Consider the following 57671-nt stretch of genomic DNA (forward strand, 5'->3'; position numbering starts at 1 on the left):
ACTGCGCGTCGTGGTTGCCTCCGGTGTCGAGGCGGAGTCCGAACTGCCGTTTGCCGGCCTGCACCAGCTACTCCTGCCGCTTCTCCCCTACGGCGCCCAGTTGCCCGGCGCATCGCGTGCGGTCCTGGAACAGGTCACGGGGCTGCGCGCGGGGGCGGCTCCGGGCGTGGCGGAGGTCGCCGGCGCGATGCTCTCGCTCATCGCCGCGGCAGCGGACGATCGGCAACTGTTCTTCGCGGTCGACGATGCGCACTGGTTCGACAGCGAAAGTGCCCGGGTCTGCACGTTCGTGATGCGCCGGGCCGGTGCGGTCGGTGGTCGGGGCGTCATAACCGTGCGGGCGGACGTACCGTCAGTGTTCGACGACGCCGGGCTCGAGGAGATCGAGGTCGGATCGCTGGGCGAAGAGGACGCGGCAGCGCTGTTGGAGCGCACCGGCGGCCATCTGGACCCGGCCGCCCGTGAGCGCGTGCTGCACGGGGCCGAGGGCAACCCGCTGGCGTTGATCGAGCTGCCGAAGACGGCCGGGCGTGTGCCTGCGGCCCCCGCAGGGCAGGCATCGCCTCTGCCCCTAACGCGCCGCTTGGAGAGCCTGTACGGGAACCGGATCTCCGAACTGACGCCGTCCGCGCAGGAGTCCCTCCTGCTGGCCGCCCTCGACGGCCTGTCCTCCGTGGCCGGGCCCCGTCGACCCGCACTGGAACGGCGGCTGGGCGATGTCGACGAGGCGATCGGCCGCGGACTCCTAGTGGTCGACCCGGTCAGCAGTCAGCTCGGCTTCCGGCACCCGCTCGTTCGTTCCGCGGTCGTCCAGCTCGCCACGCCCAACCGCCGAAGGGCCGCCCACGCCGAACTGGCCGCGCTCTATCCGGACGACCAGGAGCGGCGGGCCCGCCACCTCGCCGAGGCGACGGTGGACCCTGATGAGAAGGTCGCCGCGCTGCTGGAGCAAGCTGCCGAGGCAGCGACCAGGCGAGGAGCCTCCTCCGTCGCGGTGAGCTGGCTGGAGCGGGCCGCGCAGCTCAGTGAGAGACCGGATCAGCGCTCCCGGCGATTGGCGGAGGCGGCCTTCGTCGCCGGGCAGTCGGCCCAGCTCGAACGGGCGCAACAGCTGTCGGAAAGCGCGGGCACGGCGGATACCGACGTGATCATCGCTGAGTGCTACGCGGCCCTGTACCAGGACGGGGAAGTGCGCACCACGCATCGTAAGGTCGTCGCCGCCCTGGAACGACTGGACTCTCTCCGGGACAAACCAACAGCGGAGCGATTGATCAACCTCCTCCTGGTGATCTCCCTCTTCGCGGCCGACAGCGCCACCTGGACGATCACCGAGTCCTGTGTGGACCGTTTCTGCGACCCGGCCGATCCGACGGGTTCGGCCAGTCTCCTTTACCGGGACACGTGGGGTGACGTGGTCCGTCGGGGCGTGGGCGGCCTGGAGCGCCTGCGCCGACAGTTCGTCCGCGCCTCGTCGGACCGGCCTTGGGAAGCGATGCGGCTGCTGGTCGGTGCCTACTATCTCGACGCACTCGACGAATTCCGTTCCCTTCTGACGCGCCTGGTTGCCAGGGAAGGAGAGGCGGGAGCCGCCGGAAACGCCATGACCCTGCTCCAGCTCGTGATGCTGGACCACATGGGCGCAGGCCGCTGGGCGGACGCCGAGCAGACAGGCCGCCGCGGTCTGGAGATGACCGCCCGGCACGGCTACGCGCTCTTCGCCCATCAGTTCCGCGCCTTTCTCGCCATGGTCGCCGCCTGCCGCGGCGACAGCGATACGGCCGACGGTCACCGCAGGGCGGTGGAGGCCTGGGCCCGGCCACGCGGAATCGGCTACCTGACCCAATACGCGGATGCCCTCGGCATGATGGCGGCACTGGCTCGCTCCGACTATGCGATCGCCTACCGCTTCGCGACCAACATCACGGCACCCGGCGAGTTCGCAGCCCACAGCCAGCAGGCACCGCGCACGCTGCTGGATTTCGTCGAAGCGGCCGTACGCAGCGGACACCTCGATGAGGGCCGCCGCCACGCACAGGCGGCCCTCGCCGCCGGGCTGCCCGCTCTCTCCCCGCGCCTGGCGCTCGTCAGCGCGGCGGCACAGGCCATGGCCGCGCAAGAAGACGCACCCAGCCTGTACGAGCACGCCCTCGCACTGCCGGGTGCCGCCCTGTTCCCGTTCGAGACTGCCCGCATCCGCCTCGCCTACGGTGAGCGGCTGCGCCGTGATCACGAGACAAGGGCGGCGCGCGAACAACTCGAGGAGGCCCTGCGCGTTCTCACCGACCTCGGCGCGCTCCCCTGGGCCGAGCGGGCCCAAGCGGAGCTCGCCGCCGCCGGTGCCGCCTTCGGCGCGCGGGGCGAGGGATGGCAGTCGCTGACCGTGCAGGAGCGGCAGATCGCCCAGCTCGCGGCGACCGGCCTGACGAACAAGGAGATCGGAGCAAAGCTGTTCCTGTCACCCCGCACGGTCAGCTCCCACCTGTACCGCATCTTCCCCAAACTGGGTATCACCAGCCGCGCCGCGCTTCGCGACGCTCTCGACGCCGACACGCGCGCCGCTCCGCCCGACGGGGCGTGACCTCGTCCGACACCGTCCTGCGTCCAGACCCGCGCACCGCAGGCGGTACCGACCCGTTGAAGCGGCGGTACCGTGAGGCGTGGGAACGCCTACCCCTGGGCCCTCAGTCATGTCCTAACCCGACCGTTTGTGTCATCTGACTGAGCCGACCGTGATGACGCTGACGCCACCTTGGAGAGCACCACAGGAGATCGCATCAGGCGGTCCTCCGCCGCAAGGAGGCTCTCATGACGGACCGGCGCACCCCCGTCGTCCTGATCCACGGGCTGTGGCTGCACTCCTCCTCCTGGCGCCCCTGGGTGGAGCTGCTGCAAGCCGAGGGATTCGCCCCCCTCGCCCCTGGCTGGCCCGGCGAACCGGACAGCGTGTCCGACGCACGGTCGCACCCGCAGGCCATGGCCGGACCAGGCATCCACGACGTCACCGAGCACTACGCGTCCCTCATCAAGGCGCTGCCCGCCGAGCCCGTGCTGATCGGGCACTCCTTCGGCGGTCTGATCGCCCAGAAGCTCCTCGGCCTCGGCCTCGGGCGGGCCGCCGTGGCCATCGACCCGGCGCCGATCAAGGGGGTCAAGCCACTGCCGTTCACGCAACTGCGCTCGGCCTTCCCGGTTCTCCGTAACCCGGCCAACCGGTCACGTGCGGTTTCCCTCACGGCGGCGCAGTTCCGCTACGCGTTCGGCAACGCGATCCCGCAGCAGGAATCCGACGCCCTGTTCAAGGAATACGCCGTCCCCGCCCCTGGGCGGCCCCTGTTTGAAGCGGCGTTCGCCAACTTCTCCCGCAGGTCACCGGCCGCAGCCGTCACCGGCAACGCCCGTCGCGGGCCCTTGCTGCTGATGTCCGGCCAGCGCGATCACACCGTGCCGGACGTCGTCACCCGCGCCGCCTACAAGCTCTACGGCGACTCGCCGGCGGCGACCGACCTCAAGCAGTTCCCGGACCGCGGCCACTCCCTGGTCGTCGACCGGGGCTGGCGGGCCGTCGCCGACGGCGCGCTCGGCTGGCTGGCTCGCCAGGGTATCACCGGCCAGTCCGCCACGACCGGCCTCTGACCGCCGGCACCACCCCTTGTGTCCACCGCCCCACGCACGTCGAACGAACAAGGAAGACTTGTCATGGATCTGCACCTGAAGGACAAGACCGTCGTCGTCACCGGTGCAAGCCGCGGCATCGGACTGGCCGTCACCCGAGCCTTCGTCGAGGAAGGCGCCCGCGTCGTGGCCGGCGCCCGTACCGCCAGTCCCGAACTCGTCGAACTGGCGGCCTCCGGAACCGTGATCCCGGTGACCGCCGACCTGGCAACGGCGGTCGGCGTGGATACCCTCATCGAGACGGCCGTGGAACGGTTCGGCGGCATCGACGTCCTGGTCAACAACGTCGGCCAGGCTCAGCCGCGTCTCGGCGGTTTCGCCTCCGTCACCGACGAACAGTGGCTCGAGACCCTGACCGTCAACCTGCTGAGTGCGGTGCGGGCTTCACGTGCGGCTCTTCCCGCGCTGCTCGCCTCACGAGGTTCGATCGTCACGATCAGCTCGGTCAACGCCTTCCTGCCCGACCCCGGCATCATCGACTACACGGCCTCCAAGGCAGCCCTGACCAACTTCTCCAAGGCTCTGTCCAAGGAGGTGTCCCCGCAGGGTGTACGCGTCAACTCCATCGCGCCCGGCCCGGTGAGCACTGACCTGTGGATCGGTCCCGGCGGCATGGCCGACACCCTCGCGACCGCCATGGGCATCGAACCGCAGGAAGCCGTGGACCAGGCCATCAACAGCCTGGGCGGCTTCGCCACGGGTCGCTTCACCCGTCCCGACGAGGTCGCCGACCTCGTCCTGATGCTCGCCAGCGACCGCACCGCCAACATCACCGGCGCCGACTTCACCATCGACGGCGGCCTCATCAAGACACTCTGATCAACCATCACACCGCCTGGGCCCGCTCACCTCGTCCGGTGAGCGGGCCCAGGCGTGTCTTCGACGCACTGTTCGACGAAGTCCATGGACAGCGAAGCGTTCGTCCAGCCCTCGTCCGGGTCGGCCACCAGTTGACCCCGGGGAGTTTGGTCTGGCAAGGGCCTGCCTTGGACCCGACCGGCCTTGGTCCATTGGCTCGCGAACCGGCCGTCTGCCAACTGCACTTGCTTATCGCTCGCGCACGGGCCCGGTGCGGTACTCGATCGTCCTGACCACGGCTTACGCCCGACATGTCCCCTCGCAGCGTGGAGACGATCTATGCAGCCAGTCCCTCGGCGAAGTGGCCGGGTCTGTAAAGCGAGCGGTGTAACTGGGTTTGGTGTGGCTAGCCTCGATCGTTCATGAGTCCTCGTCGGTTCGCGACCCTGTTGGCGAATCCGGCTGCGGGATCTTGCGTCGGCCCCCAAGACTTGTGTCTTGGGGGCCGATGTCGTGCTGGGGGTTTGCGATGTCGATGCGGCCGAAGGGGCCTGCCAAGATTCCGGTGGAAACAGTGCGGGTGGCACGAGCGGCGTTCCCGCGCGGAAGTCTCGCGATCAGGCTCCGGGACGAGCTGGGGGTGCTGTTCGTCGACGAGCAGTTCATGGATCTGTTTCCGGCTCGGGGGAAGCCTGCCTGGTCACCGGGGCGGCTGGCCCTTGCGCTGGTGTTGCAGTTCGTCGAGGGCCTCACCGACCGCCAGGCCGCGGAGGCGGTTCGGGCCAGGATCGACTTCAAGTACGCCCTCGGCCTTCGGCTTGGCGATCCCGGTTTCGACTTCACGGTGCTGACGGAGTTCCGGGACCGTCTGCTTGAAGCTGACGGCGGGCGTCGGGTGCTGGACGGCATCCTGGTCGTGGCCCGCGACAAGGGGTTGCTCAAGACTGCGAGCCGGGCTCGCACCGACTCCACGCATGTGCTGGCGGCCGTGCGGAATCTGAGCGCCCTGGAGATGGTGGCCGAGACACTGCGCGCGGCGCTGAACACGCTGGCCCGGGAGGCACCGGACTGGCTGAGGGAGATCGCTGAGCCGGACTGGTTCGACCATTACGCCACCCGGGCCGAGAACTTCCGTTTCCCCAAGTCGGAAGCGCAGAGGGACGAGGTCCGGTTACGGATCGGCCGGGACGGAACGAGGCTGCTGAGGGCTCTCTGGTCGCCCACCGCTCCCGATGAACTGCGGGCGCTGAAGAGCGTCGAAGTCCTGCGGCGGGTCTGGGTGCAGCAGTTCCACCTGGTCGAGGGGGAGGTGGCCTGCCGGTCCCCAAAAAACCGGCCCCCGGGTGCGACGCGCCTGGGCAGCCCCTATGATCCCGAGTCGCGCGGCAGTATCAAGCGGGACACCGTCTGGCACGGATACAAGGTCCATCTCACCGAGACCTGCGAGGCAGATGCTCCGAACCTGATCACGAACGTGACAACCACCGTCTCCACCACCCAGGACCAGGTGATGATCCGCGGTATCCACGCCGAACTGGCCGCACGGGACTGCCTGCCCGCCGAGCACTGGGTGGATGCGGGGTATCCCACCGCGTCCCAGGTCGTGGCCGCCCGTCTCGATCACGGGGTCGAGCTGCTGGGACCGATGGTGGCCAGCACCGACGCCCGGGCCGGCGGCCCCTTCGGCCAGGACGCGTTCACAATCGACTGGGACCAGCAACAGGTGACCTGCCCGAATGGTGCCACCAGCGCTCAATGGCACCAGCGAAAGTCGCAGCAGGGCCTGCCGGTGATCCGGGTCCGTTTCGCCCGCGTGGACTGCCAACTCTGCCCCGACCTGCGCAAATGCGTCAGATCCCCGAAGGGCGAATACCGGGATATGAATCTTCGCCTACGGGACGAGCACGAGGTGGTCCGCAAAGTCCGTACAGAGCAGCAGACCGATGCCTGGAAGGACCGCTACAAGATCCGAGCCGGGGTCGAAGGCACCATTTCCCAGGGCGTCGGGCGCTGCGGCCTGCGCAGATCCCGCTATCGCGGGCTCGCGAAGACCGGTCTCCAGCACCAGCTCACCGGTGCCGCGATGAATCTCGCCCGCATCGACGCCCACCTCACCCACACGCCCAGGGCAGCTACCCGAACCAGTCACTTCGCAGCACTTCGCTCCGCCGATCGTTTGATCGGCGGAGCGAAGTAGAAGGGCTCATCCAACGGGATTCGCCAACAGGGTCGTTCGCTGACGGGGACTCTGTGCTTGCGAGGTGCGGAATTTCATGGGCTGGGGCAGGTTGGCGGCCCGGCTGTCGCGTCGGGTGGGCGCCGGGGTTCCACGGCTCCGGGATGTTGCTGTGGCTCGTCGGGACGGTCGGAGTCGCTGGTCAGCCGGGGTTCGGCAGGGCTGCGAGTCGCTGGATCGCGCGGGTGATCACATCCGTCCAGGACCATCGGGCGGTGAAGCGGAGCCAGCGGCAGCGGCCGGTGGTGACCAGCTGGGCGGCGGCAGAGAACAGGCGCAGGCGAAGCCGTTTGGGCTCCCAGCGGCGGGTTTCCGCAGTCAGGGCGAGCATCGGCATCCAGGCAAGGAGGTCGAGTGCGATCTGGACGATCTCCAGCCAGATCCGGTTCTGGGCGGTGTCGTGCAGGGGCAGGTTGCGCAGGCCGGTGTCGCGGGCGTTTCGGATACGGTCCTCGCAGCGGGCCCGGCGGCGGTGACGTAGTTCCAGGTCGGCGAGCTGGCCGCCTTGGGTGTTGGTCGCGAAACAGGTGAGCCGTAGTCCGTCGAGGTCGGTGAATCGCAACTGGGCGCCGGGGTGCGGTCGTTCTTTGCGGACGATCAGCCGCATGCCCTTGGGCCACGTGCTCAGGTCGGGGATGTCGGTGATCTCCGCGACCCAGGCGCCGGGCCGCTCGGTGCCGTCGGCGTCGTAGGCCGGCGTCCATGCCTTCTTCGGAATCTTCAGGACGGCCTGGTGGATGGCGTCGGTAATGGTCATTCCGACGGAATACGACAGCCACCGGCCCCGGCGGGAGAGCCAGTCGAGGAAGGCATGGGTCCCGCCGGCGGAGTCGGTGCGGATCAGCGTCTTCCGGCCCCGCCGCAGGTGCTTGGGGAGTTGGGCCAGGGCGAGTTGGGCTGTTTCGATGTGGTCGCTCGCGGTGTTGGAGCCAGCGTTGCCGGGCCGCAGCAGCGCGGCGACCGGCTCTCCGGAACCGGCCTGGCCGTGGTCAACAAACGCGACGAGCGGATGATGACCGAAGGTCTTCTTCCAGGTCGCGGTGGCATCCTGCTTCTCGGAGTGCGCAAGGACAAGCACGCCGTCGATGTCCACGATCACGTGACCGTCGGCGGCCGGACTTCTCACCCCGGCCAGTTCCCAGACCCGCGAGCGTACTTCGGCCCGCGCCGACCGGATCGCGGTGAGCGCCTTCGGCCCGGCTGCGGCGAGGGCGTCGATGAGCCGGGAGACCGTGGGATCGGATGCCACCGGGCCGAACACGTCGGGCTCGGCCCGCAACATGGCGACATCGGCGAGGCAGTCACCGCCCAGAGCCGTCGCGAGCGCGACATCCAGCAGGATTTTGCCCGGGTTGTGCACTGCCCGCGGCTTGCGCCACGGCGCCATTGCCGTCGATATCGCGCTGTCCAGGCCGCACTTGCGGACCGTCTCGACCAGCAGCACCGCCCCGGCCTGCGAGACCGTCCCGCTGCCACCGCCCTCGACGCGGACACGCGGGTACAACCCGATACGCTTGCTCACCTGGAGAGTGCTTCTTTCCGTGCAGCCAACAGGACCCTAGACAAGTCCCATCGTTGCAGGTCAGCGATCCAGCGCACCTTTGGTGCGCGCCGGGGGCGTGGTAAATCCTGTGGCGCGCGCCGGGGTGCTTCCGTCTGCCTCTGACGTGGGCTGATACCGCTGCGGGATGCTGGTGGGGTTCGTTCCGGCCGAAACCGATTGCTCTGTGATGCCGGTGAGCTCGCAGGTCAGCGTGGTGCTGGGGGCCGTCCACGGGAACCGTGGAGTGTTGCTGCGAGCACGTGCGTCAGAATTCCTGATTCACCCTGGCCCTCCCGGAACGGCGTACTGCTCGGCCGTCCGTCTGGGAGGGAGCGGGGCCATGGACGTGCTGCACGAACGCTGCGCGGGTCTGGACATCAGCAAGAAGGACGCCAAGGCGTGCGTCCGCACCCCGAACACCAAACGGCGGGGGTCATTCACCACCGAGACCACGACCTGGGGAGCGACGACGAACGCGGTGCTCGCCCTGCGCGATCACCTGCTCGCCGCCGAGGTCACCCTGGTCGTGATCGAGGCGACCTCCGACTACTGGAAGCCGTTCTACTACGTGCTGACCGGGGACTTGAACGTGATCCTGGTCAACGCCCGCCAGGTCAAGAACCTGCCCGGCCGCAAGACCGACGTCTCCGACGCGGCCTGGCTGGCCCAGCTCGGCGCCCACGGCCTGGTCCGCCCCTCGTTCGTCCCGCCGCAGCCGGTGCGCGAGCTTCGGGATCTGACCCGCGCCCGCACCCAGATGACCCGCGAACGCGGCCAGATCGTCCAGCGGCTGGAGAAGCTGCTGGAGGACACCGGGATCAAACTGGCCGCAGTCGCCTCCGACATCATGGGCGTCTCCGGCCGGGCCATGCTGGAGGCCCTCATCCGCGGCGAACGCGACCCGCAGACCCTCGCGGAGCTGGCCAAGCGCAAGCTCCGCAACAAGATCCCCGAACTCACCGAGGCCCTGACCGGCCGGTTCCGCGCCCACCACGCCTTCCTGACCAGGCTGCACCTGGACCACTACGACCAGCTCACCACCGCCATCGGGCAGCTGGATGAGCGGATCGAGGAGGCGATGGCCCCCTTTCGTCCCGCGCTCGACCTGCTCGACACCATCCCCGGGATCAACCGGGCCGTCGCCGAGGTGATCATCGCGGAGACCGGCGGCGACATGAGCCGTTTCACCTCCGGCAGGCACCTCGCCTCCTGGGCCGGGGTCTGCCCGGGCCACCACGAGTCCGCCGGCCGGACCAAGAGCACCAAGGTCCGGCCGGGCAATCCCTATCTCAAAGGCGCCCTCGGGCTCGCGGCGCTCGGCGCGGTGAGGACCAAGGACAGCTACCTGCCGGCCCGTTACAAGCGGCTCACCGCCCGCCGCGGCCCGATGCGGGCCCTGGTCGCCGTCGAGCACTCGATCATCACCGCGATCTGGCACATGCTCACCGACGACAAGCCTTACCACGAGCTCGGCGGCGCCTACTTCGCCCAGCGGGACCCCGAACGCGCCACCCGCCGCGCGATCAACGCGCTCAACCAACTCGGCTACACCGTCACCCTCAACCCGCTGGAACGCGCGGCCTGAGTGACCCGAGCCAGACACCCGACGACCACCCTGGCCACCGGGCACCCAGACCTGCCCACACTCACCCTGAACTGCTGCTATTTACGCGTCAGGAGCACTCTCCGCTTATTTGATCAACCATCGGACAACCCACCTCGTGAAAGCGCGAGGCTAGAAGGTGCGGACCTGGAGGGCTCGCACCTGAACGGAGCGAACCTGAACGGAGCGGACCTGAAGGGCGCGAAGCTGTACGACGTGAACTTGGGCACGGCAAGCCTGGATAGGGCTAACTTGCACGGTGCAACCCTGGAGGCCGCAAACCTGGAGGGCACATCCCTGGAAGGGCGAACCTGACAGGCACGATCCTGATGGGTGCAACCCTGGACGATGCGAACTTGCACCGCGCAGACCTGCGTGGCGCGGACCTGAGGGCCGCGTCCCTGATCCGTGCGGACCTGAAGGGCGCAAGGCGGGACTGACAGGCGCAGGCTGCGAGGGGGGTGCCGACGCGCGCCGCAGGATCAGCACACCGTCGACGGCGGCCCCCGAATACAGCCACGGACTGCGCAACCTCGCCACAAGCAACGGTGCGCACAGCATGCTCGACCGTTCAGACTGGCGCCGCGGCCACGGCCTCGGCCGCGGTTGCCGGTAAGTGCTTGCGTCCGCGATCAGCGGATTACGGGTTCTGGCTGACGTGTTGCAGGGTGGCGAGAACGGCATGGCAGTTCGCCACCGCGTTGTAGACGCGGCATCGGCAATCGTGCCCGCTCCAGGGCTGGCCCGTCACAGTGGGAGCGTTATGCCGAATTCCTGCATGGCGCTGGAGGGCGGGCCGCCTTCGGAGCGTTCGGTCTTGTAGCCCTTGACCCGAGGTTCGAGGGTGCGGGGGTCGACGGCCTCGGCAGGAGCGCTCTTGGCGTACAGGCCCACGGGCTGGCTGTCGCGGTCGTGAGGCAGGAGCCAGAAGACGCGGCGGCGGAACGTACCGGAGGCACGGGAGGGTTTGGCAGTGGGACCCAGGAGGGCGTAACCGACCATGCGGCCGTCACGGTGGTAGGCCGGCCTTCCCTTGCGGGTGGGGAGCCGGTCCAGGCTCTGGCGGACGTAGTCGAGGTGGTCGGTGTCCTCCAGCCACACGATGTCGGCTTCGTGGCTGATCTCGTCCTCGGTAATCAGGGAGCTCATGGGCGGTCCCTCTCCTCGTCGGTGAGCAGTCCGATGCCGGGGTAGTGCTTGCGCTGGTTGGACAGGATCATCTCCTTGGGCGAGGCCAGGCCCACGAGTTCCCGGGTGCGGGCGGCGAACGCGCGCGAGGACATGGCCGGCGCCCCTTCATTCTGGCACCAGGCCCGGTAGGCGGCGTAGAGCGCCGTCTGCTCCGCGCGCAGCTCGGCGTCGAGGCGGCAACACTCGTCGTAGAAGCGGCCGGTGTGGTCCTCGGTCTCCGCGTACGCGCTCGTGGCGATCCGGACGCGTTCAGGGCCGGTCAGGTCGCGGTCGCCGGCCAGGTAGCGGCGGGCGCCGTCGACGAGCCAGGTGAGGATGCCGGGGCCTTCCTCGGTGACGAGGAGGTCCGCGAGGTTGTCGATCTTGCGGTGGTCGGGGACGACCCGCTCGAACGGGATCAGTCGCATGCGGCGCCAGAACGCGAAGCCGCCGGTGCCGACTTCGGGGCGGTGGTTGCCCAGCAGCCACAGTTTGTGGGTGGGGTTAAAGCCGAAGAAGTCTTGCCGCATGCGGCGGGCTTTGATGCGGTCGCCGCCGGTCAGCAGCTTGACGCGGCCCTCGTCGAACTTGTCCCCCGGTTTGACCTCGGAACAGACGATGACGCGCCGGCCGTGCAGTTCGGCCAGGTCCGTGGGGTGGCCCTCGTAGGGGCGGGCCATCAGGAAGCCGGGCGGGGCCGCGTCCGCGTAGTCGCCCAGGAGTTTCATCAGGACGTCCAGGAGGACGGATTTGCCGTTCTTTCCGGAGCCGAAGAGGAAGGGCAGGACCTGGCCGCCGACGTCGCCGGTGACGGAGTAGCCCAGCAGGAGCTGCAGGTAGGCGATCATCTGCCGGTCTTCGGCGTCGGCGCCGAAGGTGTCGGTCAAAAACCGTTCCCAGCGCGGGATGGGCATGTTCTGCGGGCCGACGGCTGTGGAGCGGGAGTGGAAGTCTTTGTTGGGGTCGGGGACTTTGACCAGGCCGGTGCGCAGGTCGACGATCCCGTCGGGGGTGCACAGGGCGTACGGGTCAGCGTCCAGGAGGGCGGCGTTGAGAACCATGCCGGGGGCGGACTTGGCCTGGGCGAGCATCGCGTTCATGCCTGTGGTGGACAGCGCGCGGCGGCGATGCGACTGCAGGGCCTGGGCCGTGAACACGCTACGGGGGTCGTGGACGGCGATGGCCTCGGCGAGGTCACCGGCTGCCCAGAGCACGGTGTCGTCCTCGTCGATCTGCCAGCGGGTGGTGTCCCACCGGTACCAGCCCATCCCGGGCACGTGCCGGTAGTCGTTGGCATACAGCTTGACGAACAGCTTGGCGTTGCCGCGGTCGGTGAGGGTGTCGGGCAGGAGCCCGGCAGCGGTCGCTTCTCCGGCGGCCGCGCGGGAAGCATCGGCCTGGGCCGGCAGAGCAACGGTGGTGGCTGGTGCGGGGCGTGCCTGGTTGCGGATCTGAGCGGCGACGGCTTCGGGGTCGAACTCAAAGAGGGCCTCCGTCTCGTTGCCGTGTGACGTCATCGGGGGCCCCTTCCCATATAGAGGGGGTGTTGGCGGCCTGCGGTCATGCCGCTGCGGATGATCTGGGCGGCGCGGCGCTCCTGGCCCGGGCGGGCGGCGGCCGCGGCCTGGGTGAGGGCGAGCTCGGCTTCTTCCTCGGTAAGGCGGCCTGCGGCGACGAGGCCGCCGAGAGTGTAGGCGGCACGGTTGAGGGTGTCGGAGAACCCTGCGCCTTCGGTGACGTGGCCGCAGGCCTCGATGGGGGCGAGGACGGAGGCAAGCATGCGCTGGATGCGGTCGCGGCCGCCGCCCGCGGCGAGCACAGCCTGCTGGGCTCGGGGCGGGACCGGCCGGGGGGCGGGGATGCTCGGGGCAGGCTGGTGACCAGTGCGCTCGAGTTCCTGGGCAAGCCAGGCGGGCAGGGCGGCCGGCTCGCGGACGCTGTCGACCGGGACGTAGGTGCCGTCACGGGTGGTGGTGCCGGGAGCGATGATGTAGCCGCCGTGCGCGCGGACGTCGACCTGCCAGGCCAGTGCGGTGCCCTGGCTGGAGCCTGCGGAGCAGCGCCAGCGCCGGTTGTCCGCTGCCCGGTACCAGACGTGCAGGCCGCCTGAGGGGGTACGGACGCGCAGCGTGGTGTCGTCTTCCGCGGGGCTGCGCTGGCCGCGCAGAGCGGCCAGGACGGCGAGGGTGTGGAAGCCGTTGGCCAGGCCGGTGAGATCGATGTCGTCGCCGATTGGGATACCGGGCAGGATCCGGTCCCGGGTGGGCGGCTGGGTGGGGTGGGCGTCGATGTCGATGACGACCAGGCCGGCCGGTCCGCAGGCGATGCCGACGCCGAACTCCGGGTGGGCGCCCCACCACTGGGTGATATGGCGCTGGTCGAGGGTGGCGGCGTGGAACCCGTGGCACCAGCGGCCTGCGGGCAGGCACGGGCACTCGGCGGGCGGGTGCGGAGTCGTGCGGCACTGGGTGCAGTTGGCGGCCGGGGTCTTGCGCCCGGCGGCCAGGGGGTGCACGGGCCAGCCGCGTCGCGCGCACCAGCTGGCGGTGGCCTGAGAGGCAGCGACTGAAGACTCGGGGGCGGGCTGCCGTGAGTCGCTGCCAGAAAAGCGCAGGTCAGCCTGCATGCGCACCCCCTATCAGCGACCGAAGCGACTCAACGACGGACACAGCCTAGCGAACGTGGCCCGTGAGGACGTGGAGCACGTGCGAAGGAACCCCGAGGCCGTGTCGATGATGCGACCGGCAGGCACCCGCAGCGACCCAGCACAGAAGTAGAGCGACCGAGAGGCGTTCAGTCGCTGCCGCTCCAGCTTACAGAAAACTGCAGATCAGAGACTACGCAAGACTGAGAACAGCGACTGAAGCGACTGAAGCTCCCTATATGTAACGCACACGCGCACACAGGAACGTCTTCATATACCCCGACCTTGAGTCGCTTCGGTCGCTGTGAACTCTTGATCACCGCTTTGACCTGCACATTCGTACATCAGGCGAGCAGCGACCGAACAGTCGCTGGGTAGCTGCGCTTTCAGTCGCTGTCCTCGTCCGCCCCTGCAGCGACCCAAGCGACTGAAGCGACTGAACGGCCGACAAAGAGCTCGCGACCGGCCGCTGTGACGGAGACCCCAGCCATGAGTCGCTTCGGTCGCTCAGGGGCAGTCCAGGGCACTTGGGGAGACATGCCTCCGCGGGCGCGGCGCCATGCATCAGGCATGGCGCCGCGCCCGGCAGCTGGGCCGGATGTCAGGACCTGGGGGCGGCCGCCCGTCTGGCCCCGCAGGCAGCTGATCGACGGCATACGGTTCCGGGTTCGGACGGGTGTTCCGTAGCGGGATGTACCCGCCGAGTACGGGCCGTGGGGCCGGATCTACGACCTGTTCCGCCGATGGCAGCGGGACGGCACCTGGCACCGGGTCCTCACTCAGCTCCAGTCCCAGGCCAACGCGGATGGGGCGATCGTGTGGGACCTGAGCGTCGACTCCACGGTGTGCCGCGCCCATCAGCATGCGGCCGGGGCCCGCAAACAGGGCAGCCTGCAGAAGGAACCGCCGGGCGGCGTCTGCACCGAGCCCCGTGATCACGGACTGGGACGCTCGCGCGGCGGGTTCACCACCAAACTGCACCTGGCCGTCGAGCAGGGCCAAAAGCCCATATCGATCGTCGTGACGGCGGGGCAGCGCGGGGACTCGCCGCAGTTCGAACCCGTGCTTGAGAAGGTCCGCGTGCCCCGCATCGGGCCGGGCCGGCCGCGCGTCCCTCCCAATCGAGTGCGCGCTGACAAGACACCCCATGCAGCTGTCGGGTCAAGCGGCTGCCGCGAGCGGAACTGATGGGCTGAAGGCGATGGCTTCGTCGAACTTCTGGTGGTTGGTCAGGCAGTGGTGGAGTTGGCCGAGCATGCGGTTGAACAGATTGCGGAGGGCCGCGTGGTAGCGGTCGCCGGTGTCCCGTCGGCGGTTGTAGTGGGCATGGGCGCCAGGTGAGGCGGTCAGCGCGGCGAACGCCCAGTGCCGACCGGTCGCGGCCAGCCGGCTGTTCTTGATCCGACGGTGGACGACACGGCGGCTCTTGCCGGACTCGCGGGTCACCGGTGCGCTTCCGGCATAAGCCTTCAGATGGCCGGCCTGGACAAACCGGCTGCGGTCGTCGCCAATCTCGGCGAGTATCCGCGCGCCGGTGAGCACGGCCAGGCCGGGGAAACTTGTGATGATCTCCGCGTCGGGATGTTGCAGGAACAGCTTTTCGGTGTCGGATGCGAGGTCATCGCATGCCTGGCAGGCCGCGTCGAGCTGAGCAAGGAGGGCGAGTGTCTGCCGTCCCATCGCCTGCTCGACCAGGGCGGGCTGGCGGAGCCAGGTCCGGCGGAACACCTCAAGCAATCGGTCGGTCTCAGCTTCGATGCGGCGTTGGCGTCCGGCTCTGATGACCGCGGTCCGCAGCCGGTGGCGGGTCAGCCGGGTGGCCTCGGCCGGAGTGGGCGCGATCACCAGGATCGTGCGGGCCTCCCGGGACAGCAGCCGCTCACGCTTTGCTGCGAACGCCTCAAGGATCGCGGGGTAGTACTCGCGCAGGTGTGATCGCAGCCGGTTGTGGGCGCGGGTGCGGTCCCAGACTGCGTCCTGCTGGGCCCTGGCGAGGACGGCTATCGCTTTCACCAGGTCGGAGTCATGCGGCAGCGGGCGGTGCAGCGAGGCATCGGTGCGGAGGATGTTCGCCAGGACGACGGCGTCCTGGCGGTCGGACTTCTTCCGGGAAACGGCGTGCCGGTCACGATAGCGGGCGACGGCCATCGGATTGATCGCATAGACCCGGCGTCCAGAAGCCCGCAAGCAGGCAACCAGGAGGCCCCGGGAGGTCTCGATGGCGACCGGGATGGGATCGTCCGGGCTGTCACCGTGCTCGGCGAGCAGGTGCAACAGGTCCTGGAAGCCCGCCGCGTCATCGCTGATTCTGAGTTTGCCGAGCAGTTGGGCGCCGGAGTTGATCAGCGCGATGTCGTGGTGGGGTCGGCATGGAGCGCGGTTCCGGGATCACTCCCGGCCCGTTTCTCCGTGCCGCCCTCCCGAACCGGACGTGCGGTTGGGTAGGCCGCCAGCGAGGTGCCTGTGACCAGGCCCTTTTCCAACGGCCCCCCACCGAACCGGACGTGCGACGTTAACCGCATCCGGCTCTCCAGTGCCTTTTCTTCTCATGAGTTCTGCCGCGAGGGACGTCCGCTGTAGTGGATGTCCCTCGCGGCAGACGCGGCAGACGACCAGGGTCTTCCGATGGCGCCTGGCCATCATCTGGGCCCAGGCCGGTTTGGCGGCCCGCCCCCGAACGTTGAGGTCTTTGAGGTGTCGAATGTGGTGCACTTCGACGCCGTCATGGGACCCGCACATCTCGCAGGTGTCGGCGAGCAGGCGCTTGACGATCTCGTTGCGTCCGCTGTTCCACACCTGCTTCGGGTGATCGTCGAGACTGCCGATCCTGATCTTGCGAGCCAGCGAGATCCCGCCCCACTGCGCCACCAACGGCGTCCGTCCTTCGTCGCGTTGGACGGTGACCTGGAGCCCCCGGCGGGGACCTTGGTCGGTCTTCAACACGGTCCGGTAGCGCCGGTAAACCCTGGAGACGCGAACGCGGTACTTCCGCGCCAGCGTCTTCACCAAGGAGCGCTCCATCACGTGCTTCAGCCGTCCGAGACGATGCCGGTTGAACGCGAGCTGGTAGTAACCGGCGATCCCGCGGAACTCCGCCTGGTACTGAGCGACTATGGAGAAATCACTGTTGACCGTGCGTTCGGTCCGCCGGATCGGTCGGCCATGGTGCATATAGGGGCGGCACTTGGCGCGGATGACGTCAGCAGGCACCTTCAACCCGATCTGCGCGTTGATGCTGCGCTGACCGCGATGGTCGTGCTTGGTGTCGTTGTCCAAGACCACGATCTCGTAGCCGAGGAACCGGGCAGCTTGTGTCCGCCCGTGGGTGATCAGGGTTTTGTTCTCGGACAGCTCCAGCTTGAGCTCGTCGCGCAGGAACCGGCCGATGTCGGCCTTGATCTCCTCGGCTTCCCGTTTCGGTCCGGTGAAGCCCAGCAGCCAATCGTCCGCATAGCGGCAGTAGTTCAGCCTCCGATAGCCCGGATCATCGGGGTCGCGTGAGGGCATGGTCTTCATCTGCTTGCGCAGTGCCAGACCTGCCTCCAGGTCGCCTCGCTGTTCCAGTCGAAAGGCGCGTTGCCACAGCAGCATGTACGGCCGATAAGGCGTGCGTCGTCTTCCCCGGTTGTAAGCGGGCAGCAGGTTCGTCTCGATGTACTTGTCCAGCCGATCCAGGTAGATATTGGATAAGATCGGCGAGATCACACCGCCTTGCGGCGAACCGCTTAACGTCGCGTGATAGCGCCACTGTTCCAGATATCCGGCCCTGAGCAGTCCGTCGACCAACCGCAGGAAGCGGTTGTCGTGGATCTTCTCCGCCAGGATCGACCGCAGGATCCCGTGATCCAGACTGTCGAAGCAGGCTTTGATGTCCCCCTCGACGAACCAAGTCGTTCCCCGCCACCCGGGGTAGATCGATTGCAGGGCGGTGTGACAGCCCCGGCCAGGCCGGAACCCGTGAGAGTGATCAGAGAACTGCGGCTCGTAATACGCTTCAAGCAACAGGCGTATCACTTCTTGCAGCAGCTTGTCCGACCACGTCGGCAGACCTAAACCGCGCCGACTCTTGGTCTTTCCCTTCTTCTCGATGTAGACACGGCGCGTCGGTGACCAGCGGTAGCGCTCAGCACGGAGCGCGTCGATGATCGCCTGGATCTTCTCCAGGCGCATGCCGTCCACGGTCTCGGCCGTAACGCCGGGCGTCATCGCTCCGTCGTTGCGGTAGATCCGCCCGTAGGCGAGCAGGTATAACTCCCGGTTGAACAAGCACCGGTAGAGACGTTCCAGCGGCAGTCCTTTGCTGCCGCGCTCGCGGATGATCCCCAGAAGGACTTCGGCGCTCTGGTCGGGTGGCCGGGGAGAATCTCACTCCCCGGCTCCCACAGATCCCGGCGTGAGCCTCTCGACTCACCGGGCTCTTGTCATCCTGATCACCAGGCCGCACGGATCCATGGCCAGTGGGCGAACATACGGGGATAGCGCCGTGTGGCGCGTTCCCAGGCCGCCTTGGCCTTCTTGAACCCGTGTAGCCGCTTGTATTTCTTGCGGATCCAGCGCACCAGGTAGGCATTGATGCGCTTGAGGAGGGAATCCAGCGCGGAGCGATAGAACGCTCCGTAGTACTGCATCCAGCCACGCACAATCGGATTGATCTTCTGTGCGAGTTCGGCGAAGGTGTGACCGGTGCGCAGGTGAATCCGCCAGCGGCGGACCTCCCCGCTGATCCTTTTCAGGGCATCCTGGCTGATCGCCGGCAGGAACGAGGTGAAGTTCACCCCATGCCTGTCGCGGGCCTTGCGGGCGCGGAACGTGAACCCCAGGAAGGTGAACGACGTGTGCTCGTATGAGCCTCGGCGTCTTCCGTCCCGGCAGTAGACAATCCGGGTTTTGGCCGGGTGCAGTCGCAGCCCGACCTCTTCCAACCTGTCTCCGATCGCCCTGGCCAGCATGCGGGCTTGCCGCTCACTGGCGCAGTGCACGACCGCGTCGTCCACGTACCTTTCGAACCGGATGGTCGGGAACTCCCGGGCCATCCAGGCGTCGAACGCGTAGTGGAGAAACAGATTCGCCAGCACGGGCGAAGTCACGCCCTCAACGCAATGGGCAACTTCTGCTTCGAGGTGACGCTCAGCTACCGTCGGCTGGAACTCCTTCCCCGCACGGAGGGTAAGGGGCGTCACAATGGGTAGTAGGTTTGTGACATGGTGCGTGGTGATCGTGTCGATAGCGTCGAGTACGCCCGGCGGGTCAACGCCGCCGCGGATCTGGCCGCAGCGGGTGTGCCCGCGGCCGCAGCCGCCCGCACGTTGGCGAGCAGGTACGGGGTGTCGGTGCGTCAGGCACGCCGGTATCTGGAGCAGGCCATGGCTGCTGGCCGAGTCGAAGTCCCCGAGTCGAGCGTGGTGTTCACCGTCAAGCTGCCGGAATCTCTGGCAGGACGGATTCGCAGCCGTGCCCACGAGAGCGACCGGGCGATCTCCGCGGTGGTGGCCCAGGCCCTGGCCGAGTTCCTGCAGCGGGATGCCCCGGAGGGCCAGCCGGGCCGGTGAGCGGCCGACGGGTGGAGGTGGAGGCGGTCTTCGACCGTCATGCGGCGGCGGACCTGTCCGCGGCCTACGCGGTGTTGGTGCCGCAGCGCCGGGCCCGGGTGCGGGCCGGCCCCGATCAGGCAGGAGGAGCCGATGACCAGCGCGGCGATCTACGCCCGGGTGTCGTCCGCCCGGCAGAAGAAGGACCAGACGATCGGCTCGCAGACCGCGGCCCTGCGGGCACACGCCGCCGCCTCGCATCTTGAGCTGCCCGAGGAGTGGGTGTTCGAGGACGAGGGCCACTCCGGGGCGACCCTGGTGCGGCCCGCGCTGGAGCGGCTGCGGGACCTTGTCGCCCAGGTCGGCGTGGACGTGGTCCTGTGTTACGCACCCGACCGCCTGGCCCGCAAGTTCGCCTACCAGGCCCTGCTGATCGAGGAGTTCGCCCGGGCGGGCACCCGGGTGGAGTTCGTACGGGGCCCGCGCGGCGACACTCCCGAGGACCAGCTGATGGTCCAGTTCCAGGGCATGTTCGCCGAATACGAGAAAGCCCAGCTGATGGAGCGCTACCGGCGCGGGAAGACCTACCGGGCCCGCTCCGGATCGGTCAACGTGCTGGGCGGCGCCCCGTTCGGCTACCGCTACCTGCGCAAAACCCCCGAATGCGGGGCCACTTACGAGATCGTCGAGTCCGAGGCGGCGCTGGTGGTGGAGCTGTTCCGCCGCTACACCGACGACGGAGCCTCCATCGCGGACCTGACCCGCTGGCTCACCAGCAGCAACACCCCCACCCGCACCGGGAAGACCCGCTGGGACCGCAGCGTGGTCTGGGGCATGCTCCGCAACCCCGCCTACGCAGGCCAGGCGGCCTTCGGCAAGACCCGGATCCTCCACGAGTCTCCGGGTCTCAACCGCAGGGCCCGCCTGGAGGGCCGCAGCACCCCACGCGCCGTCAAGGCCGCCGACCGGCCCCACGAGGAGTGGATCACCATCCCCGTTCCCGCACTCATCACCCCGGCGACCTTCGAACGCGCCGCCCAGCGGCTCGCCGACAACAAACGCTTCGCCTCCCGCAACAGCAAGGTCCCCTCCCTCCTTCAGGGCCTGTCGGCCTGCGTGAGCTGCGGATACGGCTACTACCGCACCTCGACCACCACCACCTCAGGCAAGAAGATCTACTACTACCGGTGCCTGGGCTCCGACGACTACCGCTACGAGGGAGGCCGGGTCTGCACCAACAAGCCCGTCCGCGCCGACTACCTCGACACCGTCGTCTGGGACCACATCATCGGCATGATCGCCGACCCGCACCTGATCCGGAACGAGATCGACAAGCGGCTCGAACGCGCCCGCACGTCCGACCCCGCCACACGGCAGCGCGGCCGGCTCGAACTGGCCCTGTCCAAGGCCACCACCTCGATCACCCGCATGATCGAAGCGTTCCAGGAACAGCTCGTCACCCTCGACGAACTCCGCTCCCGCATGCCCGATCTACGCGCCCGCGAGAGCAACCTCCGCAGCCAGCTCGCCGCTCTGGACGCATCGATCGCCGACCGCGACGCCTACCTCAAGCTCGCCGACGACCTCGAAGGATTCCTCGCCCAGCTCCGCGACAACGCCGAAAGCGCCGAGGTCCCCGAGCGCCAGCGCGTCCTGCGACTCCTCGTCAAAGACGTGCTCATCGGCCCCGAGAAGATCACCATCCGGCACCGCATCCCCGTCCGCGAACACGCCGCCAACGATAGCCAGCACCAAGATCAAGACGCTACGGAGGGTGACTCACGCCCGAGTTACCCATTGCGTTGGGGGCGTGACCGCTGACCCCTGAGGAGTCCCACGGCCCCGCTCCCGCAGGGTGCCGTTGGGCAGTTGCAGCGGGGCGCGAAGCCACCGCTTAACATACAGAATCACCCAATCGGCGTCGGTGTGTGCCTCCACCGCCTTGACGATGAGGTCATGCGGCACGCTGTCGAAGAACTTTTCGATGTCCAAATCGAGGACCCAGTCCGTTTTCCAGCAGCGCTCCCGGCATCTTGCCACCGCGTCCAACGCCGACCTTTGCGGCCGGTAGCCATAGGAGTCCTCGTGGAATACAGGCTCCACCTTGGGCTCCAGATGCATGGCCACCACCGTTTGAGCGACGCGATCGGCCACAGTGGGAACGCCGAGAATCCTGACCCCATCGCCATGCGACTTCGGGATTTCCACCGCCTTCACCGGAGGCGGGAAATAGCTCCCCGAGGACATCCTGTTCCAGACCTTGAACAGATTGTTCTGAAGATCCTTCTCGAAGTCCTCAATGGAGCAGGAATCCACTCCCGGTGCACCCTTATTGGCCCTGACCTTCTCCCATGCCTCCCACACACTCCACTTCGAAACCTCAAACGGCTTGCTTGATGACTTCAGCTCGTCCACGCGACTCCTCCCGGAGAACGTCCGGTTGATCGAACGAACACAGCCACGGATGACCCGGCCCCTTCACTCGGCCCCCATTACAGGGACTTCTTCGCTACTACGGGCCGGTCCGCCAGCGTGCCCCGCGACGGTACTCAGCGCCTTGCGGTTTCGGCCGCTTGGCGTGCTCCCTCTCGCGTCGCCGCACCCAGTGCGCCGACGCCGTGTCGGGGCGACACCTTCCCAGGTTCCATGCAGAAGCCGCAGATCAGGCTCGCGCCGCCTCCATGCCGGACACCGCCTGGCCAATAAGCGGGCACCCGCCAGGCTCATCCCGGAGCCGAAATGACACCCCGGTTTTGATGTCGTCTCAGTATGTTTCGACATATCGTCAGCGGTTTGCTTTCGCTCGCCTTCCTGATCCCCACCTGACGCCTCTAGTGCGCCTTTTCCGTGACGCTCACCACGTTCGGCATTTAACCGCCGCAGCTCACGGTGGTTTGAAGTCTCCCCCCACAGGGCGACTTCGAAGGGCCACAGACTTCATCTCCTGCACAGCACCGCGTTTGGTGAGATCGCTACCTCATTTCCTCACCTTCCGCGCTCCTGGCGCACCATTTCGCATACCTCGCCATCGTGAAGGATCTGTTGACACCTGGGGCCCTTCGCCCTGCGGTACGGCTTTCCCGTCCTCCCTGTGTCGGCGGCGGTTGAATCCTGGCTCAGTCAAGATTTCCGTGAAGTCGATCAGTGAGTCGTCTGGTTCGTGACTCTGTGTTGTTGGCGGTCGGCGGCGACGAGTAGGACGCGCTTGCGGAGCAGGGGAAGTCCGGCTCGGCCTGCCATCTGCCGCTTGAGCAGCTTGATGTCCGTGACTCTGCCCTCGACGCAGCCCGAGCTCCCTTCCGTGCTCAGGCCGAGGACGACGGCGTCGAGGTCGGCGAGCAGGCCGTCGGCGAAGCCGCGCAGGCCGTGGTCTGCGTTCGCGCGGGCGGTGGCGATCCACTCGGGCAGTCGGGTCGCGCTGCGGATGGCCATCATCGCGGCGAAGGACCGGACGTGCCCGGTGGCCGCTTCGAGTTCGGGGCAGCGGGCCAGGATGTCCTTGAGTTTCTGCTGGTCGTCGTCGTTCATGCGGTCGGGGTTGCGGGTGATCCAGCCGGTCACCTTGCGGACTCCGGGCGGCCGAGCCGGGGGTGGGCGGTCAGCTGGCGTGCGGCGGAAGCGCCGGAGGTAGTCGCGGACGACGGAGTAGGAGCCGGTGAAACCGCGCTCCTGGAGTTCGGCGTGGAGCTGGGCGCCGTTGGTGTGGCCCTCGTGCCACCGCTGGTGCAGATAGGGCTTGTATGGGTCCAGGGTGCTGGGGAGGTTCTGCCAGCGGCCGGTGGCCAGTTCCTCCCAGGTGACGGCGCGGGCATAGCGCCGGACGGTGTTCCGGGACAGTTCCAGGCGACGGGCGACGGCCCGGACGGTGAGGCCCTGGCCGAGGAGATCGTGCACGGCGGTGTGGTGCCGCCGGGCCCGCTCAGCCAGTCGGCCTGCGTGGGAGTCCGGCGGGTGCAGGACTTCAGGGGGTGCCTCCAGGGAGGGGGCCGGTTCGCGAAGGCACGAACTGTGCTTGCTGACCAGCACCTTCACGGCCTCGGCGAGGTTGTGCCAGAGATGCCACAGATCTGCGACCTGCACGGCGTCGGGGGCTCCCGAGCGGGCGCCGTCGGCGAAGGCGCCACCCCGGTCGCGACAGATGATCTCCACTCCGGGGTGCTCGGTGAGCCAGGCGGCGAAGGTGGCCGCCTCTCGGTCCGGGAGAAGGTCGATCGGGGCGTGTGTCTCGCAATCGACCAGCACAGTCCCGTAGTTGTGTCCCTTGCGGGTGGCGAACTCGTCGACCCCCAGTACCCGCGGCGTCCCGGCGGGCGGATCAGGCAGGGCCATGGCCAGTCCCAGCAGCGTGGTCCGGCTGACCGTCATCGGCAGCCGGGCCGCCAGTCGCTCGCCGGCCCGACCGGCCAGAGCCACCGAGATCGCACTCAACAGGTTCCCGAGCTGCGGGGTTCGGCGCCCGTAGCGCATCGTCAGCCACTCGATCTGCTCGGCGAAGGTCACCCGGTCGCACTCCGGCGCATCGCAGAACAGACGGCGGACGGACAGCGCGATGGACACCTGCCGGCCGCCGATCGCACCATCTGCGAGCCGGCGCTGGTATCCGCTGTGCCGCCGTACCGACGGTGTCCCGCAGTCCGGGCACGACGCTGGAACCGACTCCGGGGTTCTCGCTACAATGCGTAACACCCCACCCTCGACGCTCATTTCCTCCACCAGCACCCTGCCCAGGTGCGGCAACACCGTCTTCAGCAGCTCCTCACACTCGGCGAGTGTCGCGCCACGGGTGACGGAGCGTCACCGGCGCACGGAAGCGTGATCGACTTCACGGAAATCTTGACTGAGCCACGATTCACCCGTCGCCGACACCCTGGTCGGGCGTTACTCCGACGACTACTACGACCCCTCCGTAGCCATAGGGCTCTCGCCCCGTAGGCCATCCCGTATTCCCCTTGCGCTGGACGTATCGAGCGTGACGTAGGCGACCCGGTCCGTCCCCTTGAGCAGACTCGCTGTCCGCCGCCCGCCGACCGGAAGGGTTGAGACGAGGAAACTCGGACTCGTCCGATGCCGGCGGCTGCGACCTCAGACGTCGTGTCGCAGGGTGTGCTCTTTGCACCGCTGGTGACTGGGCTTCAGGCAGTATGGCTTTCGCCGTGTCACGCGGGCCTTGCACGGCAGCATCTTCGACGTCTCCTCGATGCTCCACGCTTTCCCGCCATGCTGTTGTCCCCTCGCGCTTTCGCGTCCAGGTCAGGCGGGTGGCCCCGAGGCCACCTCCTTCCGAACCTCGGCCCCCTGCGGGGGCGATCCAGCGCCGAGTGAAACGGCGCACAGTTGGCCCCGCATCCGGCTCTCCACAAGCCCCGTTGGGCAGTTGCTCTCCTCAGCTTGTGCTGGGCCATGGCGATGGAATCGTCGTCCCGCGGGGTCGGTAACGTGTGGTGACTACCGACCCGGGGTTGAACAGGACGACTTCGCCGTCGTGCGGCCACCATCCGCCGTCGCAGTAGCGGCGGCGGAGTTCCTTCCACCCGACTCCGAGGTGTTTGCGCCGGAGCCATCCGAAGACCTGCCGCCAGACGATCATGCGGAGGTATTGGAAGGCCCGGGCAGATACTCCTGGGCGGGATTCAGCGCAAGAAACGTAGTTGGCAGGTGGTCCTCAGTGCGCTGCGGGAGCGTTGAGGCGGGCCAGCAGGAGGGCGATGTCGTCGCTGTGGCGCGGTGTCCGCCGTACCCCGGCGAGGAGTTCGTCTGCCAGGACCTCGAGGTCGGCCGTCGTGGCTCTTTCCAGCCCTGCCAGGAGTGCTTCGATGCCCGCGTCGATGTCTCCCTCTGCCGCTTCCAGAAGACCGTCGGTCGTGACCGCCAGCACGCTGCCAGGGCGGATGTGTGTCAGCTCGGTCGCGTACCGGGCCTGCGGGTCGACACCCAGCGGAAGGCCGCTGGTGATGTCGAGGAGGCGCGGTGGCTCACCTGGAGCGACCAGGGCAGGTGCCGGATGGCCCGCTGTGCAGGCTTCGACCGTCCCCTCGGCGGGGTCGATCACCAGATAGCAGCAGGTGGCGAACATGGCCCGGTCCGGATCGGTGTCGAATTCGACGAGCAGCCGGTTGGTCCGTGTCAGCACGGCAGCCGGACCATGCCCCTCGCATGCATAGGCGCGCACAGCCGTGCGCAACTTGCCCATCAGGGAGGCGGCCGGCACGCTGTGGCCCTGGACATCTCCGATCACCAGTGCAACCGCGCCGTCGGGAAGGCAGATGGCGTCGTACCAGTCGCCGCCGATCCACATGCCCGAGGTGGCCGCCTTGTAGCGTGCGGCAATCGTCAAACCGGGCGCCGACAGCGGGCCGGGAGGCAGCATTCCACGCTGCAGTTCCGTGGCCAGAGCTTGCTGTGCCTCGTACATCCTCGCCCGCTCCAGGGACTGGGCGAGGAGTCCGGCGACGGCAACCAGCAGGGCCCGTTCCTCGGGACCGAACTCCTGGAGCGAGGCGAACCCCATTAGGCAGACCCCGGTCGGCCCCCGAGAATCCGCCATGGGAATCGCCGCCCACGCGCGGCGGCGAGAACTTTCGGCCGCCTGTGCCAGCTGCGGGTAGGCGGCGGCCAGTTCAGTGACGGAGGCGACGAACACCGGAGCCTGGCGTGCCAGGGCATCCTGCAGCAGGGAGCGCACGCCGGGACGCACATCGCAGACGGCGGCCAGCTCCTCGTCGTAATAGCCGCAGGAGGCCACGGCGGACAGCCCACCGGGCAAGGACGCCACCACGGCAAACCCATCCGCGCCGAAGTCCTGCAGTCCTGCCTGCGTGGCGGCCACGATGTCCTTGACCGTCACGGCCGCCGCCAGCGCGGCGGTGAGCTGTTGCATCCGGCGATTGCGGGTCGCCCCTTCGTAGAAGCCTCGCCTCTCAGCTTCCTGACGCTCACGCGCGGCCGTGGTGTCCATCACCACCCCGACCATTGTCGTCGGCACTCCGGCCGAGTCGGCCAGCACCCGCCCGCGAGCCTCCAGCGAACGCCAGACGCCTTCACCCGCCGCGACCCGGTAGGCGATCTGGTAGTCGCCACCGGACTCCAGCATCGACTGCAGTGCGACGACAAACTCGGGCAGATCAGACTCCGGGATCCTCGACAGGAAGCTGTCGAGATGAGGCGGGCCGTCCTCGGGCAGGCCGTGGAGGGAGAAGGTAAGAGGATCACAGTTGATCTCTCCCGTAGCGACGTCCCAGCAGAAGAACCCCGCCTGCACGGGGCCGGCGCTCGGCTGGAACGGAGAGTTGGACGACTCCTCCGCACCCGGATCCTTGGCGCCCGACTCGCCCGTCCGCCGGGCGTGGGAGGGCAGCGCGGGAGTGGCGCTCCCTGCGATGCTCTCGCCGCCGTTCGGCCAGGACAGGGATCGGACATGTGTCACTGGTCACTCCCTGCTGTGCGCAAGGACGCCTCCTGGAGAGTGATTTGACGAGGCGTTCAGCGTAGAGCCCCGGCAGGCCGTCTCGCGGAGGAGCGATCACTGGGACACCTGAAGGAGTGAGCGGGTCGCAGAAATTGACCCTCTCGCCAGGCATGTTCCGCGCACGCGGCGTTCGACTGCGGCAGGAAGCCCCGTCCTTGGTCTTTTCTGAGCGCCGAGGTGCCGGACTCCGGTCGATTGCACAGAGGTTGCGCTCCCGCTCTGGACCTACCGCCATCTCGCGCTCTGATAATCGTATCGTGTACCCGCTAGCCTGATGCGGGCTTGAGGTTCGCCGAGGTCATCCGCGTAAGGTCACCCGGACGAGGAGAGCGTCATGCAGGAATACTCGTTCGAACTCCCCTTCCCTTCTCGAGTCAGTCATGCCATGGAATCGGCAGCGGTTCACCACTTCCGCTGGGTCCAGGAGCATGGACTGCTGAGCCAGGAGTCCCTCCCCGAGTATCGCCGATGGAACGTGCCGGAGGTAGCCGCCCGCTTCTGGCCACATGCGGGCGGAGTGGACCTGGAGTTGGGGGTCGATTTAGCAGGCTGGTTCATCCTGTTCGATGACCAGTTCGATGGGCCGCTCGGAGTGAAGCCGTACAGAGTCGCATGGATCGTCCAAGAACTCATCGATGTCGTGTACGCGCGTCCCGGCGCGGTACCCGCGGTTCCGAACAAGAGACTCACCCCCGCGGCAAGCGGGCTCATCTCACTCTGGTCACGTCAGGTCCGGGGAATGTCCGCCGCATGGCAGCAGCGGTCGACCCGCAACTGGGAAGACTTTCTCAACGCCTACACCAGCGAGAGCACCAACCGTCGAAGCGGCATCATTCCCGACGTCAGCACATATCTCAGTCTGCGCCACAAGGCAGGACTGGAAAATGTGCTGATCGACTACGCCGAACGCATCGGCCATTACGAAGTGCCTGATGCCCTGTTCGCCCTGCCGGAGATCCAGGAAATGCACAATGCGACGGTCCAGGTCGTCAACATTGTTCAGGACGTGTTCTCGGTTGCCAAGGAGGAAGCCAGAGGAGACTGTCACAACCTGGTTCTCGTACTCCAGCACCACCGGAACTATTCACGTGGGGAGGCCCTCGCGGAGGCCCGGTCGATAGTCCGCGGCCACACCGATGAATTCCTTCGCCTGAAAGCACGGCTCCCGGCACTTTTCGATGCCGCAGCCCTTCCCCCGCACGACCGGGGCATCGCCTATGTCTTCGTCGATGACCTCCAGGCCCAGATGAAGGGCTGTCACGACTGGTGCCGCAGCTCCAGCCGCTACTCCCGGGTGATCCGCGCGCGGCCCCACGAGCCCACCTACCTCGAGGAAATGCGCCTGGAAGGAGGGCCTTGACCCTTAGCCTCGATCGTTCATGAGTCCCCGTCAGCTTGCGACCCTGTTGGCGAATCCGGCTGCGGGATCTTGCGTCGGCCCCCAAGACTTGTGTCTTGGGGGCCGATGTCGTGCTGGGGGTTTGCGATGTCGATGCGGCCGAAGGGGCCTGCCAAGATTCCGGTGGAAACAGTGCGGGTGGCACGAGCGGCGTTCCCGCGCGGAAGTCTCGCGATCAGGCTCCGGGACGAGCTGGGGGTGCTGTTCGTCGACGAGCAGTTCATGGATCTGTTTCCGGCTCGGGGGAAGCCTGCCTGGTCACCGGGGCGGCTGGCCCTTGCGCTGGTGTTGCAGTTCGTCGAGGGCCTCACCGACCGCCAGGCCGCGGAGGCGGTTCGGGCCAGGATCGACTTCAAGTACGCCCTCGGCCTTCGGCTTGGCGATCCCGGTTTCGACTTCACGGTGCTGACGGAGTTCCGGGACCGTCTGCTTGAAGCTGACGGCGGGCGTCGGGTGCTGGACGGCATCCTGGTCGTGGCCCGCGACAAGGGGTTGCTCAAGACTGCGAGCCGGGCTCGCACCGACTCCACGCATGTGCTGGCGGCCGTGCGGAATCTGAGCGCCCTGGAGATGGTGGCCGAGACACTGCGCGCGGCGCTGAACACGCTGGCCCGGGAGGCACCGGACTGGCTGAGGGAGATCGCTGAGCCGGACTGGTTCGACCATTACGCCACCCGGGCCGAGAACTTCCGTTTCCCCAAGTCGGAAGCGCAGAGGGACGAGGTCCGGTTACGGATCGGCCGGGACGGAACGAGGCTGCTGAGGGCTCTCTGGTCGCCCACCGCTCCCGATGAACTGCGGGCGCTGAAGAGCGTCGAAGTCCTGCGGCGGGTCTGGGTGCAGCAGTTCCACCTGGTCGAGGGGGAGGTGGCCTGCCGGTCCCCAAAAAACCGGCCCCCGGGTGCGACGCGCCTGGGCAGCCCCTATGATCCCGAGTCGCGCGGCAGTATCAAGCGGGACACCGTCTGGCACGGATACAAGGTCCATCTCACCGAGACCTGCGAGGCAGACGCTCCGAACCTGATCACGAACGTGACAACCACCGTCTCCACCACCCAGGACCAGGTGATGATCCGCGGTATCCACGCCGAACTGGCCGCACGGGACTGCCTGCCCGCCGAGCACTGGGTGGATGCGGGGTATCCCACCGCGTCCCAGGTCGTGGCCGCCCGTCTCGATCACGGGGTCGAGCTGCTGGGACCGATGGTGGCCAGCACCGACGCCCGGGCCGGCGGCCCCTTCGGCCAGGACGCGTTCACAATCGACTGGGACCAGCAACAGGTGACCTGCCCGAATGGTGCCACCAGCGCTCAATGGCACCAGCGAAAGTCGCAGCAGGGCCTGCCGGTGATCCGGGTCCGTTTCGCCCGCGTGGACTGCCAACTCTGCCCCGACCTGCGCAAATGCGTCAGATCCCCGAAGGGCGAATACCGGGATATGAATCTTCGCCTACGGGACGAGCACGAGGTGGTCCGCAAAGTCCGTACAGAGCAGCAGACCGATGCCTGGAAGGACCGCTACAAGATCCGAGCCGGGGTCGAAGGCACCATTTCCCAGGGCGTCGGGCGCTGCGGCCTGCGCAGATCCCGCTATCGCGGGCTCGCGAAGACCGGTCTCCAGCACCAGCTCACCGGTGCCGCGATGAATCTCGCCCGCATCGACGCCCACCTCACCCACACGCCCAGGGCAGCTACCCGAACCAGTCACTTCGCAGCACTTCGCTCCGCCGATCGTTTGATCGGCGGAGCGAAGTAGAAGGGCTCATCCAACGGGATTCGCCAACAGGGTCGCTTGCTGACGGGGACTTTGTGGGGTCTTCATAGTTGAGCGGTGCGGAGGTGCCCGCGGACTCGACGGGTGGTGCCGCAGCGTGTTCGTAGGCGCTGGTGGTCGGCGTTCCTGAACCCGAACGCATTGCGGGCGATGAGCTTGATCACGCGGTTGATGCCCTCGCGCTTGGCGTTGCTGTGGCCGGTGTCGATGAACGGGACGGCCGACGGCTGTCTTGCCATGCCCTGGTGGCGCAGAGGCGCTCTGGCGGCTGCCGGGTCTGACCAGTACGTTCCTCGTGGCCGGGCGACGGAGGGGGACGTGATGGACGGGCGGGGCGCGGTGCGGGCGCTGCGGATCTCGATGTGGGTGCTGATCGTGGTCGCTGTGCCGGTGTACGTGGTGTGGCTGGTCCGGGTCGGCTACCTGACCGGGCAGCACCGGCTGCCCGCTGGCGACGTCGCCCGCTGGGTGCCGCCGGTGCTGCTGCCGCCGGCCGCCGTACTGTTCTGCGTGATGGCAGGGACGACGTGGTGGCTGAGCGTGGTGGCGCGTACGCCGTCGCCGCTGCGGGGGTCGTGGATCGCCGCGACGCTGGTGTTCACCGCGGTCGCCTCGGTGTTCTGCGGTGTCGCGGCGGTCGGCGACCCCGATGTGTCGGCCGGGCTGCTGAGCGCCGTGGTGACCGGGCTGGGCATGGCCGGGCTGTTCTTCATCCCGGCCGCCCACTCCCGCGAGCTGCCGGACGTCGCCCGCCGGCGCTCTGCCGACCCTGGCGGCCCGGCTGCGTAACCGGGCACGGGGCAGGGGCGTTAGACACGGCGTCGCGTCATGCACATCCGATCCCCCGCGGATATGCGCGTGAGGCCCCGCACCGAGCTGCTGCGCCGGTGCGGGGCCTCACGGGTACGTGCGGTGGTCAGCCGCGTTGGATGGCCGCCAGTTCCTTGAACGTCAGTTCCTGGGTTCGGGTGGCGTCCTTGCTGGACACCCAGGCGAGGATGTTCGGGTCCGGCTGATCGTCATGCCGACGGCCGTCGCCCGCGGCGGCGGTGTCCTCGCCGCCGGAGTCCAGGAGCCTGGTGATGTACTGGGCGAGCTCAGTGGGGCCTCCCCCGCCGTAGCCGGTGCCGTAGCCGCGTCCGTTCTCCTCCGGCAGGAGCGACAGCAGGCCGTCGCGGGTCCGGATCCAGAAGCAGCCGGTGCGGTCGATGATCAGGCGGTAGAACTCGTCATCCGGCCGCAGATCGAGCGGCGCGTACGCTTTGTAGGTCCACTGGTCGATGTTCCCGCCGACGGTGCGGTAGTGGTGCGCCACGACGGGCAGACCGAACTCCGGGTCCATGAAGCTCTTGAAGCACAGGCAGCCCGATCCGCCCACCGCTGACGGGCTGTCCTTGTCGTCGTCCACGCCCGGGTGGAACAGGCTGGCGATCTTGTCCGACTCCACGAGCGTGGTGTGCAGGGTGTTCGGCTCGCACGGCTGGAGCCTGCCCAGCCACTCCTGCACGTACGGGGACTCCCGCTCGATGGACACCGTGCCGTTCCACGCAGCCCCGACGGTGCCGTACTTGGGCTCGGTGTAGAGGACGAAGTGGGTGTAGCCCGCGGCGGGGTCGTAGACGGGCTGTAAGTCACGTGGCTGGTAGCTCAACTGACCTGTGCTCCCTGTGTGTTGGGGGATTCCTGCTGGTCGGACTGCATCGACGGTGCCCCAGTGGGGCACCGTCCCGCTAGAGCTCGATCTGGATGTGCTCCACGTCGGTAAACTCCACGCCCAGGCCGGCCGCCCGGGTGTTGTTGTTCCGGAAGTACATCTCCGCCAGGCCCTCGGCAGCGATGCGCTGGAGCTGCTGCTCGTTGGCGCCGCCGTCGCGGGCCTCGAAGAGGCGGTCCGCCCAGCGCGGCGGCAGGGCCTGGGTGATGTCCCGGATCCGGGCGTCGTCGGTCGTGCCGGGCGCAGCGGTGAACCCGAACCTCGCGCGGGTGGAGACGACCAGGCCGCCGGTGCTCGCGGCCCGCTTCTTGGCCTTCGCCCGGATCTGCGGCTGCCACCGCTTCTTGACCTCACGCTCTATGCGGTCCCGGAGGTCGCGGCGGGGCCGCTTGAACTTGCCCGCGACGTACCGTTCCACGGTGCGCTGCGACACCCCGAGCGCCTGCGCGGCGGCCTTGGTGCCCTTGAGTTGCTTGACCAGGTACTTCATCTGCGCCTGGGCGCTTTGCGGGATGCGGCGGGTGAACGCCCCTTCCAGCGCCTGGTCCAGGCTGTCCCCGAGCGAGTCGGCCATGGTCGGCTACTCCCCTTCTCCGGCGGTCGGGTCGTTCTTGATGAGGTTGGCGATGTTGAACACCGCGCCGGCCTCCTCGAACTGCGCTTCCGCCCACAGCACGGTCTGGGTGCCCTGGTGCTTGACCATTCCCGGTGAGACCCCGAGCCGGAACGTGCCCGGCGCGGGCTTGCCCTCGGGTGTGTGCGGCAGGACATCGAGCGGGCTGGGGCCGGTGGAGGGGTAGACGATGGCGTCGGTGCCGATCGCGACCGGGTAGAGGTCGGCTGCGGCGGCGGTCTTCATGAGCTTGCGGTGCATGCCGACCCTGACGTTGGCCAGCACGGCGGCCCGGATGTCGGGGCGCCACGTCTCCCGCTTCAGTGCGGGCCACGGCTCGTAGTAGGGCACTTGGCCCCGGTTGCGCTGCCTGAGCTTGCCGATGCCGCCCTTCGCGGTGGCTTTGATCGCCTTCACCAGCAGTGCCATCGTCGGGTCGACCTGCTTGGAGCGGGCCATCGCCTCGAGGAACTCCTGGCCGCCCATCGCGGTGGTGACACCGAGTTCTTCCATGGTCGTCACGTACGCGTCGCGCAGTCGGTTGTACCAGGGGTCCAGGTAGCGGCCGGTCTGCAGGCGTACGTACGCCTCGATCGGCGCGACCTCGAAGCCGAGCTCCACCGCGTACGCCACGGTCGGGGTGGCGTACCAGGCCGGGCCTGTCGGGCGGTCGCCCTTCGGCGTGAACGGGCTGGGGAGGCGGTCGGCGTCGACGGTGCGGCCGCCCACCTGCACGCGGGAGAGGTCGACGTGGGAGAGGTCGACCAGCCACGAGCCGGGCAGCTTCGGGTCGAACGCCGGACGGTTCTTCAGGTGGGTGGGTCCGTCCAGGCCGACAGTGAGGCCGTTGGCGGCCGCCGCGAACGCGAGGTTGACGTCGATCACGACCAGGTACGGCTTCATGCACTCGTCATCGGTCAGCGGCCGGCACCAGTCGTACGGCTCCTCCATCAGCATCTGGTCCGGGGTGCGCAGGTGGTGGCGCTCGTACTTGCCTTTCAACTTCGGGTGCTCGTCGGGGACCTCGCACTCCACGACGTCGTACACCGCCGTCAGCGCGTCCGCGTTGTACGCCCGCTCGAACGTGCCGGTGGCCTCGTCCTTCTCCGCACGGGTCGGCGGGCGCAACGCGGTCATCAGTTCCAGGCCGGTGGTCGACGCGGTGCCGCGCGGAGTCGTCACCAGCTGCGCGTACGTGCCGAGATACCGGGCGAGGTCGGCGGGGTGCATGGCCGGGATCTTCGGGTCGTCCTTGTCGTCCCACTCCCGCGCGTCCAGCGCGTTCCAGGCCGGAATGCACAGCTGCACGCAGCGGCGCCTGGAGCCCTCCGGGTCGCGATAGATCCGCGCCCAGGACCCGAACCCGCGCTGGGTGAGCTGCAGTTCAGCCTTCTTGATCTGCTTGACCACCTTGTGGCTGTCCTGGAGCCGCCCGGCGCGCCGCTCGTCATCCGACAGGGCGGCGGGCAGGCCGTAGCGCTCCAGCGCGGCGGGGGTGAGCACGAGGACCGGGTCGCCGTCACGGCCGTTGCGGTGCAGGCGGGGCTGACCGAGCTTCGCCTCGGCAAGCGTCCAGTCGACCAGGGCCGGAAGGGACTTGGCGGGCACGTCCAGGACCAGGCCGCCGACGCAGTACGCCGACACCTGCCCGTCCTCGCAGTCGACGACCGCCAGCGGGCCGTTCTCGAAGCGCGGGTCGACCGCGGCCGCCCTCGGCGCGGTGGCCTTGGCCGCCTTCTTGGTGCCCGGGCGCCGCGACGTTGACGACGGCCTGGCGGTCGCCGCCGGTCGGGCGGGCGCCTTCGGGGCGGCCGGCTCCGACGGAGCCGCAGTCGCCGGGGCGGGCGCGGCGGTGAACGTCTCCGGCACGGCGAGCTCGGAGGGCGACTCGTTGTCGGGGGCGGGGAAGCGTGCGGCGAGGCCTTCGAGCAGCCGGGCGTAGGCGGTGCGCTGCGGCGGCCGCGGCTCTGTCTTGCCGGTCTCCCAGTTCCCCACGGCCTCCCGGCGGGTGCCGAGGACCTTGGCGATCTGGGTCTGGCTCAGCTCGGCAGCCTCGCGCAGTCGCTTGCGCTCAGCGGGCGGCGGCAGGTCGTTCTGGTCGACCTGGTTCAGCAGCGCGTCGACAGCGCTGAGCAGCTCGTTCTCAGTGGGCACAGAGCTCACCTCCGGTACACACCCTACCTCAATCGCGCATTGGATCGCTCACCACTTCGCGCATTGGATCGCTCAAATCGTTACGTTGATCGCGCTCGCTGTCCCATGACGCGAGGCGGGAGACAGGAGGCGCAGTGCCAGGAGGAGACGGGGTCTCGGCCGTGCTCTCGGAGCGGGAGAGCTTCGACGTGCTGCACCGAGTGATCCTTCCGGCCGCGACGCGAGACGCCGCCACGCAGTCCCGTCCAGTCGTGGTCGTCGTGGCCGGTCAGCCCGGGGCGGGCAAGACGCGGATCGCCGACCTCGTGCAGGCCGTCCTGGACCGCCGCGGCGGCGCCGTACGGGTCGGGCGGGACCTCTACAAGTCAGTCCACCGCCACTATCCCGGCCTCCTGGCCGCCGACGTCCGTACGGCCGGAGCCCTGGTCCGCCCCGACACCTCGCGCTGGCAGGCCGCCGTCGAAGCACACGTCCGTGACCGGCGCTTCGACGCCGTGGTGGAATCGGCGCTCGCCGACCTGGACGAACAGGAGCGCCAATTACCCCGGCCGGCCTCGGCCTTGTCGATGCCCGGCCGGGTAGAGGGGTCCGTAACCGCCTCCGGGACGACTCGTTGCTCAAGTGAGCCTGGCGACGTGCCCACCGTACGGCGTCAGGCCCGCACCACCGAGCGGTACACGGCGATGCAGCAACTGCTGTCCGAGGGCAAATCCCTGGCCGCGATCGGCCGCCAGCTGCGGCTGGACCACTCGACCGTACGGCGCTTCGTCCGCGCCCGGAGTCTCTACGAACTGCGCGGCCTCGCCGGACAGCGCCTGGGTGGCCGACAACGCTGTCCGCGACGCGTCCACCAGCACGCTGCCGGCGCAGACGGACTACCGGATGCGGGCCAAGACCCAGACGCGGCTGGAGCCGTCGGCCTTCCACACCTCGAACGCCGCGCGGAGCTGCGCGTTCGAGCCGTCGACCGACTGCACCGTGCCAAGCATTTTTGGCGTGGTGTCGCTGGTGGCGAAGGGCAGCTTGGAGTCATTGCAGGCACGTCCGGTGGTGCCCTGCTGCACGCCGTACGAGGTCGGCTTGTCCGGGTAGGACACGTAGGTCACCGACAGCTTCGCGTCGTTGCGGAACCGCGCCCAGGCGCCCGCGTCGGACTCGTCGTGCGCGGTCAGCGAGAAGGTGATCTGCGCCGTCTTGTTCGCGGCGTAGGACGCGAGCGTTGTCGTCAGGTTCTCATTCGTCTCGGCCAGGTTGTCGCTGAAGCGCACCCAGTTCGCCGGCTGCGACGGGCTGCACAGGCTGCCCCGCCCATAGGCCACGCTCCGGTCGCCCATCAGGCCCACCCCGGTGGGGCGGGACGACCATGTGGTGCTGGAGGAGATGCCCTTGTCCACGCGGCTCAGGTCGTACCAGTGCGCATCGCACGTGAACGTCCACGTCTGGTACACCTCCATCGTCGCGTCCAGGACCTTCTTGCCGTGGATCGACGAGAGCGGGTACTCGAAGTACATGCGCACGGGCTGTTGGAGCAGAGGTAGCCGGCGTAGTTGGAACAGTGCCCCACGCCCTTGTCCCCGTCGAACTCCCAGTACTTGGTGCCGTTGGAGGCCAGAGCCGTCCAGTCGCCCAGCACGATGCCCTTGGTCGGCGGATCGATGTAGAGCGGGAAGGCGGTGTCCGCGCCGTGGAGCAGGGCCGGATCGGGCGTGATCTCCAGAGTGGTTCCGTTGACCTTGAGCGGGAGCTCGGCTGCCGCATCACCGCTGCCGGGGCCTTCCGAAGGGGTCGGTTCACCCCCGGCGGCAGGTAGCGGGGTCGTCTCCGCCGCCGGCTCACCCTCGGTCTCCGCCTCTGCTGAAGAAGTGGTGTGGGCGAGTTGAGTGGTGACGTTGGCAGGGGAGGTGACGGTGGCCGGGGTGTCACCGGCCGAGTCCCACATCCGTCCTGCCGGGCTCTCGAAGACCGGGGTGTCGTTGTTGTCGCGTGAGACGAAGCCGCCGTCAGCTGTCGGGGCGATGTCCAAGCCGCTACCTGACACCGTCATCCTGATCGTCGCGAGCGCCGGGTTCTTTGCCGCCTCCGCGGTCTTGACCACGAGAACCGAGGTGTAGCCAGAGCTCAGCGCGGTCAGTTTCAGGTCCACGTCCGGGAGGACTCCGGCATAGGTGGCGGTGTCGCCGTCGAGCCGGGGCTCGGGGAGCGCGGTGGGCCAGCCGAGCTGCAGCTTGTGCCCCTCGTCCGCCAGCGTGACCAGTCCGTCCCTGCTGCCGCCGCCCGAGAAGTGAGCTCGGCCGTCGTGTTCTTCGCCCGCACAGAGCCGTCGGCCTCGCGCGCGAGGGTGGTGTCGATGGGAGCCCAAGTGCCGTCCTCCTTCCGGGCACGGACCGGAGCCGCGTTCATCTCCTGTGTGAAGGTGCCGTCCGGATTGGCGAAGACCTGGGACGACTCGGTGGTCGCTGCGTCCACGGCCACCCGCTCACCGGTCTTGGCCGCGAGAGCGCTCGCCTCCGACTCCGGAGTCCTGTCAGCCGCTACTGAGGCCGTCCCGTCATCGGCGAGTGCCGGAGTCGCCCCGGCCCCGATCACCGGAACCGCACCCCCCAGGAGCGTGACGGCTATCGCCCCACTCCGCACCGCCTGACGCCAGCCGTGCCACCGTTGTTGTGAAACCACGCCCCACCCGTTTTCTTAATATTTTCTTATAAGAAACTGTGAGGATCATGTGTTACTTGATCATTTGGGGTCAATGGTGTCGCATATCTGATCGATCGCTGACGGGTGGACGGCCGTGCGAGGCTCTCACCAGGAAGTCTTCGTCAATACCGTCCGGAAAAAAATGATGGATACTACCGGCAAAGTGGAACCAGGTCAAGGTATCTGACCGCGCATCGGCTACCGCCAGCGCCGCCTCAAGCCGAGGCGGCAGGCCCTGCTGGTCCTGGTTCGTCTCGGTGTGGCGACACCTACGCGCGCATGGCCGCCGAGTTCGGCATCGGGATCGCGACCGCGCTACATACGGGAGGCTGTCGGCCCCTTGGCCGCGGTCGCGCCACGGCAGGGCCGCAGTCGTCTGATGCTCACAGCAGAGTGACCAGCCAGGCGGAGGCCAGCAACCCGGTCCGGCGGAGTGAGCAGCCCTCTAGAGCTCGCCGCTCCGCCAGAGCCGTTCCTGCTCGTTGAGGAGTCCCTCGTCGACGGCGGTGTTCCGGCGGTTTTCGACCCACACCGCGGCGAGTGGCCCGAAGACATCGAGTTTGTCGGCAGGGAAGGAACCATCTTCTTCATAGAGGGCGACCAGCGGTGCGGCGGCCGAGTCATCGCGGTCGCAGACTCGGCACAGTACGGATTCTCTGAAGCCGCTGACGGTGCCGCCCTTGTTGTTGCGCCAGCTGTGGGGATAGCGGGCCAGGAGTATCGTCGGCTGGCTGCAGGTGGGGCAAGGTGGTGTTACTCCGACGTTGAGGATGATCTCTTCTAAGTCGTGCGGCTCGCCGGTACTGGCTTCCTCGCTCACGCCACCCCTTGCCACGCCTCCGGGCCAAAGGATCCCTTGATGTCTGAGGCGATGGTAGCGGCGTTCACCAGCGAGGGAAGCTGGTAGACGATGGTTCTCTGTGGGCCGCGTACCGCGAGTTGAACGGGATTCTGGCCGGGGTGGGCGCCCATGATGCGTTTGAGTTCGTTGATGCATGGCTCGTTGATGCGGTGATAGGGCAGCCGGAGCTGGACGGGGGCTGCGCCGTCGCGTTCGGCGGAGGTCACGTCGAGGACCTGCAGTTCCTGCCCGAAGATGCTGATGGCGCCGTCGCGGTCGTTGACGCGGCCTTGCACGGTGATGACGCTGTCCTCCACCAGGGCGGCGGCGACCATCTGGTAGGTGGCGGGGAAGAAGAGGGCCTCGATCGTTCCGTCACGGTCGGCGAGGTTGACGATGGCCCAGGCGTTGCCTTGTTTGGTCATCTTGGGCTGGACGCTGGTGATCAGGCCGGAGAGGCGGACCACGCCTTCGGTGCGCCCTGAGGCCAGCAGGTCCACGATGGTGGTGTCGCGGTTGGTGGACAGGATGTGCTCGGTGCCGTCCAGCGGGTGCGCGGAGACGTACATGCCGAGCATCTCGCGTTCGATGGACAGGAGTTGCTTGCGGGGCCATTCGTCGTCGCTGACCGGCACGTCCAGGCTGAAGCTGTCGTTGCCGGCTGCGTCGCCGAGGCCGGCGAAGAGATCGTCCTGTCCGTAGGCGGCTGCCTTCTTGAGCGGGACGACTGCGTCGATGGCGCTCTCGTGGGCGGCGGACAGTCCCTTGCGGGTATGTCCCAGGGAGTCGAAGGCGCCGGCTCTGATGAGGGATTCCACGGCCCGCTTGTTCAGCGCGGGCAGGTCGACCTTGTCGAGGAAGTCGGAGAACGAAGTGAACTTCCCCTTGGACTTGCGGGCAGCGATGATCGATTCGATGACGTTGTCGCCCACGTTGCGCACGGACAGCAGTCCGAAGCGGACGTCGTCGCCCACGGCCGCGAACTCGGCGAGCGACTCGTTCACATCCGGCGCGAGGACGGTGACGCCGAGCTTGCGGGCATCGGCGAGGTAGATGCCGGCCTTGTCCTTGTCGTCACCGACAGAGGTGAGCAGGGCCGCCATGTACTCGGCCGGGTAGTTGGCCTTGAGGTAGGCGGTCCAGTAGGAGACGAGTCCGTAGCCTGCGGTGTGGGACTTGTTGAACGCGTAGCCGGAGAACGGGAGCATGACGTCCCAGATCGCCTTGATCGACTCTTCCGAGTAGTCGTTGTCGGCCATGCCGTCGTGGAACTTCTGCCACTCGGCGGCCAGCACCTCGGGCTTCTTCTTGCCCATCGCGCGGCGCAGCATGTCGGCGCCACCGAGTGTGTAGCCGGCCAGGGTCCGGGCGATGGCCATGATCTGTTCTTGGAAGATGAGCAGGTGGTGGGTGGAGCCCAGGATCGGGTCCAGGACTTCCTTCAGCTCGGGGTGGATCGGGTCCGGGTTCTGCTTGCCGTTCTGCCGCAGCGCGTAGTTGGTGTGCGCGTTGGCGGCCATCGGGCCGGGCCGGTACAGGGCGAGGGCGGCCGCGATGTCTTCGAAGCGGGAGGGCTCCATCAGTTTCAGCAGCGCGCGCATGCCGCCGCCGTCGAGCTGGAACACGCCGAACGTGTCGCCGCGGCCCAGAAGCTCGAAGGTCTTCTTGTCGTCCAGCGGGATCACGGTGACGCTGGTGTCGCCGTTGCCCGGGTCGACGGTGGCCAGCTTGACGCCGCGGTTCTCGCGGATGTTCGTCAGCGCGTGGTCGATCACGCCCAGGTTGCGCAGGCCCAGGAAGTCCATCTTGACCAGCCCCATGTTTTCGCAGCTGGGGTAGTCAAAGCCGGTGATCTTGACGCCGTCCTTGGCGCGCATGTGCAGCGGGATGCGCTCGGTCAGCTTCGTCTTGGACAGGATGACCGCGGCCGCGTGTACACCGGTGCCGCGGGTGAGGCCTTCGACACCCTTGGCGGTGTCGATGACCTTCTTCACCTCCGGTTCGTTCTCGTACATCGTCCGGATTTCGCCGGCCTCGCCGTAGCGCGGGTGCGCGGAGTCGAAGATGCCGTCCAGCGGGATCGATTTGCCCATGATGTCCGGCGGGAGCGCCTTGGTGATGCGCTCGCCGTGCTGGAAGGGGTAGCCGAGGATGCGGGACGAGTCCTTGATCGCGTTCTTGGCTTTGATCTTGCCGAAGGTGTTGACCATGGCGGTGTACTCGTCGCCGTACTTCTCGGTGACGTAGCGGACCATGGCGTCGCGCTGGCGGTCGTCGAAGTCGAGGTCGACATCCGGCGGGTTGATGCGCTCCGGGTTCAAAAAGCGTTCGAAGAGCAGGCCGTGCTCGAGCGGGCACAGCTCGGTGATGCGGGTCGCGTACGCGACGATCGAGCCGGTGGCCGACCCGCGGCCGGGCCCGACCGGGATCTTGTTGTCGCGGGCGTGGCGGCAGATGTCGGCGACCACGAGGAAGTAGGAGGAGAAGCCCATGGGGCCGATGACCGTCATCTCGGTCTCGAAGCGCTCCATGACCTCGGCCGGGACCGGGTCGCCGTAGCGCATGGCCAGGCCCTTGAGGCATTCCTTGCGCAGCCAGGACTCCTGCGTCTCCCCCTCCGGCACGTCCGGGTACTGCGGCATCTCGTCGACGTTCTCGAAGACGGAGTCGTAGGACTCGATGCGCTCGGCGATCAGAAGGGTGTTGTCGCAGGCCTGCGGCAGCTCCGCAAACAGCTCCCGCATCTCGGCGGCGGTCTTGAGGTAATAGCCGCTGCCCTGGAACCGGAACCGCTTCGGGTCGTCCTTGTTCTTGCCCACCCCGATGCACAGCAGGTTGTCATGCGCATCGGCCTGCTCCTCGTGCACATAGTGCGCGTCGTTCGTGGCCAGCAGCGGAATGTTCAGATCCCTGGCCAGCCGCAACAGCCCGTCGCGGACGTCCTTCTCGATGGACAGCCCATGGTCCATCAGCTCCAGGAAGTAACTCTCCTTGCCGAAAATGTCCTGGTAGGCGGCAGCGACCTCACGGGCCTCGTCGTACTGGTTCAGCCGCAGCCGCGTCTGGACCGCCCCGGACGGGCAGCCCGTCGTGGCGATGATGCCGCCCGCGTGCTCGCTGATCAGCTCCATGTCCATCCGCGGCTTGCCCGCGGGGAACTGACCGGTGTAGCTGGCCTCGGTCGACAGGTAGAAGAGGTTCTTCAGACCCTGGACGTTCTGCGCCCACATCGTCATATGCGTGAACCGGCCACCGCCGGACACGTCCTTCGAGCCCTCACCGTCGTCCGACATGGCCCGCTGGCCGCCCGGACCCCAGAACTCCTGCTTGCGGTTCCGGCGCGAGGACGGCGCGACGTAGGCCTCGATCCCGATGATCGGCTTGACGCCGTCGACACCCTTGGACACCTGATGGAACTCGTACGCACCGAACATGTTTCCGTGGTCGCTCATGGCGACGGCCGGCATGCCCTGACGCTCGACTTCGGCGAACATCGGCTTGAGCTTCTGCGCGCCGTCGAGCATCGAGTATTCGGTGTGATTGTGCAGGTGAACAAAGGAATCCGTCACCGGGAGGGCACCTCCGGAGTCGTGGGAAGGACTTCACCCTAGCCCCCAAACGATGATCGAATCCGGCCCTGAAACGACGTCAAAGCCGTCTCGGCCAAGCCCCTCCCGGGTGACCTCGCACTCTCACAGACCGAAGTCGAAACGCTCCTCGGCGTGGCGGCTCGTCGCGCGCCGACGGCGATCTTCAGGAGCCCGAGACAGCCCGGAATGCATCAGTCAGTGAGCGTTGCGAGGATGCCGCCAACATCTCACGAGAGTGGCTGATTGCGGCCGTCTTGCCGGATCTTTCCAGAGTGCTTCACCATCTGTAATCAGGCGGAGCTGGTCGAACTCAGGGGTGGGGATGTCCTCGGGGACGAGCGCAAACTACTGGGCAGACAAGGCACTGCCCAGCGTGTTCAAACACGAGCTACTCAAGGACTACCTCGCGCAGTTCGGCGGGATGACAGGCTCCCGCGCACGCGACAAGCGCGTGGTCTACCTGGACGGATATGCCGGCGAGGGCCGCTACGAGAACGGCCAGCCGGCCTCAGCCGAGATCGCCCTGTCAATCGCAGCACACCATCACGACCACGGTCTCACCATGGAGTGCTTCTTCGCGGAATCCGAGGAGAAGTCCTACGCCCGCCTGCACGACGTCGTCCAGCACTACCGGCAACGCCAGGTGGTTGCCTACGACCACCACGGCGAGGTCGACGGCGTCCTCAACAGCGTGGTCCGGCGTGCACAGCACGCACCGCTGTTCCTCTTCCTCGATCCATGCGGCCTCGTCCTGCCCCAGGACCGGCTCGTCGACGTCCTGGCCAGGCAGCGCCCTCGGTACCAGAAGTGGCCGCCCACCGAGCTGCTGATGAACTTCAGCATGATGGCCGTCTGGCGTCTGGGCGGACATGTCCGCTCACCCAAGGGCAGCGAGAAGTCACTGCAACGATTCGACGACGTCTGTGGCGGCACCTGGTGGCGGGACTACTTCGCGGATGCTGCAGCCTCCACTCACCAGGAACATGCTGCGCAGGACGCGATCGAGGCCGTAGCCGCCGCGTACGCACGCCGCCTGGAACAGCGCACCGGGATGCTCGTGCAATCGGTCCCGGTCTCCCATTCACCGCGCAAACGCGCCGTCTACCGCCTGGTGTTCGCAACCCGCAGCCAATACGGCCTGTGGGTGTTCGGAAACAGCGTCGCCCGAGCCCGGGACGAGTGGTGGAAGACCCTCGACGAACGCGAAGAGAGCAGCGGACAACTCGCCCTGATCCCCAACAGGCCTGACCCAGAAGACGTCGCCGCCCAAGCCATCCCCGAGATCGCCGCCAACCTGGAAAAACTGCTGGCACGCACACGGCAGCCCATCAAGCTCGTGAACTACACCCTTGAGATCTTCGGCCGTTTCTACGGCCAGGTCCCCGAACCGGCCGTCCGAGAAGCCGTACGACTCCTGCACAAGCAGGGAAAGATCCCCAGCAACGGAGCAGGCGCCCGCAGAATCCGCGAGATCACCGTGCACCCGGGGAACTTGGCGGCCTGACCGACCTGCAACCGGAGCTTCGGCGGCCCGGTTGCAGGGCCATCCACGTCACACGGCCGCAGGCAACGGCAGTTCATCCCACGTGCGGCCCGCGAGCTCGCGACCACCTGCCTTCGGAGTACGGCCACCCCACTGCTTGAAGAAGAAGGACACCCCGGCCTCCTGACAGATGTCCCGGATCTGCGTCACCCACGCCTCGTCCAGCGGCCGGTGCCCAGGCCCCGACTCGCCTCCGGCAATGACCCAGTCGATCCCCGCCAGCTCCAGCCCGTCCAGCGGCCCCAACAAAGGCTCGCACGACAAGAACTTCACCGCCGCGGGCACCTGGCGCAGGTCATCGACGCGCGGCAGTTCCTTCGCGCTCTCCACGGACACGCCCATCCACAGATTCGCCGGCCACTCCAGCCGGTCGGCGACCTGCCGCAGACGCCGTGCCCGCTTGGTGAGGACCTGGTAGGTGTGCTGCGGGGTCTCCGCGATCACGTCGAAGACGCGGCGCACGTAGTCGAGCGGCACCCGCGCGTGGAACAGGTCGCTCATCGAGTTTACGAAGACGGTGCGCGGGCTCTTCCACCCGTACGGCACGCGCAGGGCGTCCGGGTGCACAGTCAGCCCGAACCCGGGCCCGGAAGTTCGCGGGTCACCGTCAGCCTGGTACTTCGGCGACCCCATCGCCTTCAGCCGCTTCGCCAGCGTCAGCGCATAACAGTTGTCGCACCCCTTCGAGACGCGGTCGCACCCCGTGGTCGGGTTCCACGTCGCCTCGGTCCACTCGATCGCACTGCGATCACCCATGGCCGGTCCTCCATCCCCTCGAACCGAACCTGTCCACCGGTCCCGCAGCGGCCCGCTTTCTGCCCAACGACCCGTCGCACAACCGGACACCGGCATCCAACCACCCAGCCACCGGACAGCCCCCGCCACCCCGTTTATCGAACTGATGTGCCCATCCTGCGAGGTGATGCGCCGACTGTAAACAGGCCGTCATACGGCAAATCCGACGTTGGTGACGTACTCGTACTGCCCCCACTGCGACCCAAGATCGATGACCTGGTCCACCCACGCGTCGTCGTGCTCCTGGTCGTCACCCGCCACCCAGGCCGCGACGATGCGGTCCCAGTGACGGACGTTGAGGGTGCGGAACTCCACGACGCGCTGGCGGGGCCGGTCGACCTGGGACTGGTTGAGCGGGTGAATCTCCACGCGGGTCCCGATCGGGTTGGGCAGGACCGCGTCGTGGTCCCAGACCGGCGGGGTGATCAGGTGGACACCCGCGCGGCGACGGTCGTGGTGATCACCGGTGGAGTGTTCCAGCTGCCCGAGCGGCAGGTGGGTCTTGAGCGCGGACAAGTAGGCACCGTTGATGTCGAGCGCGGTCACCTCGTGCCACCCGGCGGGCAGTTCGGGGCGGGTCCACTTGGGGCGGGCCTCCCAGACCTGGTCCGCGCCGCGGGCGGTCTGCTTGCGCAGGATCTCGGGCAGCCACGGGTGGGCGACGATGTCGTAGCGGCAGCCCTTGCGGGTGTGGTCCAGGAGCGCCATCGCGTCCGGGATCGCCCGCTTCACCAACGCGGCCTCGACATCACCGGCGTGTTCGGCGAGCGCGGCCGCGACAGCGGAGCCGATCAGGTCCGGAGTGTCGGAGGCCGCCTGCACCCGGCGGCCGACCGGCACGACCCTGACGCCGCGCGCCGGCCGATCCTGACGTTCGGCGGGCGCCAACTGCCGTGAGGTCTGCTGCGCGGCTGGCTCGGACACGCACTTCTCCGCCTGTACGGGCTCAGCTGCGCCGCACTCGGCAGAGTCCAGGTGCTGCGGGAATCCTTCGACCTGGTGACGGGCGGGCTGCCCGCACAGCACGCAAGGCTGTGGCGCGGCCAACGCGTCGAAGTCGTCCGTGTCGACCGCTTGGTCGGCTTCCGCCGGAGCGTCAGCGGGGTCGCCGACAGGGGCAGTCGCCGTGACTGCGGCGGCGTCCAGCTTGGTACGCGCTCCATCGAGGAAGTACGCGTACTTCTCCCGCACCTCGCCGCTCGGGTCCCACCCCGACTCCCAGCCCCCGACAGTGGACGCGCCGACGCCCAACGCCGTCGCGAGCTGGGCGCGAGACAGGTGCAGCCCCTCGCGCAGCTGACGCCGCTCCTCGGCAGGCGGAAGCGGGGTCCGGTCCGACGACGCGGATGCGAGCAGGGCATCGATGGCCTGGAAATCGCTCATCGTGGCGCCCCCGCAACGTTGACTCGGTCCGGGTGACAGTCCGGACACTTCTCCCCGCTGCCCATCTCGCCCAGCGTCCGGAACCGCGGGTTGAGGCGGGCGGCCGGCGAGCCGGGCCCGCACTTGGTGCACCAGTCAGGCAGGCCAGAGCGGCGCTGCTTCGTGGTCGTCTGCGTGAGCGGGGCTGTGGACCTCTCTGCATGCTGAGCGAGATCTGTCGGCGACGGGTGAATCGTGACCCTCTGACGGCGGATCAAAACTGACCCACTTCGTGGTCTTCTGACCAACCTGATCTTGATCGAAGGTCAGGAGAAGAGGGTGATTTCCGTGGAGGACTGGGCAGAGATCCGCAGGCTGCACCGGGCCGAGCAGATGCCGATCCGGGCGATCGCCCGGCAGCTGGGCATCTCGAAGAACACCGTGAAGCGGGCCCTGGCCACGGACCGGCCGCCGGTCTACTCGCGGCCGCCGAAGGGCTCGGCGGTCGACGCGGTCGAGCCGCAGATCCGGGAACTGCTGAAGCAGACCCCGACGATGCCGGCGACCGTGATCGCCGAGCGGATCGGCTGGGAGCGCGGGATGACCGTCCTCAAAGAACGCGTACGCGAGCTGCGGCCGGCCTATCTGCCCGTCGATCCGGTCTCGCGCACGACGTATCAGCCCGGCGAGCTGGCTCAGTGCGACCTGTGGTTCCCGCCCGTCGACATCCCGCTCGGATACGGGCAGAGCGGCCGGCCTCCGGTGCTCGTGATGGTGTCCGGCTACTCGCGGATCATCGCCGCGCGGATGCTGCCCACCCGCACCACCGGCGACCTGATCGACGGGCACTGGAAGCTTCTGACCGGCTGGGATGCAGTGCCGCGGATGCTGGTCTGGGACAACGAGGCCGGGATCGGCCGGGGCAAGGTGACCGGGGACTTCGCTGCGTTCGCGGGCCTGCTCGCCACCCGGATCTATCTCTGCCGGCCTCGCGATCCCGAAGCGAAAGGGCTGGTGGAGAGGGCGAATGGCTATCTGGAGACCAGCTTCCTTCCCGGCCGCACCTTCACCGGGGCCGATGACTTCAACACCCAGCTGACTGCCTGGCTGGCCGTCGCCAACCGGCGCCAGCACCGCACCCTGGGCGCCCGTCCGGTTGACCGGTGGGAGGCCGACCGGGCCCAGATGCTCGCCCTGCCGCCGGTCGACCCGCCACGCTGGTGGCGTTTCGCGACCCGCATCGGCCGCGACCACTACATCCGCGTCGACACCTGCGACTATTCCGTGCACCCCTTGGCCATCGGCAAGAAAGTCCAGGTCCGCACCGACACCGACGAAGTCATCGTCACTCTCACCCCCGGCGGGGCGGAAGTCGCGCGCCATCCGCGGTGCTGGGCCAAGCAGCAGACCATCACCGACCCGGACCATGCCCGCGCCGCCGCCCTCCTGCGCGGCGACTATCGCCACCACCAAGCCTCCCAGGCCCTCGCCGCCCGTGGGCAAAACGCTGCGACAGCCAGTGATCTCGTCGAGGTCGAGCAGCGCCAACTCGACTCCTATGACCGCATGTTCACCCTCATCGAGGGTGGCGGCGGACACGACGAGCCGGAGGTCTCCTGATGCCCGCCACCACCAAGACCGCCGCCGCGGACAAGCCCAGGACGGGCCGTCAGACCGCCGCCGACCTGTCCTTCCTCGCCCGGGCGATGAAGGCCCCGGCCCTGCTGGACGCTGCCGAGCGGCTGGCCGAACGCGCTTTGAAGGAGACCTGGACGCACACCGAGTTCCTCGTCGCCTGTCTCCAGCGGGAGGTCTCCGCCCGTGAGTCCCACGGCGGCGAGGCCCGCATCCGCACCGCCCGCTTCCCGCGATCAAGACGATCGAGGAACTCGACGTCACCCATCTGCGCGGCATCACTCGCCAACAGCTCGCGCATCTGGGCACGTTGGACTTCATCGCCGCGAAGGAGAACACCGTCTTTCTGGGACCGCCGGGCACCGGGAAGACGCACCTGGCGATCGGGCTCGCGGTCCGCGCCTGCCAGGCCGGTCACCGGGTCGCGTTCGCCACTGCCGCCGAGTGGGTCGACCGCCTGGCCGCAGCCCACCACGCCGGACACCTCCAGACCGAGCTCACCAAACTGTCCCGCTATCCGCTGATCGTGGTCGACGAGGTCGGCTACATCCCCTTCGAAGCCGAGGCCGCGAACCTGTTCTTCCAGCTGGTCTCGAACCGCTATGAGAGAGCGAGCGTGATCGTCACGAGCAACAAGCCCTTCGGACGCTGGGGCGAGGTCTTCGGCGACGAGACCGTGGCCGCCGCCATGATCGACCGCCTCGTCCACCACGCCGAGGTCCACTCTCTCAAAGGCGACTCCTACCGCATGCGCGGACGCCAACTGGGACGCGTCCCCACCGCGACACACGACACCGACTGAACACCGGCAACCAGACCCGGTGGGTCAGAACTCGACCGTCCAAACTGGGTCAGGATTCAGCCGCCGCCGACAAGATCGGACCAGCCACGAGGTGCCATCTCCCGCACCCGGTCACACAGCCATGCCTCCGGCAGGCCCTGAGCCAGCAGCTCAACAGCCTGCTTCTCCAGCTTCGCCTTGGTCCCGTTCAGCACCGGTCGCCCTAGGACAGCAGCGTACGCAGCCACGATCCGGTCCCCCGCTGCTGCGTTTTTGTCTGAACGCTCACGCTGCTGCGGCAGCTCAGCCCCAGAGGGGTTGGAGCCGTGGTCTTCGGCGGGAACTTCGGTCTCTCTCTCTCCGTCCGGCGGAACGTCCCTCGTGCCGTCAGCGTCACCCGAGACGGAAGAGAGAGAAGAGGGAGATTTAGAAGGAAGGAGAAGGGGGTCGGAATCCGACCGGGGTGCAGGGTCGGAATCCGACCGCGGGGGGGTCGGAATCCGACGAGGGGGGGCCGGAATCCGACCCTGGGGGGGGTCGGAATCCGACGGGGGGTCTGACCTGCGGTTTTCCTGCGGGACCTTGAAGGTCAGCTCTTCCACGAGAGTCGGCCCGTAGTCGGTGCGGGCCCGCTTCATGCTCGCCAGCAGCTCCAGGTTCACCCGGTACAGGTCCGCGATCCGGGCGCCGTTCTTCGGGCTGTACCGCTCACTCGACGCCAGCAGACCGCGCTGGATCAGCTTCTGCTTGTTCGACTTCGCGGCCGACTCTTTCAAATGCGCCTCGTCGGCCAGCTGCTGCATGGACGCGATCACGTAGCCCTTGGCGTCGGTGTGGTTGCAGCACGCCATCAGGAATGCGCCTTCGCCCACGCTCAGGCCATCGGCCTGGAACACCAGATTCATGTGCTGAATCACCGGCCCACCTCCAGCACCCAGAAGCCGGCGGCCTGGACAGAGCGGGCGGCACTGCTGAGACAGAGGACGGCTCGGAGCCGCGGCGTGTCAGTCACGCGAGGCGGTGCGGTCCGCGTCGGCGGACGGTAAAACGGGCGGTGCAACGGGGTCATCTCCCCAGGCAGGGGAGCCGCGACCAGCGAATGTGACCTGGTAGTACCTGCGGATAGTGGCGTAGCGCGAGATACCGCGCTTATCCTTGGGTACAGGTGACCACGCGGGCTTTCGGGCCCACGGGCATCACCCGGCAGACGAGGTCACCTCGCTGCTCACGACTCAGGGCGTTGGAATCGGGCTGAGTCGAATGCTGGGAAGCGGCTTCCGTTGTGGCGACGGGGGCCGCTTCGGCGTTACTGGGGCATCACATCAGACTCCCCGTGGGAACTTGGCGGCGAGCCCGCGTAGGAGCTGGGCATAGGCCTGGCGGTGTGGCTGCCGGGGCTCAGCCCGGCCGGTTTCCCACCGGACGACCTGAACGCGGTGCACACCGAGGGCCTCAGCGACTTCGGCCTGCGTCAGGTTTCCCGCCAGGCGCAGTCGAGCCCTCTCGGCGGGACCCGGAAGTCCAACAGCCCGATTCAGCAAGGACTCGATCGGCTTGGGCAGTTCTTGCGCTGTCGACATACGCCTCCCCTCAATGAACTGACACCCTGAACGCTACACGAAAGTTTCTCGATGTAGTCGGTGGAACGGGAGTTGACGGCGCGCCATGGAGATCCCGTGCGGGTCAGGAGCGCCCCTTTGCTGCATAACGGATCAAAACGACATCGCCGATTGCGCGGACCTCAAGACCTTCATTCGGGCCGCCGATCCGCCCGGGTAGTCGACGGCCCCAGGAGGCGGGCAGCCTCCGGCAGGCCGGCCAGCAGCGGGGGGCTAAACGGTTTACATGGGGCAACGGGGACCATCCCCGCGGGTGCGGGGAGCAGTTCGCTGCGCCCTGTGTTGCGGTCTGCAGCTGGGGACCATCCCCGCGGGTGCGGGGAGCAGGGCGATGGCGAGATGTACTTCATCGGCGAGGTGGGACCATCCCCGCGGGTGCGGGGAGCAGACGGGCCGGGAGCGCGCCGAGGATGTCGACACGGGACCATCCCCGCGGGTGCGGGGAGCAGAGCAGAACCCTCGGATCGGCCGTTCCGTCCCGGGGACCATCCCCGCGGGTGCGGGGAGCAGCCGGGCGTGCAGGGGTTCGCCGACTGCTCGACGGGACCATCCCCGCGGGTGCGGGGAGCAGATTCCGCAGACGACGGAGTAGTGGATGCCGTCGGGACCATCCCCGCGAGTGCGAGGAGCAGTTCCTGTCCGCGCTCGGGGTGTCGTTGTTCGCGGGACCATCCCCGCGAGTGCGGGGAGCAGCAGGACGCCGGAGTAGTGGCGTTGCGCAATCTGGGACCATCCCCGCCAGTGCGGGGAGCAGCTCTTTGAGCGGGCCTGGCAGCGGCGAGCGTTGGGACCATCCCCGCGGGTGCGGGGAGCAGACCGACCGGTACGGCTTCGCCCCGGCGGCAAAGGGACCATCCCCGCGGGTGCGGGGAGCAGACCAACTCCGGCAACACGCTGCGGGTATGCAGGGGACCATCCCCGCGGGTGCGGGGAGCAGTCGTGAGGATCACCCAGCTTGAGATAGAGATCAGGACCATCCCCGCGGGTGTGGGGAGCAGAAGGTGACCACGGGCACGGCGATCAAGACGCTGGGACCATCCCCGCGGGTGCGGGGAGCAGCTCTTCGGCCTGGCGGGTGATCGTGGAGAGGCGGGACCATCCCCGCGGGTGCGGGGAGCAGCTCGTGACGATTACTTAGCCAAACAGGCCACGGGGACCATCCCCGCGGGTGCGGGGAGCAGGCAGCCCACTCCAACGGAGACCGGCCCGCAGCGGGACCATCCCCGCGGGTGCGGGGAGCAGTTGATCGGCGTGCGGACCGTGATCGGGAGGCAGGGACCATCCCCGCGGGTGCGGGGAGCAGCACGTCACCGAGGGGGCAATCCGTAGGCGATGGGGACCATCCCCGCGGGTGCGGGGAGCAGGGAGGACTGACCATGCCTGAGGAACCCTGCCCGGGACCATCCCCGCGGGTGCGGGGAGCAGTCGACGCCACCGAGGGCGGAGAGGTAGGCGGCGGGACCATCCCCGCGGGTGCGGGGAGCAGGCGTCTGGCGTCGCGCTTGCTCATCCCGTCGTGGGACCATCCCCGCGGGTGCGGGGAGCAGGTCTGGGCCAGCCGCCTGAAACCCTGCGTGAGGGGACCATCCCCGCGAGTGCGGGGAGCAGGCTGCGTTCTCCGTCGCGCACCACGGCGTCGAGGGACCATCCCCGCGGGTGCGGGGAGCAGCCGGAGGCCGTGCTGGAGGCGTTCACCTTCGAGGGACCATCCCCGCGGTTGCGGGGAGCAGTCCAGACCGAGCGCGAGCTTGGCTTGGACCTCGGGACCATCCCCGCGGGTGCGGGGAGCAGGACGCGGTGAAGGCGGACCCGGACCGGATCCTGGGACCATCCCCGCGGTTGCGGGGAGCAGATCATGGCCGTCGGCTCTGGCGAGGACATGGCGGGACCATCCCCGCGGGTGCGGGGATTTCGGCCTCCGGCACAAGGCCCTGGACCGGCAGCTTGGGACCATCCCCGCGGGTGCGGTGCGCAGTCGAGGAATGCCTGGTGGTCGTCGTCGCCGAGGGGACCATCCCCGCAGGTGCGGGGAGCGCACTTTGTGACCTGAGGTGCCAGCAGGTGAGGAAGCCGCGGAGGCCGAGCGAGTAGTTGGTGAGAACGATCGCAGCCACCAGAGAATCCACATGACCGAGCCGGGAGCGACGGACCGCTTCTGGGGGACGAATCCGGTCGGCGCTGAGTGGGTGCCGTCGGCGTCGGCTGCGCGTTGCTCATCAGTCAACGGATGAGGAACAGGCCGCAGCCGTAGGCGCGGGCGCGGCCGATGCCGTCGTTCAGGGTGGCCACGAGGGCGTTGGGGTCGGTGATGGTGAGACGGCCTTTGATCTCGGCACGGGCGACGGCGAGGCCTTCACGTGTGGTGCTCTTGAGACTGCCGAGCATGCGGATGCTGAGGGTGTCGGGGTCGGCGGTCGCTCCGATCCGGGTAACGCCGTTGGGGCCGGAGGCGGGTTGTCCGTCTTGCTGAAGGCGCCGGGTGAACCAGTCCTTGGCATGCTGGGCGGTGGTGTGCGGGATCCGCTTGCCGCGGATCTTCTTCTCGACGGCTTCCTTGCCGGGCGAAATGGTCTTGGTGGGGTTGACGACCGTACGGAAGGACACGACGTCCCCGGCACTGAGGGTGCGGTCGACTGTGAGGGTGTGGGGTTTGTCTTTCAGCGCGTCGGAGGGGACGCGGGACCAGTCGGCCGGTACGCGGGCTTGGACGACGAGGACGAGGACGCCGGCTTTCAGGTCCACGGACCATGTGGACAGGACACCCATCTGGGCGCGGGCGTCCGGTTGTCCGTCCTCGACCCAGCCGTAGAACCCGCTCATGACGTTGCGGTGCATGTGCTGGGCGTCGACCATCGCCTTGGCGGTGTAAGGGTGCCGGGCATCGAGGGTGAGGACACTGTGCGAGGTGACGAAACGAGCGGTGGCATTCACGGGATCACATCCCATTCGGCTGCTGTGGGGTCGGGGGTGATCCGGATGCGGCTTTCCCAACGGGTGGTGTGAGAGCGCTGATCGGGGTGGAAGCTGACGGGCTGGTCCGAGGCGGTCGTGGAGCCTGCGGTGCCTTCCCGGGTTTCGATCCACGCCCACGGGCAGGATTCGGAGGCGTCCGGAAGCAACGCTGTGGCGGTGAGGACCTGCTCAAGCGTTCCCTCTCGTACTGAGCCGGCGATCGTCCCGGACGGTGGGCAGGATTTGCGGCCGAGCCACAGCAGACGCCTGGGATGTTCCAGGGCCTGGGCCATGCTGTCCAGCAGCGAGCGGTCGGGGTGTTCAAGGGCGACCACGAACGATGCGTCGGCGAGGTACCAGCGTTCGGTGATGAGCGCGGTGCGGGAGAGTTCGGCGGAGACGAGGGCACCGGATGCGGGGTCCCTGCTGATCTTTTTCGGCGCCCCGTACCAGTTGGTGAGCTGGTGATGCCCGAACGCGGGGCCGGTGGCTGCTTCGAGGTGGGCGGAGAGGGCTGCGGCGCGGCGGTGGTCCGTGATGAGGTCGCGGGGCCGTATGGGGTAGGTGCCGGCGCCCACGGTGTGGTAGTCGCGGACAGGGGTGCCGGGCCGGTCGGCGCGCACGGCGAAACGGATGTCGGCGAGCGGGCCGAGAGAGGTGGTGCGGTCGTGGCCGAGGGCGGCGGCGCACATGCCGATGACGGCCGACTTCGTGGGGCGGGTGTGGGTGTCGCGGTGAGAGAAACGGGATACCGCCCCCCAGGACTGCAGGGGGGCGGCGAGCCGGGCGAGGAGGGTGAAGGTCATGCGAGGAGCTCCTCGACGGTGACGGCTTCCTTCGCGGAAAGGCCACCAGTGGCCGCGAGTTCGCTGATGATGCTGTGCGTGTCCATGTCGTAGGTCAGGACGCGGCCCGGGGTGATGTCGGGGCGGCGCGCGGTGACGAACGCGTGGTGGGCCAGGAGCCGACGGGCGGCGGCGTGCGCCGCGGGGCCGTCAGCGGTCTCATCGATGGGGTTTTGGAACGTGCCGGCGTAGTTGAACGGCCGGTCGCCGTCGAACGCGAGGACCAGGCTGGGCAGGGTGCCGGTGGAGGCGGTGCTGGTCTTCTTCGCTTCGGGGAAGGCGTCGACGAAGGCGGTGACGAACTCCTTCTCCGCGGCTGCGGCCGCGGCTTCCGCGTCTGGCTCGCTCATGCCGGCGGCCCGCAGGTTGGTGCGCAGCTGCCTGCGGTCCAGGACTGCGTGCCGGTAGAAGGTGCCGGAGATGAGCGACTGGTATCCGGTCATGCCCGCGCCGGAGTCGTCAGCGGAGTCGAGGAAGTCCAGGGCGTTCTTTTTCCGGTCGAGCTTGGCGTCGTCGGCTGCGGCATAGAAGTCGTCGATCTGTTCGGCCTCGTGAACGGTGAAGGCGTGCGCGGTCTGGATGGCGCCGTCGACGTTGGGAGAATCGGCGATCTCGGCGAGGAAGCGGCCGTAGAGCGCGATGTCGATGGCGTCGCGCGGCGCGAGCGCTGTGAGTACCGCGGTACGCGTGGCCTTCGGCAGGGCAGGAAGTTTGTCCGCGTCCGCTGTCCCGTCCTCATCGGGAGCGTCCCCGGCGGCTTTCTTCCGCTTCGGCTTGTCTGCTGCCTGCTTGGCCTGGAGGTAGGTCTCTGCCCATTCGCTGAGATCGTTGCGATGGGTGTGAATGTGTCCGGCGATCTGATCGCCTGCGTCGGCTGGCGCGAACAGGAGCACCTTGGTGAGGTGGGCGACGGTCTTCTTGGCGGGGTCGCCGAACTTCAGTCCCAGCGCTTCGAGTACAGCCTGGGCGGTGGCAACCGCCTCGCTGTGATCCCAGCCGTGCTCGTCCCTCAAAGACCGGGCCGCGATGAGGGCCCACTCCCGGGTACGGATCCCCATGGTGCGGTCGGCGAGCGCACCGGTGCCGGCGTTGGCACGGTTACGGGAGTGGACACGTTCCGCACGGCGCCGGGCCTGGCTGGTGATCATGTGCCGCTCGACGCCCCCGTACACGATGGCTTTCGGGGACCCGTTCTCGTCCCGTACGGGCAGGACAGCGACGACGGTTTCCAGCAGGTGGAGGGACAGGTACTGGTGGCCCGTGAATGCGGGCGTGCTGATGGTCACTTCGCCGAGTCCTTCGGGGTGTAGGTGCCGATGTGGAAGTCGTAGGCCCACTGACGGTGGACAGCCCGGCCTCTTTCGTTCCAGGCAGTCAGGTCCTCGACGAGCCGGGACCACGCCGGTGGCGGTACCTCACAGGCGCGCAGCCGCTCGATGGCGTGCTGCAGATGCCGCCAGGGCACGCGGCGGCTGGAGACGAGCCGGTCGACCAGGCGGGAGGCGCCCGGGTCCTTGGGGCCACGGGCGGCCGGGCTGCCGATGCGCCGTGCAGCCGAGCCCAGGCTGCCGAAGCCGTAGGAGGGCCGTGAAGCCCCGCGGTGGTAGACCGCGAACAGGAACGCGACCTGCTCGTACACCTCGCGCTGTGCTTCGGTGGGCGCGTGGGCGGCGGCCAGAATGTGGCTGGTGGTGAGAGCGCGTGGGCGGCGCAAGGCGGAGAGCTGGCCGTAGTCGCGGGAGCGGACGAGTCCGGTGAGCCACCCGGTGAGGAGGTCACCGGGGGCGGGATCCGGCCGGACGGCGCTGGCGGTGGTGCTCATGCGGGTGGGTCCTCCTTCGCGGGTGCGGGGTTGTTCTTGCCGAGCTCGGTGCGCAGGCGTTCGGTTGCCTCGGCGCGGGCGCGGAAGCCGCGGCTGCTCGGCGGCAGGGAAGCCAGCCGGTGCTCGAGCAGACGGCGGGCATTGGCGTGGAGCACGGTCGCGTAGGTCCGCAAGGCGTCGGTCAGGGGACGGTCGCCGGCCGCTTCCTCCAGCAGAGTGTGGAAGGGCTGGGCGGTGGCTGCCCAGTGCTCGCTGCGGGCGTCGAACCGCGCGATCTGCGCCTTCTTGTCGGCCGGTTTGGGGTTGGGATAGGCCACCGTCCATGCCGTGTAGGCGGCTTTGCCGAGGCAGTCGGCCACGTGGTCGGCGATGCGTGATCCGGTTTCCGCAGCCCGGCGCAGGGCCGCTTCCCGGCCGGGGACGAAGGGGAAGACGTCGGAGACCCACGTGATGGCGGTGGTCTGTTTGGCGACCAGCCCCACAGCCCACAAGGTGACGGGCCGGCTGGAAGGAAGCATGGCGATGCGGCCGTACAGGTCGGTGCCTTTGTTCCGGTCGGCGACCGCCGCATACAGGGCATGGGCTTCGCGCCACAGTGCGCGGGTGGCGGAGGGCCACAGCGGCTTCGTCGTGCCGGCGGCCGTGGTGGCGTAAACGGCATCCTGCAGGTACGGGGCGGCGAGCGGTGCCAGGAGTTCACCCGCGCCGATCAGCACCCGGTCCACGGCCACGGCGCCGCCTGGCCCGGCGGCGGGCCGCATGAGGATGGAACGCCCCAGCAGCGTGTGCAGGTCGGCCGGGCCGTCGACGGGGCGTCCCGTGGGCTTCGTACGGAAGCCACGGCGTTCCCTCTGGGTCCAGGTGCGGTTGAACGTGCCCGGCCCCTGCGGATAGGGGGCAACGTTCAGCCGCAGCGTGTCACCGAGGGTGTCGCCCTGCGCGATGACCCGGATGCGGGAGCCGAGGCGGGTGACGGCGAGGTTTGTGATCGTCGGTCCCAGCGTCTCCTTGCCCGAGATCCGGGCGCGGCCGCCCGGCCCGTAGGTGTGCTGAGCCAGCAGAGCACGGAACGCTGCGGCCGCCGGCAGCGGAGCGGGGTGCTCGAGATGGTGGTGGTCGAAGAACTGGTTGTAGTCGCCGACGTGTTCGATGACGAGCTGGGCGGGTCCGGCCCCGTGCCGGTCGAGGAACGGCGCGAGCAGGGCGTTCTGCCCGAACGGGGCGGCCGGATCGAACAGGTCCCATTCGTGCGCAGGCTGCGCGCGAAGCCACGCGGCGGCACCGGCGAGGGGCTCCCGGTCGATGACCCAGTCCAGCCACTCGTCTTCCGTCTCCGGATAACAGCCGGAGGCGTAGCAGACGGCGAGGAGGTACTCGATCAGGGCCACCGTCTCACCGGGCGTAGGGGCGGCGATGCAGCGCAGCTCATCTGCCATTTCAAGGGCTTCGGCAGCGCTGTGGGTGACGGTGCGGCCGTCCGTTGTCAGTGCCGGGGTGCATGCTTCGGTGCGGACGTCCCAACTCGGGCGAGGGACCCCCGCACGGCTCTCACCAGTCATCAGATCAGGCTCAACTCCTTTCTATTTATGGTTGGTTGAGGACCATGGGCAGGGAACGTAGCACAGGACAAGGTGACGATTTGCCTGAACATCAGAAACCGGTCATCCACCGACTTCCCTGGGCGAAAACTGATCAGCGAGGGGCATCACGCCGACGCGGCGGCCCGGACTGGAACCCCCTGCCCGCCCACCTCTTCGACACCGCTGCCGTAGCCCTCGAACTGTGGGACCGCTACCTGGCCCCTCCGTCACGAAACCGGCTGGCCAACGCGTTCGGCGGCGGCGATGAGGACCTGGCGCGATCCGTCATCGCGTTCTACACGGCCCTCCACGACCTCGGAAAAGCATCCCCCGCCTTCCTCAATCAATTCGGACGCGGCCGGCACTCCACCCCCCGACTCCGCCGTGCACGACAGATCTGGGAAAGAGCGGCCCGGGAAGGCGGCCTGCCCCTGCCCGACGAATGGGCCGGCACCTGGTGGGCACGCCACGAACACGTCACAGCCGCCGCCCTGCCACAGCTGACGGGCTGCGACTGCACCCCCACCGACTGCCAAAACCGTGCACACCGGCAACTCCACGCAGTCGCCTACAGCCTTGCCGCCCACCACGGACACTTCCCGGACGCCGACACCGTCAGCAAAGCCCACGCAGCCACACCCGCCGCATGGACACCGGTCCACCAGGCAATCGTCCAAGCCGTCGCCGCCACAACAAACGTTGACCTCGCCCAGCTCATCGACATCGTCCAGCCACTGCAGCCGTCCGCCCTGATCGCCTTCACCGGCCTCGTGGTCCTCTGCGACTGGGTCGCCTCCGACGAGACCCGCTTCACCTACCGCAAAACCACCGAAAACGACGCAACATGGTGGAAAAAATCCCAAACAGAAGCAAACGCCGCCGTCACTGACCTGCGCCTGAACCGGTGGCAGACAACAGACGCCACCTGGGAAGACCTCTGGCCCGGAACCCACCCGCGCCCCTTCCAAGCCGACGCGATACGCATCATGCCCACCACCGGACCCGCCCTGGTGATCGTGGAATCCGACACCGGCTCCGGCAAAACCCGCCTCGCCCTGTGGTGCGCCCATCACCTGGCCGTCCGCAACGGCTACCAAGGCCTCTACATGGCCATGCCGACCCGAGCAGCCACCAACCAAGCCGCCGCCGAAATCGAAGCATTCATGAACCGGGCCGTCCACTCAGACGCCGCGAACCTCGCGATCGTGCACGGCACAGCCGCCGCCACACAAACCGTGCACCGCCTCATCGACGCCGCCCGCCCCGCCCCCACCGAAGACACGACCGACAGCGGAATCGA

The 57671-nt window shown here is 68.1% G+C and carries 40 protein-coding genes, 6 pseudogenes and 1 CRISPR repeat array (2 of these 47 running past the window's edge); of the genes and pseudogenes, 18 read left to right on the forward strand and 28 right to left on the reverse strand.

The genetic code is table 11. The annotated features are described in order from the left end of the window. From OG798_RS55795 to OG798_RS55810, 4 genes are all read left to right on the forward strand, one after another. A protein-coding gene (locus tag OG798_RS55795; RefSeq protein ID WP_328760497.1) for a helix-turn-helix transcriptional regulator crosses the window boundary here: on the forward strand, nt 1–2578 show its 3' portion. 167 nt of this gene lie to the left of the window's left edge; only the last 2578 of its 2745 coding nucleotides appear in the window; its start codon lies beyond the left edge, outside the window; it ends in the stop codon at nt 2576–2578. 227 nt (nt 2579–2805) lie between these two features. Further along, nucleotides 2806–3633, forward strand: coding sequence for an alpha/beta hydrolase (locus OG798_RS55800; protein ID WP_328760498.1), 828 nt, complete (start codon nt 2806–2808; stop codon nt 3631–3633). 63 nt (nt 3634–3696) lie between these two features. Further along, nucleotides 3697–4491, forward strand: coding sequence for an oxidoreductase (locus OG798_RS55805; RefSeq protein ID WP_328760499.1), 795 nt, complete (start codon nt 3697–3699; stop codon nt 4489–4491). Nucleotides 4492–4999: 508 nt separating this feature from the next. Next, nucleotides 5000–6667, forward strand: coding sequence for an IS1182 family transposase (locus tag OG798_RS55810; protein ID WP_328760500.1), 1668 nt, complete (start codon nt 5000–5002; stop codon nt 6665–6667). A 181-nt stretch (nt 6668–6848) separates the two neighbouring features. On the opposite strand, the gene OG798_RS55815 is transcribed toward OG798_RS55810, so the two are convergent. Then, complete coding sequence (locus OG798_RS55815) at nt 6849–8228, reverse strand: IS1380 family transposase (RefSeq protein WP_328760502.1); 1380 nt, start codon at nt 8226–8228, stop codon at nt 6849–6851. 361 nt (nt 8229–8589) lie between these two features. Here OG798_RS55815 and OG798_RS55820 point away from each other — a divergent pair, with 361 nt between their 5' ends. Genes OG798_RS55820 through OG798_RS57085 form a run of 3 tightly spaced genes read left to right on the forward strand, consistent with a single transcriptional unit; the run spans nt 8590 to nt 10292 of the window. Further along, nucleotides 8590–9834 carry an IS110 family transposase gene (locus OG798_RS55820; RefSeq protein ID WP_328760503.1) on the forward strand — a complete coding sequence of 415 codons (1245 nt, stop codon included), beginning with the start codon at nt 8590–8592 and terminating at the stop codon, nt 9832–9834. Next, nucleotides 9835–10167 (forward strand): pentapeptide repeat-containing protein, encoded by a 333-nt coding sequence (locus OG798_RS55825; protein WP_328760504.1) that lies wholly within the window; start codon nt 9835–9837, stop codon nt 10165–10167. It abuts the gene before it with no gap. A 14-nt stretch (nt 10168–10181) separates the two neighbouring features. Then, nucleotides 10182–10292 (forward strand): pentapeptide repeat-containing protein, encoded by a 111-nt coding sequence (locus OG798_RS57085; RefSeq protein WP_443054270.1) that lies wholly within the window; start codon nt 10182–10184, stop codon nt 10290–10292. A 307-nt stretch (nt 10293–10599) separates the two neighbouring features. Here the strand turns inward: OG798_RS57085 and OG798_RS55830 are convergent, their stop codons facing one another. From OG798_RS55830 to OG798_RS55840, 3 genes are read right to left on the reverse strand one after another with little or no spacing between them, the layout of a single operon-like run. Next, the gene (locus tag OG798_RS55830; protein ID WP_328760505.1) at nt 10600–11001 is read right to left on the reverse strand and encodes a DUF6009 family protein; all 402 of its coding nucleotides are present in this window, start codon (nt 10999–11001) and stop codon (nt 10600–10602) included. Continuing rightward, a complete protein-coding gene (locus OG798_RS55835; protein WP_328760507.1) occupies nt 10998–12539 on the reverse strand; it encodes a DNA primase family protein in 1542 nt (513 codons plus the stop codon). Before OG798_RS55835 ends, OG798_RS55830 begins: the two co-directional genes overlap by 4 nt. Next, nucleotides 12536–13648 (reverse strand): bifunctional DNA primase/polymerase, encoded by a 1113-nt coding sequence (locus OG798_RS55840; RefSeq protein ID WP_443054271.1) that lies wholly within the window; start codon nt 13646–13648, stop codon nt 12536–12538. The genes OG798_RS55835 and OG798_RS55840 overlap by 4 nt, the downstream gene beginning before the upstream one ends. A gap of 588 nt (nt 13649–14236) precedes the next feature. On the opposite strand from OG798_RS55840, the pseudogene OG798_RS55845 reads away from it, so the two are divergent. Beyond that, nucleotides 14237–14806 (forward strand): annotated as a pseudogene (locus OG798_RS55845) (IS5 family transposase); the annotation flags it as partial. A gap of 21 nt (nt 14807–14827) precedes the next feature. Here OG798_RS55845 and OG798_RS55850 read toward each other — a convergent pair. From OG798_RS55850 to OG798_RS55860, 3 genes and pseudogenes are all read right to left on the reverse strand, one after another. Continuing rightward, entirely contained in the window at nt 14828–16018 is a 1191-nt protein-coding gene (locus OG798_RS55850; RefSeq protein ID WP_328760592.1) for an IS110 family transposase, read from the reverse strand. A 194-nt stretch (nt 16019–16212) separates the two neighbouring features. Beyond that, nucleotides 16213–17992 (reverse strand): annotated as a pseudogene (locus tag OG798_RS55855) (reverse transcriptase domain-containing protein). A 104-nt stretch (nt 17993–18096) separates the two neighbouring features. Further along, the gene (locus OG798_RS55860; RefSeq protein WP_328760509.1) at nt 18097–18741 is read right to left on the reverse strand and encodes a group II intron maturase-specific domain-containing protein; all 645 of its coding nucleotides are present in this window, start codon (nt 18739–18741) and stop codon (nt 18097–18099) included. A gap of 126 nt (nt 18742–18867) precedes the next feature. Between OG798_RS55860 and OG798_RS55865 the strand changes: the two genes are divergently transcribed. Both OG798_RS55865 and OG798_RS55870 read left to right on the forward strand, forming a co-directional pair. After that, the gene (locus OG798_RS55865) at nt 18868–19215 is read left to right on the forward strand and encodes a hypothetical protein (RefSeq protein ID WP_328757942.1); all 348 of its coding nucleotides are present in this window, start codon (nt 18868–18870) and stop codon (nt 19213–19215) included. A 132-nt stretch (nt 19216–19347) separates the two neighbouring features. Beyond that, the gene (locus OG798_RS55870; RefSeq protein WP_328760510.1) at nt 19348–21015 is read left to right on the forward strand and encodes a recombinase family protein; all 1668 of its coding nucleotides are present in this window, start codon (nt 19348–19350) and stop codon (nt 21013–21015) included. Here OG798_RS55870 and OG798_RS55875 read toward each other — a convergent pair. From OG798_RS55875 to OG798_RS55885, 3 genes and pseudogenes are all read right to left on the reverse strand, one after another. After that, a pseudogene (locus OG798_RS55875) lies at nt 21001–21609 on the reverse strand (reverse transcriptase domain-containing protein); the annotation flags it as partial. The gene OG798_RS55870 and the pseudogene OG798_RS55875 overlap by 15 nt on opposite strands. A gap of 726 nt (nt 21610–22335) precedes the next feature. Further along, nucleotides 22336–23898, reverse strand: a complete 1563-nt coding sequence (locus OG798_RS55880) for an ISL3 family transposase (RefSeq protein WP_328760593.1) — start codon at nt 23896–23898, stop codon at nt 22336–22338. 958 nt (nt 23899–24856) lie between these two features. Continuing rightward, complete coding sequence (locus OG798_RS55885; protein WP_328760511.1) at nt 24857–26617, reverse strand: SpoIIE family protein phosphatase; 1761 nt, start codon at nt 26615–26617, stop codon at nt 24857–24859. Between the two features lie 376 nt (nt 26618–26993). Between OG798_RS55885 and OG798_RS55890 the strand changes: the two genes are divergently transcribed. Together OG798_RS55890 and OG798_RS55895 are read left to right on the forward strand one after the other, a co-directional pair. Further along, nucleotides 26994–28019 carry a terpene synthase family protein gene (locus OG798_RS55890; RefSeq protein WP_328760512.1) on the forward strand — a complete coding sequence of 342 codons (1026 nt, stop codon included), beginning with the start codon at nt 26994–26996 and terminating at the stop codon, nt 28017–28019. 126 nt (nt 28020–28145) lie between these two features. Beyond that, the gene (locus OG798_RS55895) at nt 28146–29813 is read left to right on the forward strand and encodes an IS1182 family transposase (RefSeq protein ID WP_328760500.1); all 1668 of its coding nucleotides are present in this window, start codon (nt 28146–28148) and stop codon (nt 29811–29813) included. A 62-nt stretch (nt 29814–29875) separates the two neighbouring features. Here OG798_RS55895 and OG798_RS55900 read toward each other — a convergent pair. Beyond that, nucleotides 29876–30043 (reverse strand): annotated as a pseudogene (locus tag OG798_RS55900) (transposase); the annotation flags it as partial. A 106-nt stretch (nt 30044–30149) separates the two neighbouring features. Here OG798_RS55900 and OG798_RS55905 point away from each other — a divergent pair. After that, nucleotides 30150–30620 (forward strand): hypothetical protein, encoded by a 471-nt coding sequence (locus OG798_RS55905; protein WP_328760516.1) that lies wholly within the window; start codon nt 30150–30152, stop codon nt 30618–30620. Nucleotides 30621–30747: 127 nt separating this feature from the next. Here OG798_RS55905 and OG798_RS55910 read toward each other — a convergent pair whose 3' ends face one another. From OG798_RS55910 to tap, 3 genes are all read right to left on the reverse strand, one after another. Next, the gene (locus OG798_RS55910) at nt 30748–31482 is read right to left on the reverse strand and encodes a hypothetical protein (protein WP_328760518.1); all 735 of its coding nucleotides are present in this window, start codon (nt 31480–31482) and stop codon (nt 30748–30750) included. Between the two features lie 79 nt (nt 31483–31561). Beyond that, on the reverse strand, nt 31562–32119 hold the full coding sequence (tpg, locus tag OG798_RS55915; protein ID WP_328760520.1) for a telomere-protecting terminal protein Tpg: 558 nt from the start codon (nt 32117–32119) through the stop codon (nt 31562–31564). Between the two features lie 6 nt (nt 32120–32125). Further along, entirely contained in the window at nt 32126–34312 is a 2187-nt protein-coding gene (gene tap / locus OG798_RS55920) for a telomere-associated protein Tap (RefSeq protein WP_328760521.1), read from the reverse strand. Nucleotides 34313–34572: 260 nt separating this feature from the next. Between tap and OG798_RS55925 the strand changes: the two are divergent. Further along, a pseudogene (locus OG798_RS55925) lies at nt 34573–34794 on the forward strand (zeta toxin family protein); the annotation flags it as partial. Between the two features lie 135 nt (nt 34795–34929). Here the strand turns inward: OG798_RS55925 and OG798_RS55930 are convergent. The 5 genes from OG798_RS55930 to dnaE form a co-directional block, all read right to left on the reverse strand. Next, nucleotides 34930–35169 (reverse strand): hypothetical protein, encoded by a 240-nt coding sequence (locus tag OG798_RS55930; RefSeq protein ID WP_328760600.1) that lies wholly within the window; start codon nt 35167–35169, stop codon nt 34930–34932. 18 nt (nt 35170–35187) lie between these two features. Further along, complete coding sequence (locus tag OG798_RS55935; protein WP_328760602.1) at nt 35188–35829, reverse strand: hypothetical protein; 642 nt, start codon at nt 35827–35829, stop codon at nt 35188–35190. Next, entirely contained in the window at nt 35712–36671 is a 960-nt protein-coding gene (locus tag OG798_RS55940) for a hypothetical protein (RefSeq protein ID WP_328760523.1), read from the reverse strand. The genes OG798_RS55935 and OG798_RS55940 overlap by 118 nt, the downstream gene beginning before the upstream one ends. Nucleotides 36672–37451: 780 nt before the next feature. Next, nucleotides 37452–37826, reverse strand: coding sequence for a DUF6300 family protein (locus tag OG798_RS55945; RefSeq protein ID WP_328760524.1), 375 nt, complete (start codon nt 37824–37826; stop codon nt 37452–37454). Next, on the reverse strand, nt 37823–41416 hold the full coding sequence (gene dnaE, locus OG798_RS55950; protein WP_328760525.1) for a DNA polymerase III subunit alpha: 3594 nt from the start codon (nt 41414–41416) through the stop codon (nt 37823–37825). The genes OG798_RS55945 and dnaE overlap by 4 nt, the downstream gene beginning before the upstream one ends. 394 nt (nt 41417–41810) lie before the next feature. On the opposite strand from dnaE, the gene tcmP reads away from it, so the two are divergent. Further along, nucleotides 41811–42941 carry a three-Cys-motif partner protein TcmP gene (gene tcmP, locus OG798_RS55955; RefSeq protein WP_328760526.1) on the forward strand — a complete coding sequence of 377 codons (1131 nt, stop codon included), beginning with the start codon at nt 41811–41813 and terminating at the stop codon, nt 42939–42941. Between the two features lie 48 nt (nt 42942–42989). Here tcmP and OG798_RS55960 read toward each other — a convergent pair whose 3' ends face one another. Then, complete coding sequence (locus OG798_RS55960; protein WP_328760528.1) at nt 42990–43736, reverse strand: DUF5131 family protein; 747 nt, start codon at nt 43734–43736, stop codon at nt 42990–42992. Between the two features lie 189 nt (nt 43737–43925). Continuing rightward, nucleotides 43926–45158: a helix-turn-helix domain-containing protein gene (locus OG798_RS55970; RefSeq protein WP_443054272.1), complete on the reverse strand. Its 1233-nt coding sequence runs from the start codon at nt 45156–45158 to the stop codon at nt 43926–43928. Between the two features lie 318 nt (nt 45159–45476). On the opposite strand from OG798_RS55970, the gene istA reads away from it, so the two are divergent. Both istA and istB read left to right on the forward strand, forming a co-directional pair. Continuing rightward, nucleotides 45477–46757 (forward strand): IS21 family transposase, encoded by a 1281-nt coding sequence (gene istA, locus OG798_RS55975; protein ID WP_328755811.1) that lies wholly within the window; start codon nt 45477–45479, stop codon nt 46755–46757. Between the two features lie 86 nt (nt 46758–46843). Continuing rightward, nucleotides 46844–47574: pseudogene (gene istB, locus OG798_RS55980) on the forward strand (IS21-like element helper ATPase IstB). A gap of 56 nt (nt 47575–47630) precedes the next feature. Here istB and OG798_RS55985 read toward each other — a convergent pair. The 7 genes from OG798_RS55985 to OG798_RS56015 form a co-directional block, all read right to left on the reverse strand. Then, entirely contained in the window at nt 47631–48470 is an 840-nt protein-coding gene (locus OG798_RS55985) for a hypothetical protein (RefSeq protein ID WP_328760529.1), read from the reverse strand. A 405-nt stretch (nt 48471–48875) separates the two neighbouring features. Next, a complete protein-coding gene (locus OG798_RS55990) occupies nt 48876–49133 on the reverse strand; it encodes a helix-turn-helix transcriptional regulator (protein ID WP_316738573.1) in 258 nt (85 codons plus the stop codon). 276 nt (nt 49134–49409) lie between these two features. Continuing rightward, nucleotides 49410–51085: a CRISPR direct-repeat array (repeat unit 29 nt; unit sequence GGGACCATCCCCGCGGGTGCGGGGAGCAG). Nucleotides 51086–51392: 307 nt separating this feature from the next. Next, nucleotides 51393–52103, reverse strand: coding sequence for a type I-E CRISPR-associated protein Cas6/Cse3/CasE (cas6e, locus tag OG798_RS55995; protein WP_328760531.1), 711 nt, complete (start codon nt 52101–52103; stop codon nt 51393–51395). Beyond that, on the reverse strand, nt 52100–52930 hold the full coding sequence (cas5e, locus tag OG798_RS56000; protein ID WP_328760532.1) for a type I-E CRISPR-associated protein Cas5/CasD: 831 nt from the start codon (nt 52928–52930) through the stop codon (nt 52100–52102). The genes cas6e and cas5e overlap by 4 nt, the downstream gene beginning before the upstream one ends. Continuing rightward, on the reverse strand, nt 52927–54249 hold the full coding sequence (locus tag OG798_RS56005; protein ID WP_328760594.1) for a type I-E CRISPR-associated protein Cas7/Cse4/CasC: 1323 nt from the start codon (nt 54247–54249) through the stop codon (nt 52927–52929). The genes cas5e and OG798_RS56005 overlap by 4 nt, the downstream gene beginning before the upstream one ends. Before the next feature lie 2 nt (nt 54250–54251). After that, entirely contained in the window at nt 54252–54791 is a 540-nt protein-coding gene (gene casB, locus OG798_RS56010; RefSeq protein WP_328760534.1) for a type I-E CRISPR-associated protein Cse2/CasB, read from the reverse strand. Next, complete coding sequence (locus OG798_RS56015; RefSeq protein ID WP_328760535.1) at nt 54788–56350, reverse strand: type I-E CRISPR-associated protein Cse1/CasA; 1563 nt, start codon at nt 56348–56350, stop codon at nt 54788–54790. Before OG798_RS56015 ends, casB begins: the two co-directional genes overlap by 4 nt. Nucleotides 56351–56430: 80 nt before the next feature. Here OG798_RS56015 and cas3 point away from each other — a divergent pair, with 80 nt between their 5' ends. After that, a protein-coding gene (cas3, locus tag OG798_RS56020) for a CRISPR-associated helicase Cas3' (RefSeq protein WP_328760536.1) crosses the window boundary here: on the forward strand, nt 56431–57671 show its beginning. Its footprint extends 1762 nt past the window's final position; the window shows 1241 of its 3003 coding nt (coding positions 1–1241); it begins with the start codon at nt 56431–56433; its stop codon lies beyond the right edge, outside the window.

The sequence above is a fragment of the Streptomyces sp. NBC_00271 genome, from assembly GCF_036178845.1.
Classification (GTDB): domain Bacteria; phylum Actinomycetota; class Actinomycetes; order Streptomycetales; family Streptomycetaceae; genus Streptomyces.

What these genes read in the sequence shown, in the direction of transcription:
- OG798_RS55865 (WP_328757942.1), top strand. Translation starts at nt 18,868, where the DNA reads ATGGTGCGTGGTGATCGTGTCGATAGCGTCGAGTACGCCCGGCGGGTC.
- OG798_RS55970 (WP_443054272.1), bottom strand. Translation starts at nt 45,158, where the DNA reads ATGAGCGATTTCCAGGCCATCGATGCCCTGCTCGCATCCGCGTCGTCG.
- OG798_RS55895 (WP_328760500.1), top strand. Translation starts at nt 28,146, where the DNA reads ATGTCGATGCGGCCGAAGGGGCCTGCCAAGATTCCGGTGGAAACAGTG.
- OG798_RS55880 (WP_328760593.1), bottom strand. Translation starts at nt 23,898, where the DNA reads ATGAGCGTCGAGGGTGGGGTGTTACGCATTGTAGCGAGAACCCCGGAG.
- casB (WP_328760534.1), bottom strand. Translation starts at nt 54,791, where the DNA reads ATGAGCACCACCGCCAGCGCCGTCCGGCCGGATCCCGCCCCCGGTGAC.
- OG798_RS55835 (WP_328760507.1), bottom strand. Translation starts at nt 12,539, where the DNA reads ATGACGTCACACGGCAACGAGACGGAGGCCCTCTTTGAGTTCGACCCC.
- OG798_RS55840 (WP_443054271.1), bottom strand. Translation starts at nt 13,648, where the DNA reads ATGCAGGCTGACCTGCGCTTTTCTGGCAGCGACTCACGGCAGCCCGCC.
- OG798_RS55990 (WP_316738573.1), bottom strand. Translation starts at nt 49,133, where the DNA reads ATGTCGACAGCGCAAGAACTGCCCAAGCCGATCGAGTCCTTGCTGAAT.
- OG798_RS57085 (WP_443054270.1), top strand. Translation starts at nt 10,182, where the DNA reads ATGGGTGCAACCCTGGACGATGCGAACTTGCACCGCGCAGACCTGCGT.
- OG798_RS55890 (WP_328760512.1), top strand. Translation starts at nt 26,994, where the DNA reads ATGCAGGAATACTCGTTCGAACTCCCCTTCCCTTCTCGAGTCAGTCAT.
- OG798_RS55805 (WP_328760499.1), top strand. Translation starts at nt 3,697, where the DNA reads ATGGATCTGCACCTGAAGGACAAGACCGTCGTCGTCACCGGTGCAAGC.
- OG798_RS55810 (WP_328760500.1), top strand. Translation starts at nt 5,000, where the DNA reads ATGTCGATGCGGCCGAAGGGGCCTGCCAAGATTCCGGTGGAAACAGTG.
- OG798_RS55800 (WP_328760498.1), top strand. Translation starts at nt 2,806, where the DNA reads ATGACGGACCGGCGCACCCCCGTCGTCCTGATCCACGGGCTGTGGCTG.
- OG798_RS55960 (WP_328760528.1), bottom strand. Translation starts at nt 43,736, where the DNA reads ATGGGTGATCGCAGTGCGATCGAGTGGACCGAGGCGACGTGGAACCCG.
- OG798_RS55830 (WP_328760505.1), bottom strand. Translation starts at nt 11,001, where the DNA reads ATGAGCTCCCTGATTACCGAGGACGAGATCAGCCACGAAGCCGACATC.
- OG798_RS55820 (WP_328760503.1), top strand. Translation starts at nt 8,590, where the DNA reads ATGGACGTGCTGCACGAACGCTGCGCGGGTCTGGACATCAGCAAGAAG.
- cas5e (WP_328760532.1), bottom strand. Translation starts at nt 52,930, where the DNA reads ATGACCTTCACCCTCCTCGCCCGGCTCGCCGCCCCCCTGCAGTCCTGG.
- tpg (WP_328760520.1), bottom strand. Translation starts at nt 32,119, where the DNA reads ATGGCCGACTCGCTCGGGGACAGCCTGGACCAGGCGCTGGAAGGGGCG.
- OG798_RS56015 (WP_328760535.1), bottom strand. Translation starts at nt 56,350, where the DNA reads ATGACTGGTGAGAGCCGTGCGGGGGTCCCTCGCCCGAGTTGGGACGTC.
- OG798_RS55870 (WP_328760510.1), top strand. Translation starts at nt 19,348, where the DNA reads ATGACCAGCGCGGCGATCTACGCCCGGGTGTCGTCCGCCCGGCAGAAG.